The 56,100-nt window shown below is 65.3% G+C and carries 56 protein-coding genes (2 of these 56 only partly in view); 28 read left to right on the forward strand and 28 right to left on the reverse strand.

Translation table 11 applies throughout. The annotated features are described in order from the left end of the window. A protein-coding gene (locus tag AC5LXX_RS32235) for an MFS transporter (RefSeq protein WP_493414155.1) crosses the window boundary here: on the forward strand, positions 1 to 665 show its 3' portion. It extends 568 nt beyond the left edge of the window; 665 of the gene's 1,233 nt are visible here — the last part of the coding sequence; the start codon falls outside the window, past its left edge; the stop codon is at positions 663 to 665. A 146-nt stretch (positions 666 to 811) separates the two neighbouring features. Here the strand turns inward: AC5LXX_RS32235 and AC5LXX_RS32240 are convergent, their stop codons facing one another. The 9 genes from AC5LXX_RS32240 to AC5LXX_RS32280 form a co-directional block, all read right to left on the reverse strand. Then, positions 812 to 991, reverse strand: a complete 180-nt coding sequence (locus AC5LXX_RS32240; RefSeq protein ID WP_493414156.1) for a hypothetical protein — start codon at positions 989 to 991, stop codon at positions 812 to 814. Positions 992 to 1,132: 141 nt separating this feature from the next. Then, positions 1,133 to 2,662 (reverse strand): carbohydrate porin, encoded by a 1,530-nt coding sequence (locus AC5LXX_RS32245; protein WP_493414157.1) that lies wholly within the window; start codon positions 2,660 to 2,662, stop codon positions 1,133 to 1,135. 229 nt (positions 2,663 to 2,891) lie between these two features. Then, positions 2,892 to 3,143 (reverse strand): hypothetical protein, encoded by a 252-nt coding sequence (locus tag AC5LXX_RS32250; RefSeq protein WP_493414158.1) that lies wholly within the window; start codon positions 3,141 to 3,143, stop codon positions 2,892 to 2,894. Positions 3,144 to 3,229: 86 nt separating this feature from the next. After that, complete coding sequence (locus AC5LXX_RS32255) at positions 3,230 to 4,186, reverse strand: PDR/VanB family oxidoreductase (protein WP_493414159.1); 957 nt, start codon at positions 4,184 to 4,186, stop codon at positions 3,230 to 3,232. A 137-nt stretch (positions 4,187 to 4,323) separates the two neighbouring features. Further along, a complete protein-coding gene (locus AC5LXX_RS32260; protein WP_493414160.1) occupies positions 4,324 to 6,006 on the reverse strand; it encodes an FAD-binding protein in 1,683 nt (560 codons plus the stop codon). Positions 6,007 to 6,081: 75 nt separating this feature from the next. Then, the gene (locus tag AC5LXX_RS32265; protein ID WP_493414161.1) at positions 6,082 to 7,017 is read right to left on the reverse strand and encodes an alpha/beta hydrolase; all 936 of its coding nucleotides are present in this window, start codon (positions 7,015 to 7,017) and stop codon (positions 6,082 to 6,084) included. Positions 7,018 to 7,083: 66 nt separating this feature from the next. After that, a complete protein-coding gene (locus tag AC5LXX_RS32270; RefSeq protein ID WP_493414162.1) occupies positions 7,084 to 7,995 on the reverse strand; it encodes a fumarylacetoacetate hydrolase family protein in 912 nt (303 codons plus the stop codon). Positions 7,996 to 8,028: 33 nt separating this feature from the next. After that, a complete protein-coding gene (locus tag AC5LXX_RS32275; RefSeq protein WP_493414163.1) occupies positions 8,029 to 9,285 on the reverse strand; it encodes an amidohydrolase family protein in 1,257 nt (418 codons plus the stop codon). A 191-nt stretch (positions 9,286 to 9,476) separates the two neighbouring features. Further along, on the reverse strand, positions 9,477 to 10,523 hold the full coding sequence (locus AC5LXX_RS32280) for a Rieske 2Fe-2S domain-containing protein (RefSeq protein WP_493414164.1): 1,047 nt from the start codon (positions 10,521 to 10,523) through the stop codon (positions 9,477 to 9,479). A 172-nt stretch (positions 10,524 to 10,695) separates the two neighbouring features. Here AC5LXX_RS32280 and AC5LXX_RS32285 point away from each other — a divergent pair, with 172 nt between their 5' ends. The 4 genes from AC5LXX_RS32285 to AC5LXX_RS32300 all read left to right on the forward strand — a co-directional run bounded on the left by AC5LXX_RS32285 (position 10,696) and on the right by AC5LXX_RS32300 (position 12,390). Continuing rightward, a complete protein-coding gene (locus AC5LXX_RS32285) occupies positions 10,696 to 11,394 on the forward strand; it encodes a TetR/AcrR family transcriptional regulator (protein ID WP_083417878.1) in 699 nt (232 codons plus the stop codon). Positions 11,395 to 11,478: 84 nt separating this feature from the next. After that, positions 11,479 to 11,778, forward strand: coding sequence for a hypothetical protein (locus AC5LXX_RS32290; protein ID WP_493414165.1), 300 nt, complete (start codon positions 11,479 to 11,481; stop codon positions 11,776 to 11,778). 3 nt (positions 11,779 to 11,781) lie between these two features. Beyond that, positions 11,782 to 11,982: a DUF1289 domain-containing protein gene (locus AC5LXX_RS32295; protein WP_229050696.1), complete on the forward strand. Its 201-nt coding sequence runs from the start codon at positions 11,782 to 11,784 to the stop codon at positions 11,980 to 11,982. A gap of 165 nt (positions 11,983 to 12,147) precedes the next feature. Next, positions 12,148 to 12,390, forward strand: coding sequence for a phosphotransferase-like protein (locus tag AC5LXX_RS32300; RefSeq protein WP_493414319.1), 243 nt, complete (start codon positions 12,148 to 12,150; stop codon positions 12,388 to 12,390). A gap of 69 nt (positions 12,391 to 12,459) precedes the next feature. On the opposite strand, the gene AC5LXX_RS32305 is transcribed toward AC5LXX_RS32300, so the two are convergent. Together AC5LXX_RS32305 and AC5LXX_RS32310 are read right to left on the reverse strand one after the other, a co-directional pair. Continuing rightward, complete coding sequence (locus AC5LXX_RS32305; protein WP_493414166.1) at positions 12,460 to 13,713, reverse strand: ATP-grasp domain-containing protein; 1,254 nt, start codon at positions 13,711 to 13,713, stop codon at positions 12,460 to 12,462. 37 nt (positions 13,714 to 13,750) lie between these two features. Next, positions 13,751 to 14,695 (reverse strand): hypothetical protein, encoded by a 945-nt coding sequence (locus tag AC5LXX_RS32310; protein WP_493414167.1) that lies wholly within the window; start codon positions 14,693 to 14,695, stop codon positions 13,751 to 13,753. 165 nt (positions 14,696 to 14,860) lie between these two features. Here AC5LXX_RS32310 and AC5LXX_RS32315 point away from each other — a divergent pair, with 165 nt between their 5' ends. Then, on the forward strand, positions 14,861 to 15,736 hold the full coding sequence (locus AC5LXX_RS32315) for a LysR family transcriptional regulator (protein ID WP_493414168.1): 876 nt from the start codon (positions 14,861 to 14,863) through the stop codon (positions 15,734 to 15,736). Here AC5LXX_RS32315 and AC5LXX_RS32320 read toward each other — a convergent pair. Next, positions 15,733 to 17,001, reverse strand: a complete 1,269-nt coding sequence (locus tag AC5LXX_RS32320) for an ATP-grasp domain-containing protein (RefSeq protein WP_493414169.1) — start codon at positions 16,999 to 17,001, stop codon at positions 15,733 to 15,735. The two genes, AC5LXX_RS32315 and AC5LXX_RS32320, sit on opposite strands and share 4 nt — an antisense overlap. Before the next feature lie 52 nt (positions 17,002 to 17,053). After that, entirely contained in the window at positions 17,054 to 18,487 is a 1,434-nt protein-coding gene (locus AC5LXX_RS32325; RefSeq protein WP_493414170.1) for an MFS transporter, read from the reverse strand. A gap of 446 nt (positions 18,488 to 18,933) precedes the next feature. On the opposite strand from AC5LXX_RS32325, the gene AC5LXX_RS32330 reads away from it, so the two are divergent. Together AC5LXX_RS32330 and AC5LXX_RS32335 are read left to right on the forward strand one after the other, a co-directional pair. Next, entirely contained in the window at positions 18,934 to 20,055 is a 1,122-nt protein-coding gene (locus AC5LXX_RS32330) for a TauD/TfdA family dioxygenase (protein ID WP_493414171.1), read from the forward strand. A 93-nt stretch (positions 20,056 to 20,148) separates the two neighbouring features. After that, positions 20,149 to 21,087, forward strand: coding sequence for an ABC transporter substrate-binding protein (locus tag AC5LXX_RS32335; RefSeq protein WP_493414172.1), 939 nt, complete (start codon positions 20,149 to 20,151; stop codon positions 21,085 to 21,087). Between the two features lie 19 nt (positions 21,088 to 21,106). On the opposite strand, the gene AC5LXX_RS32340 is transcribed toward AC5LXX_RS32335, so the two are convergent. The 6 genes from AC5LXX_RS32340 to AC5LXX_RS32365 form a co-directional block, all read right to left on the reverse strand. Then, positions 21,107 to 21,997, reverse strand: coding sequence for an AidA/PixA family protein (locus AC5LXX_RS32340; RefSeq protein ID WP_493414173.1), 891 nt, complete (start codon positions 21,995 to 21,997; stop codon positions 21,107 to 21,109). A gap of 65 nt (positions 21,998 to 22,062) precedes the next feature. Continuing rightward, positions 22,063 to 22,566, reverse strand: coding sequence for an inclusion body family protein (locus tag AC5LXX_RS32345; protein WP_006483191.1), 504 nt, complete (start codon positions 22,564 to 22,566; stop codon positions 22,063 to 22,065). Positions 22,567 to 22,867: 301 nt separating this feature from the next. Then, a complete protein-coding gene (locus AC5LXX_RS32350; protein ID WP_493414174.1) occupies positions 22,868 to 23,251 on the reverse strand; it encodes a GtrA family protein in 384 nt (127 codons plus the stop codon). Positions 23,252 to 23,266: 15 nt separating this feature from the next. Next, entirely contained in the window at positions 23,267 to 24,310 is a 1,044-nt protein-coding gene (locus AC5LXX_RS32355) for a glycosyltransferase family 2 protein (protein WP_124448405.1), read from the reverse strand. Between the two features lie 24 nt (positions 24,311 to 24,334). After that, on the reverse strand, positions 24,335 to 25,714 hold the full coding sequence (locus AC5LXX_RS32360; RefSeq protein WP_493414175.1) for a glycosyltransferase family 87 protein: 1,380 nt from the start codon (positions 25,712 to 25,714) through the stop codon (positions 24,335 to 24,337). Further along, positions 25,714 to 26,952 (reverse strand): glycosyltransferase family 87 protein, encoded by a 1,239-nt coding sequence (locus AC5LXX_RS32365; RefSeq protein ID WP_493414176.1) that lies wholly within the window; start codon positions 26,950 to 26,952, stop codon positions 25,714 to 25,716. The genes AC5LXX_RS32360 and AC5LXX_RS32365 overlap by 1 nt, the downstream gene beginning before the upstream one ends. A 1,051-nt stretch (positions 26,953 to 28,003) precedes the next feature. Here AC5LXX_RS32365 and AC5LXX_RS32370 point away from each other — a divergent pair. From AC5LXX_RS32370 to AC5LXX_RS32450, 17 genes are all read left to right on the forward strand, one after another. After that, the gene (locus AC5LXX_RS32370) at positions 28,004 to 28,195 is read left to right on the forward strand and encodes a Flp family type IVb pilin (RefSeq protein ID WP_493406186.1); all 192 of its coding nucleotides are present in this window, start codon (positions 28,004 to 28,006) and stop codon (positions 28,193 to 28,195) included. 140 nt (positions 28,196 to 28,335) lie between these two features. After that, positions 28,336 to 28,518, forward strand: a complete 183-nt coding sequence (locus AC5LXX_RS32375; RefSeq protein WP_493414177.1) for a Flp family type IVb pilin — start codon at positions 28,336 to 28,338, stop codon at positions 28,516 to 28,518. A 92-nt stretch (positions 28,519 to 28,610) separates the two neighbouring features. Then, positions 28,611 to 28,739: a hypothetical protein gene (locus AC5LXX_RS32380; protein ID WP_493414178.1), complete on the forward strand. Its 129-nt coding sequence runs from the start codon at positions 28,611 to 28,613 to the stop codon at positions 28,737 to 28,739. Positions 28,740 to 28,767: 28 nt separating this feature from the next. After that, positions 28,768 to 29,307, forward strand: a complete 540-nt coding sequence (locus AC5LXX_RS32385) for an A24 family peptidase (RefSeq protein WP_493414179.1) — start codon at positions 28,768 to 28,770, stop codon at positions 29,305 to 29,307. 32 nt (positions 29,308 to 29,339) lie between these two features. Further along, a complete protein-coding gene (locus AC5LXX_RS32390; RefSeq protein ID WP_493414180.1) occupies positions 29,340 to 30,740 on the forward strand; it encodes a DUF8689 domain-containing protein in 1,401 nt (466 codons plus the stop codon). A 35-nt stretch (positions 30,741 to 30,775) separates the two neighbouring features. Next, a complete protein-coding gene (cpaB, locus tag AC5LXX_RS32395; RefSeq protein WP_493414181.1) occupies positions 30,776 to 31,615 on the forward strand; it encodes a Flp pilus assembly protein CpaB in 840 nt (279 codons plus the stop codon). A 104-nt stretch (positions 31,616 to 31,719) separates the two neighbouring features. Further along, positions 31,720 to 33,642: a type II and III secretion system protein family protein gene (locus AC5LXX_RS32400; protein ID WP_493414182.1), complete on the forward strand. Its 1,923-nt coding sequence runs from the start codon at positions 31,720 to 31,722 to the stop codon at positions 33,640 to 33,642. Positions 33,643 to 33,662: 20 nt separating this feature from the next. Then, the gene (locus AC5LXX_RS32405; protein WP_493414183.1) at positions 33,663 to 33,962 is read left to right on the forward strand and encodes a hypothetical protein; all 300 of its coding nucleotides are present in this window, start codon (positions 33,663 to 33,665) and stop codon (positions 33,960 to 33,962) included. A 25-nt stretch (positions 33,963 to 33,987) separates the two neighbouring features. Continuing rightward, a complete protein-coding gene (locus AC5LXX_RS32410) occupies positions 33,988 to 35,259 on the forward strand; it encodes a pilus assembly protein TadG-related protein (protein ID WP_493414184.1) in 1,272 nt (423 codons plus the stop codon). A 12-nt stretch (positions 35,260 to 35,271) separates the two neighbouring features. Then, positions 35,272 to 35,805: a TadE/TadG family type IV pilus assembly protein gene (locus tag AC5LXX_RS32415; protein WP_493414185.1), complete on the forward strand. Its 534-nt coding sequence runs from the start codon at positions 35,272 to 35,274 to the stop codon at positions 35,803 to 35,805. Next, entirely contained in the window at positions 35,802 to 36,245 is a 444-nt protein-coding gene (locus tag AC5LXX_RS32420; RefSeq protein ID WP_493414186.1) for a TadE/TadG family type IV pilus assembly protein, read from the forward strand. Before AC5LXX_RS32415 ends, AC5LXX_RS32420 begins: the two co-directional genes overlap by 4 nt. A gap of 22 nt (positions 36,246 to 36,267) precedes the next feature. Continuing rightward, the gene (locus AC5LXX_RS32425) at positions 36,268 to 37,476 is read left to right on the forward strand and encodes a CpaE/TadZ family protein (RefSeq protein WP_493414187.1); all 1,209 of its coding nucleotides are present in this window, start codon (positions 36,268 to 36,270) and stop codon (positions 37,474 to 37,476) included. A gap of 18 nt (positions 37,477 to 37,494) precedes the next feature. Next, complete coding sequence (locus tag AC5LXX_RS32430) at positions 37,495 to 38,862, forward strand: TadA family conjugal transfer-associated ATPase (RefSeq protein WP_493414188.1); 1,368 nt, start codon at positions 37,495 to 37,497, stop codon at positions 38,860 to 38,862. 33 nt (positions 38,863 to 38,895) lie between these two features. Next, on the forward strand, positions 38,896 to 39,873 hold the full coding sequence (locus AC5LXX_RS32435) for a type II secretion system F family protein (protein ID WP_493414189.1): 978 nt from the start codon (positions 38,896 to 38,898) through the stop codon (positions 39,871 to 39,873). Between the two features lie 36 nt (positions 39,874 to 39,909). Further along, a complete protein-coding gene (locus AC5LXX_RS32440) occupies positions 39,910 to 40,878 on the forward strand; it encodes a type II secretion system F family protein (RefSeq protein ID WP_493414190.1) in 969 nt (322 codons plus the stop codon). Positions 40,879 to 41,047: 169 nt separating this feature from the next. Then, positions 41,048 to 41,335: a hypothetical protein gene (locus AC5LXX_RS32445; protein WP_493414191.1), complete on the forward strand. Its 288-nt coding sequence runs from the start codon at positions 41,048 to 41,050 to the stop codon at positions 41,333 to 41,335. A gap of 347 nt (positions 41,336 to 41,682) precedes the next feature. Further along, positions 41,683 to 42,198, forward strand: coding sequence for a hypothetical protein (locus tag AC5LXX_RS32450; RefSeq protein WP_493414192.1), 516 nt, complete (start codon positions 41,683 to 41,685; stop codon positions 42,196 to 42,198). Positions 42,199 to 42,231: 33 nt separating this feature from the next. On the opposite strand, the gene AC5LXX_RS32455 is transcribed toward AC5LXX_RS32450, so the two are convergent. The 6 genes from AC5LXX_RS32455 to AC5LXX_RS32480 form a co-directional block, all read right to left on the reverse strand. After that, a complete protein-coding gene (locus tag AC5LXX_RS32455) occupies positions 42,232 to 43,494 on the reverse strand; it encodes a serine hydrolase domain-containing protein (protein ID WP_493414193.1) in 1,263 nt (420 codons plus the stop codon). A 147-nt stretch (positions 43,495 to 43,641) separates the two neighbouring features. Then, positions 43,642 to 44,598, reverse strand: a complete 957-nt coding sequence (locus tag AC5LXX_RS32460; protein ID WP_493414194.1) for a SphA family protein — start codon at positions 44,596 to 44,598, stop codon at positions 43,642 to 43,644. 36 nt (positions 44,599 to 44,634) lie between these two features. Further along, positions 44,635 to 45,162 (reverse strand): flavin reductase family protein, encoded by a 528-nt coding sequence (locus AC5LXX_RS32465; protein ID WP_493414195.1) that lies wholly within the window; start codon positions 45,160 to 45,162, stop codon positions 44,635 to 44,637. Positions 45,163 to 45,167: 5 nt separating this feature from the next. Beyond that, positions 45,168 to 46,406, reverse strand: coding sequence for a styrene monooxygenase/indole monooxygenase family protein (locus AC5LXX_RS32470; RefSeq protein WP_493414196.1), 1,239 nt, complete (start codon positions 46,404 to 46,406; stop codon positions 45,168 to 45,170). A 64-nt stretch (positions 46,407 to 46,470) separates the two neighbouring features. Then, complete coding sequence (locus AC5LXX_RS32475; protein WP_493414197.1) at positions 46,471 to 47,259, reverse strand: SDR family oxidoreductase; 789 nt, start codon at positions 47,257 to 47,259, stop codon at positions 46,471 to 46,473. Positions 47,260 to 47,299: 40 nt separating this feature from the next. Beyond that, the gene (locus tag AC5LXX_RS32480) at positions 47,300 to 48,547 is read right to left on the reverse strand and encodes a dienelactone hydrolase family protein (RefSeq protein WP_493414198.1); all 1,248 of its coding nucleotides are present in this window, start codon (positions 48,545 to 48,547) and stop codon (positions 47,300 to 47,302) included. A 352-nt stretch (positions 48,548 to 48,899) separates the two neighbouring features. Between AC5LXX_RS32480 and AC5LXX_RS32485 the strand changes: the two genes are divergently transcribed. Continuing rightward, a complete protein-coding gene (locus AC5LXX_RS32485; RefSeq protein ID WP_493414199.1) occupies positions 48,900 to 49,925 on the forward strand; it encodes an AraC family transcriptional regulator in 1,026 nt (341 codons plus the stop codon). A gap of 58 nt (positions 49,926 to 49,983) precedes the next feature. Here AC5LXX_RS32485 and AC5LXX_RS32490 read toward each other — a convergent pair whose 3' ends face one another. After that, positions 49,984 to 50,154: a hypothetical protein gene (locus tag AC5LXX_RS32490; protein WP_006397039.1), complete on the reverse strand. Its 171-nt coding sequence runs from the start codon at positions 50,152 to 50,154 to the stop codon at positions 49,984 to 49,986. Between the two features lie 173 nt (positions 50,155 to 50,327). Then, positions 50,328 to 51,239, reverse strand: coding sequence for a DUF72 domain-containing protein (locus AC5LXX_RS32495; RefSeq protein WP_493414200.1), 912 nt, complete (start codon positions 51,237 to 51,239; stop codon positions 50,328 to 50,330). A gap of 278 nt (positions 51,240 to 51,517) precedes the next feature. Between AC5LXX_RS32495 and AC5LXX_RS32500 the strand changes: the two genes are divergently transcribed. After that, a complete protein-coding gene (locus AC5LXX_RS32500; protein WP_493414201.1) occupies positions 51,518 to 53,692 on the forward strand; it encodes a TonB-dependent siderophore receptor in 2,175 nt (724 codons plus the stop codon). Between the two features lie 21 nt (positions 53,693 to 53,713). On the opposite strand, the gene AC5LXX_RS32505 is transcribed toward AC5LXX_RS32500, so the two are convergent. Beyond that, the gene (locus AC5LXX_RS32505) at positions 53,714 to 54,529 is read right to left on the reverse strand and encodes a response regulator transcription factor (protein ID WP_493414202.1); all 816 of its coding nucleotides are present in this window, start codon (positions 54,527 to 54,529) and stop codon (positions 53,714 to 53,716) included. Between the two features lie 1,139 nt (positions 54,530 to 55,668). Here AC5LXX_RS32505 and AC5LXX_RS32510 point away from each other — a divergent pair. Beyond that, positions 55,669 to 56,100 carry the 5' end (the start) of a YadA family autotransporter adhesin gene (locus AC5LXX_RS32510; protein ID WP_493414203.1) on the forward strand. 3,162 nt of this gene lie beyond the right edge of the window, so only the first 432 of its 3,594 coding nucleotides appear in the window; its start codon is at positions 55,669 to 55,671; its stop codon lies beyond the right edge, outside the window.

Below are 56,100 nucleotides of genomic sequence, written 5' to 3' on the forward strand. Positions count from 1 at the left end.
CTGCCGTATGCGCGGTAACGCCGAAACGCTCTCGACCGCGCGCAATGTCGAATCCGGTCGCGATATGTCTGCTGGTCGGCTACGTGGGCCACTGCTGGGAGCTGCTGGGCCACTATGCATGGGCGCCGTCACTGCTTGCCGCGGCGATCGCGCCGCTGCGTCTGGATGCGCTGTCGCGAGCGCTGCTGACGGGCGTGGTCGTCCACTTCTCCGGCCTGCTGTCGACGATTGCATTCGGCATGCTGTCCGATCGTTGGAACCGCGCGCCCGTTCTCGTTGCGGCTGGCGCGGCGGGCGCTGCCTGCTCGATCCTGATGGGCTGCTCGATGCAATGGGGGCCCGTCTGGACAATCCTGATCGCGGCTGTCGGCAGCTTCTTCATTCTTGGCGATTCGGGCGTGCTGTCCGCAGCCTTGTCCGACGCCGTTGCGCCGCACCGATTCGGACGTGTGATGGGTGTTCGTTCCGTGCTTGGCTTCGGCGTCGGCGCGCTTGCACCGACAACATTCGGCGCCACGCTCGATGCAACTCACCAGTGGTCCTCTGCATACGGAACCCTGGCTGTCGGGGGCGGTGTTGCTTGTATCGCGGCGCTGTGGCTATGTTGGCTGAAGGGTGGTTCCAGGATGCAAAACCGGACGCTCGGCGATAGTCGTTCCGGGTGACCGCTCCGGGCGGCGGTTTCCGCCGGTCGCCACCGGAAGTTGCCGGCCAGGAGCAGTCAAACACCCGTCAGTACCGAATGGCGGGGCCCTGGCCTATAAGCGCCGGTCAACATGACGTCTGTCCCAACGGCCGAAAGTCTGGCTGGTCAAGCGCGGCCCTCTTTCCAATGCGCAATGCCTTCGATCGCGGCATAGTAGACGATCACGAGACCCGCGAGCGGGTCCACCCACCACAATCCCGCAATCGCGTTGAGTGCGATTCCAACAAGCACAGCCGCCGCCAAATAGCCGTCTATGACGGTTACCCGCGATTCCGCGATAAGCACGGCGTTTTCCAGACCGCGGCCGGTGACAAGCTTGCCGCGCGCGAGGGCAGGCCTCGCGCTGGGCGTGCGTTGAACTCGGAATTGCCTGGGACGGGCGCCACCATGCCGAAAGGCAGCGCCGTCACCCCTTCGAGGTAGCGGTCAGTTCCCGGACAGACCCAGCATTTTGTCGAAGAGGATCGTGGCGAGGATTCCATATGCAATCCCGTTGCGCGGCTTCGTGGTCGTGTACGGCATCAGCCAGCTATTCGTGTTGAACGTACGGACGATGTACGGACTCACGATAACGGAGGGCGTGACAATGATGTTGGCGTCGACCTGTACCGCGTACTCGTTTCTACCCACGTTGTAGCCGGTGCCTCCGAGTGCAAGATTGGTCTGTTCGAGAAAGTTTTGCTCTGATGCTGTATTTCGCGTATAGCTGACGCGCGCGGAGACAGTGTCATACGGCCGGCTTTTCAGAAGGCCTTTCGCAGTCAGGCCCAAGGTCCCCGTGCTCTCAAGTCCAGCCGCGTTGTGCTGGCTGAAGGAGCTGGCGAAATTGCCAAATACGCTCAGTGAGAAGGGCCCAGGTGTGCCCGTAATATCGCCATCCGGATGCCACACCACCTGCTTACCACCGACATAGATACCCGAGCTTCCCTTGTACGGGCCGGGCAGTATCGGCCCCGGGCTATTGAAATCCTTGTGGCTGGCAGTGTTGTAGAAGAAGAGCAGCTCGTAATTCTTCGCGTAGCGGTCCTGCTGCGGATCGGTCCTATAGGTCACGTTGGCGAGGTAAGTATTGCTTTGTGGGCCTTGTTCCGACGCAGTCCAGCCCGTGCTATAGGGGTAGTTAGCATCCGATCTCCACACGCCAACCTGCGCGGTGATCTCGCTCGTGAATTTATAGGCAGCCCGCACTCCCCAGTTAGCGATCACGGGGTTGATCTGTCCTGCATACTGCAGGATCGGAGAGAAACAGCCAAAGGGTAGTTCGCACACTGGGACGCCGAAGAAATCTCGCGGGTTGCTCTTCCCGAATTCAACCGTGCCCCGCCCTTCAAGGAACTTCTGTTCCCACGTAAAAAGCGTCAAGTACGCCTTTCGCTGCACATACGGCGAGGGCTGGCCGGCAATACTGTCACCAACCTGAGCGCCGTAGAGCGGATTGACAATGAACGGCGCGAACAGTTGTTGAAAGTGGATGGTCGCGCCTGGGAAACCTACCATCTTCTGAAGATCGAAATCCGCCCCAACGGCGATGAATGTGTACACTTGATGATTGCCGGTCTGCTGACCAGCCGACGGATTATCAAGATAGAACTGGAGCAAAGACAGGCTAGGCGTAATACCGACATTCTGAAGCGCCTTACCCACCTTCCAGAAAATCGGGTGTGCAGCGTCCCGATCGCTCGCCTGATCTCGCACAGTACCAATGAGCGTAGGCGTCTCACCGCTCGAGCGTGAGTCGTCCTTCGGATTGAGAGCGACAGTCGCACTATCTGCAGCATTGGCGACAGTGGTCACGGGAGCGTCAGCAGCCCGGGCGACCAGGCTGGCACCGGCGAAGATTAGAGCAACAGCCGTTTGGGTGCGCGTCCGCGTTGGGTTCAACCGTCCAAACGCGGTCCCTGCGCTCTGCGTTCCCGCATATCGGCGCGCCTGCTTTTGACTGGATAGGTGCTTCATTGATTGTCTCCATTATTCATATAAATTTATAACTGCGTAGTCGCGACGACTTTCTGCGCCCTCGCGGCCTCTAAGCCTGACACCGTCGGTTCTTGCCTTTCCGGAACGGAGAACGCTCTTTTTTTAATTAGTTTATTTAATTTAGGATCACTACGTTTCAGAGGTTTTATTTCCCCTATGAAAATGACATAGGATTTTCAGCTATTAGAGAATTCTCGGGCGCGCCACGTCATCGTTCGACCTGGCGGTACCCGATCAATACCGTAAGTCGCTCGTGGGCTCCCCCCTCACCACAGCGGCGCCCCAAGTGTTCTCGCGCACGGACTCCATCCCATCCGGTGTAAATAGTGGCTTCACGTTCGTTCATACCGACACCTTTGAGTTCGCTGTCATTGCCGCAAATTCGCCCGTTGTCGCCACCAGCAACAGGCAGCGCGATGCGAGCCGGCAAACTGTTCGAGGTCGCGTTGGTCGCCTGCATGCCAAACTGCTGACCCGCTCAATGCCATGGTCGAATCCAACACTCCTGGGCGATTTGCTCCATCTCGCTTCTTCAGACACGGTTGCTTAGAGGTCGAGCACCAGCCGATTGCCCTTGGCGCGCGAGCAGCATGGCAGGAACTGGTCGTTCGCGGCCTGCTCCTCTGCGGTCAGGTAGAGGTCCTTGTGGTCGACCTCGCCTGCGAGCACCCGCGTCAGGCAGGTCCCGCACACGCCCTGCTCGCAGGAGACGGGCACGAAAACGCCGTTGGCCTCCAGCGCCTGCACCACGGTCTGCGCGGCTTCCACGCGGATGACGGCGCCAGAACTTTTGATCACCACGTCGAAGTGACGGTCGTCGACGGAGTGGGCCTCCACGCCGGCGAAGTACTCGTAGTGAACGTTGCCTTCCGGCCAGCCGGCGTCAGCGGCCTGCGCTCGCACCGCTTCGAGGAAGCCCTTGGGGCCGCAGACGTACAGGTGCGTGCCCGGTTGCGGCGACTTCAGCAACGCCGGCAGGTTGAGCTTCTGGCCGTCAGCGCCGTCGTCGTGGTGAAACTGCACCTTGGCTGCGAAGCGGCTGCTGCGGATGCGGTCGGCAAAGGCGGTGCGGGTCGGCGAGCGAGTGGCGTAATGGACGGCGAAGTCGCGGCCCAGTTCGTGCAGGCGCTCGGCCATCGCGAGAATCGGCGTGACGCCGATGCCGCCGGCGAACAGGAGGCTCCTGTTCGCGTCCTCGACCAGCGGAAAATTGTTCTTTGGCGGGCTGATCTGTAGCGTGTCGCCTTCCTTCAGGTCGTCGTGCATGGCCGCTGAGCCGCCGCGGCTGGCGGGATCGCGCAGCACGCCAATCTGGTAGCGGTGGCGTTCTCCGGGCCGGTTGCACAGCGAATACTGGCGCACCAGGCCGCCTGGTGCACGTACATCGACATGTGCGCCGGCACAGAACGCCGGCAGTTCGCGACCGTCGGCCTCCACAAATTCGAAGCCGGCAATGCCTTCGGCCTCGACGGTCTTGCGCGCCACGCGCACGGTCAGCCACATAATGCGGTCCTCTTGATCATGTTATGCGGATCGATGACGTACCTCTTCGGCGAGCCCTCATCGAACGACTGGTCCCCCTTGGGCGCGTCGTCCAGCGTAGTCGCTCGTAATCCGCGCGATACGATCACCGATCTGTGTCACGCAGCGAGATGACCCGCCGCGATATAGCCGAACGTCATCGCTGCCCCCAACGTCGCGCCGGCGCCGGGATAGGAATCACCGAACGGCGACGCCGAACTGTTGCCGATCGCATACAGGCCCGGGACCGACGTACCATCGGCCCGCTCAACCTGTGCGTTGGCATTGACGCGGATGCCGCCCTTGGAGCCAATGTCGCCGATATAGGCGCGGATGGCGTAGAACGGCGGCTTGTCGATCGGGACCAGGCTCGGATTTGGACTAGCGGACCGTTCGCCGGACATCGTCTGGTCAAACAGCGAATCGCCTCGGCCGAATTGGGAGTCCTTGCCCGTCTTCGCCGCATCGTTCATGTGCGCGACGACCGAGTTGAGCTTCTCGGATGGCAAGCCTGTGAGCGATGCCAGTTCCGACACCGTGCCTGCTTTATAGATGAAGCGGTTCCACCATTCACGCGGAATCGCTTTGTCCGACGCCATCGAAGACGGAACGAGGTTGCCGATGGGATAGTTCGCGCGATAGCGGGAATCGAAGATCAACCAGTAGGGATCGGAACTCCGGCGACCCGACCCTTCGGCGAGCACCTTGTTGCCGATCCGGTCGTAGGACCATGATTCGTTGACGAATCGTTCGCCGTCTGAATCGACCAGGATGCAACCCGGTGAACGGAATAGCGGCCCCGGCACCATCGAATTTGGGACGTGCGGATCCGGCAGCACGACAACCGGCGTCCACCAGAAGTGGCCGATCATCTCGGTGCTGGCGCCGACGCCCTGCGCTGCCAGCAGGCCGTCGCCGGTGTTCACGCCCGGGGCGATGCTGTAACCGGCGCTGGTTGGGCGGAGCGCGTGCGTATCCCGTAGTGACTGATTATGCTCGAACCCGCCCGCCGCGATGATGACACCCTTAGCAGCGCGCACGGAGATCTCCCGCCCATCATTGTCGAACGTCGCGCCGCTGACGCGCCCGCCGCTTTCGGCCAGATCGGTCATGCGCATGTTCAGCATCAGCGGAATCCCGCGCTTTTCCATTGCGATCCGCAGGGCACACACAAGCGCGGCCCCCATCGTGACGCGACGATCGCGCCGCGTGATTCTTCGCCATGAAATATCCGTCCAGTAACGCGCAAACATCTTGAAGATCGAGAACTGCCAGCCGGACGGCTTTTCGATAAGCTTGTGCATGTCGGGCCAATCGAGTGCGACCCGATGTCCGGCCTTCCATAGGTGGGACGGCTCGCGCATTTCGAAAAAAATCGGACCGAGTGCTTTGCCGTCGAGCATGGTCGGAGCAAGGCTGCGACCAAACATGCTGCCGTCGACTTCCATGAAATAGTCGGGAAAGGTGTCCCCAATGATGCCGACACCGATCTGCTCCAGGTATCGTGTCATGTTCGGCGCCTCAGCAAGGAAGGCGTCAATGCGATCTTCGCGGACGTTGCCATTGGTAATGGCGATCAGATATTTCCTTGCCTTCGCGACGCTGTCTTCCCCGTTCATGAACTGATGGTTCGGCGCCCAGATTTGTCCTCCTGACAACGCCGACGTGCCACCGAAATAATGCGTCTTTTCCATCACTACGCTCTTCTGGCCGAGATCGTGGGCGCGGATCGCGGCGAGCATGCCACCAGCACCGGATCCCACGACCAGCACGTCGCAATCGATGGTCCGTTTCGGTTCCATGTTCAAGTCTCCTGTATTTCATTATTTTCATTCGACCGGCGGCGGTTCTTCAACCTTCGGTCGCGTGCATCATTGTCAGTCTCGATTGAATGCGCGTTGAAGAGCCCGGCTAGCGTCGTCGAACGCCTTTCTGACTTCGGCTGCCAAATCGAAGAAGCCGCAAAAGCCGTGAATCAGGCTGGCGTACTCGTGATATTCGACGGGGACGCCAGCGCTGGTCAGGCGATCTGCATACATTCTGGTTTCGTCACGGAACATGTCATTGCCGCCCACCGCAATGAAGGCGGGAGACGAGCTGCCGAGCTCCTTACGAAGGAGGATCGAGATACGTGGATCAGTCCGCTGACTGTCCGACGTCAAGTAATTCTGCATGCAATTGCGGTGAAGCCCTGCGGTGATGAGATGGCCTTCCGCGAATTCGCTCCGCGATGCAGTATCGATATCGACTTGGGTCATTGGGTAGAACAGCAATTGCAGCGCGCACCGCTTGCCCACTTCGTCGCGCAATTCGGAAGCGACGAAGGCCGCCATATTCGCACCTGCGGACTCGCCTCCGACCGCGATTCGGTCGGGGTCTACGCCTAGTTCTCGAGCATGGTCGAAGAGCCAGGATGTGCTGGCTAACGCATCGTCATGAGCCGCCGGGAAACGGTGCTCGGGTGCCAGGCGATAAGCAACCAGCAACACTTTGATGCCCGCGCCCAGCGCAAGACGTCGCCCGCTCTGGTCGTGGGTATCAAGTCCACCCACCATCCAGCCGCCCCCATGGAAGTAGACGAGGCACGGCAGATCATCCTTGTCGTCTGCGGCACGGGTTGGCGACAACAAACGGGCCTCCAGCGTCGTATCGCCGGTGTCGATCCGAAGGTCTCGTGATTCGACGCCCGGGATCGGCGTCGGCGACGATCGGAGTTTGCGGAAGAATTGCCGCTGCTCGTCGGCGTTCATCGCTTCTATCGCGGGGCCAGCATGATACTTCTTGAGCATTGCGGCGAGATTCTGGTCGAGCATTGCAGGGCCTTTCTGATTAGCGCACTTACTGGCGCAGTTGGTATTCCTCGGTTCGCGTCGCTACTGTCAGGCGATTCGGGTTGAGAGGGCGCCAAGGCCGGCAATCTCGATCTTGATCTTGTCGCCTTTCGATAAGAAACGTCCGTTTTCAGCTCCGACCCCCGCTGGAGTTCCGGTGATCAACACATCGCCAGGCAAGAGATCGAAGCGGCTGCTGAGGAACGCGATCTGCTCCGAGATTGAATAGATGTGGTTCTTTGTGTTTGAGTCTTGCCGCAGTTCGTCGTTGACCCAGGTCTTGATAGCAAGATCCTCGGGATCGGCGATATATTCCGAAGGTGTCAAAACAGGACCGATTGGACACGACTGCGGAAAGACCTTCGCCCCTATCCAGTCGAACCGAAACGGCGAACTGGCGTCTTCCTGGAGGCGGACCAGACGATCGCGAGCTGACAGATCGTTGGCGCAACTGTAGCCGGCGACATAGGATAGGGCGTCCGCTTCGCTCACGTTGCGCGCGCGCCGACCGATAATGACTGCGAGTTCGCCCTCAAAATCCAGCCTCTTCACGCCTGAAGGATAATTGACGTGCTCGCCATGCCCCGCCAGGCCGGTACGGCCCGGAATCATGAAAAAGAACGGCGGGGCGCCGCTAGCACGGGGATCATTCACGACGGTGTTCATCACCTTCGCCATCGCCTCGACGTGATCGCGATAATTCGCCCCGCAGGCATAGATTGTGGCGGTCTCCAGCGTGGGGGCGACCAGACGCGTCGCGCCGATGTCGATTGTCTCCGGCAGTTCCGCGCCCTCGGCTATCCGGAGCGCCAGTTCCTTCATTCGCTCGTGCTGCGCACCAACGTCGGTCAGGTAGGTTTCCAAAGTACAGTCGGACAGGCGGTAGGCCTGATCGGCCACCACGATTCCCAACTCCGGCGATCCGGACGAAGGCAGGAACTGGAAGAGTTTGTAATTCATAACGAAGGATTCCTGAACTAGAACGCCGATGAATCAGCACTGTGCCAGTGCTGTGTCTGAAAATTCTTTGTGGAACTTGCCGTCCTTCATCACGGCAAGAATGTTCTGCTTGTCCTGAAGCAGGGTGACATCCTGCGTGACATCGCCTTTCACAAGCAGAATGTCTGCTAGGTAACCCGGCTTGATCATTCCAAGCTCATTGCCCATGCCCATCAACTCGCCACCGAGTTTCGTCGCGGCGACGAGCGCATCGATAGGAGTGAACCCCATCTGCTTCACGAAAATGTCGAGATCGCGAGCGTTCCAGCCATGCGGATTGAAGGGGAAGCCATAGTCACCGAAGGGCAGCACCCGGATCCCGCGCCGGCGCATTTCAGGGATCAGTTTCCGATGGCGCTCCATCACATCCCGCGCGTCAGCCTTCTGCTCCGTGAGGTCCATCCCCGGCGGCGGCGTGAAGTCGAGCAGAGCCTGTAACACGCCGATCGCAGGCGCTACGAAGATATCGTCCTTGCGTTGCTCAAGCAGATCCAGGGCTTCTTCGTCGGCGTGTGTGCAGTGGTACAGCATGCGAAAACCGTTACGGGCGCCGAGCTTGACCGCTTCGGCTGCATGCGCGTGTCCGTTCAACCAGATACCGGATTCAACCGCCTGTTCATGCGCGGCCTGAAGCTCCTCATCCTTGTATTGGAGCTCGAGCGAGGCACCGGGGCGCAGCTGGCTTTCGCCTGAGATGAGGAACTTCACCGACTTGGCGCCGAACTCCGCGCACTCCTTGATGAATGCGCGTACTTCGTCCGGACCACCGAGTTGATGCTCGGACTTGCCGGGATTGAAGGTGTTATCTTCCCCCGCGGGCGGTTCCTTTTCGATCGAAGATGGAATGAAGCGCGGACCGGGCAGGCCACCGCTTTCGATCTGTTCGGCGAGATAGATTTCAAGCCGCTGGCTCATCGCGCCGGCTGAGTAAGCGCTGGTGATGCCATAATCGAGCAGGATTCGCGCGTTGCGCGCAGCGGTCAGCGCCAGCGCTTCTGGCGGCATTGCCATTTCCCTGACAGGGCGTTCGACCGAGCTGGGCCACGTCAGGTGCGCGTGTGCTTCGACCATTCCAGGCATCAGGACCGCGCCCTCGCCATCGATCACATGTACATCGGCCTGATAGTCTGTGCCTTTCGTCGACCCACCAGGCGCGACGGAGACGATGCGGTTTTCCTCTACGGCCACCTCGCCAGCAAACGGCGGTGATCCCGTACCATCAAAGATGCGGACGTTTTTGAAGATGATCATCTATGTCTCCGTAGTTACAAATCTAAAAGTTTGAAGAGTATTAAGGTGTCCTTACTCGTCATCCAATACCTCCTACGCCTGGCGCCATGATTGCCTGACTCGCCGGCGCGCTGCACAAGAGGCCTTCGACCGATTACGTATCCCCTTGGGGTCGCATGCCGGTATTGACGGTGTTGATCGAGCGGCCCAGTTCAGGCTTCGGCGGAAGCCGACTCGGCGCGGATCTGTACAGTGAGTCGTTTGCGAACCCGCACCGATCCCACATCGGCCTTAACCGAAATCTCTCTAGGCAGTGGCTGTCCCGTCCGCAGGACGTGCTCGATCGAAGTGATGGCCTCCTTGTCCTGCGGCGCGATTGCATTGCCTGACGCCAGGTAGAACTGCGAGAGTGGCTCGTCGTCCGTCCTGAAGTTGCGTACTGTGGCCACGAAGTAGCGCGTGGAGGTGGGCGTCTCAGGGGTGATGAGATGGAGGAAGTTGACCGTGCCTAGCTTCTGCTCAGTGCCTGCGATCAGGAAGTGCCCGCCGGTACGAATCAGGCACGGACCAAAGTACTCGGCATCGAAGTGCTGGTCCACTGGGCCCTCGTACTCAGGAAAAAGCATCTGCAGGTATGGGCTACTGGGAATCCCACGGCCCAGCCGCCGATTGTTGAAGCTCTGGCTGGAGCCGACCGGCTCGCAGGGAACGCGCGCCACAGCTTCAGCGCCCGGAATAGTGTCGGCATGGATGAAGCTCACGTGCGACAGATCGAGCAGGTTGTCAATCAGCAACGTGTAGCGCGCATCGAGATCGATCGGCCCCTGTTTGTCGATGCGCCAGCCATCGCACAGGCCCACCTCGTCCAGGGGCGGCATGAGCCGCGGGTCGGCCGCATCCGGCTCGCCCGTCCAGATCCAAACGGTTCCCGCCCGTTCAAGCACGGGATAGCGGCGCAATGCCGCCGGGGCCGCAGCGTCCTGGGACGGTACATGAGTACAGCGGCCTGAGGCATCAAACGTGATGCCATGGTAGGCGCACTGCAGCGCATCACCGACGAGGCGGCCCTTCTCGAGCGGGTACATGCGGTGAGGACAGATGCCCGACGTGCAGACCGCCTCGCCCGACTCCGTGCGATACAGCACCACCTTCTCACCCAGGATAGTGCGACCAAGCACGGAGCGTCCGACTTCCGTGCTCCAGGCCGCCATCCACCATTGACGTCGTGGGTACGGGCTCGGTGTGTCCAATGAGTACATGGTCTCGTCTCCTATATTTGGTTAGGTATCGCATCAGGCACGCTTGAAACTTTGACATGTGTCAAAGTTCGATTTGGACAATCGTCAAAGTTTCTTCCCTCGGTGTCAAGCGTGGGTCGCTTGGGATTTTCCCTACCGACAGAGAAAGGGAGGGCAGCCTTACAATCCGGCAATGGCAACTCACAGCAAAAAGCCCCCACCGCGCGATGGGGCCGCGTTTCGGCAATCGATCCGGCGCACAGCACTCGACGTTTTTTCGACTTACGGCTTCGACGCCACGAGCATGCGCCAGCTTGCGGCCGCGGCTGGCATGGACGTCGGCCATCTCTCGTACTACTACCCCGCGAAGGAGGCGCTGTGGCGCGACGTGCTGATGGAGTGCTCCAGCGACTTTGAGCGCCACGCGGAGTCCGCGCTAGCGGCAGCGGTCGGTCGGGAGACGGCAGCTGAACGTGCTGCTATCGTGCTGCCCAGCTTCCTCGGTTTCATGGCCGACAACCCGAAGCTCTCGCGGTTGATGATGCAGGAGTTCTCCATGAATTCGGCCCGCCACGACTGGGTTGTGGATACCATGGCCAAGCGGGTCTTCCTGCAGCTACAACCACTGTTCGATGGCCTCAGGTCCGAGGGCCTGCTCGTCGATATTGATCCGACAGCCGCCTACTTTGCGCTGATCGCCGGGGCGGTCGCATTCTTCGCTTCAACGGAAGAGTTTGGCCGGATATCGGGCTACGGCGCTCCAGATCCCGACCAGAAAGAGGCGGTGATTGCCTTTTTGTGTCGGGGCTTTCTCGACACGCCGCGAACGCCGTCGGGCAAGCGAAAGCCCGTCAAGGAAGCATCGCGCGGGCCTAAGGAGCGGTCGAGCTAGACCCAAACCGCGGAGCTCGGATGTGTAATTGGCAATCGTCAGGAAGGCCAGCGTCGACCCGAAGGCGCCGGCTGGGGACGGTCGTTGACCCGCGACGAAGCTCTCGGCCCGTATCACGTCGAAACATCGATGCACTTCACCAAGGTTGAAGTCGACAGGTTCAAGCGTATGTCCGAGAACGTCCGTCATGTCATCGAAGACAATGGCGACACCGTGCTCGACCTCGATGTTTGGCGTGTCGGTCCAGGGCATATGAGCGCGATCGTTTCGGTCGCCACCGATGAAGTACAGCGCAACCCGGGCTTCTACCGCACAGCGCTCAAGCGTTTCAAGGGACTGTCGCATGTGACGGTCGAAATGAACCCGACTCGCGTTGTGGCCTGAACGATGGCAGTCAAATCGCCATGCATTGATGTCTGTGCGTTCGATGGCAAGACCGGTCTTTGCATTGGCTGCTTTCGGACGCTCGACGAAATCCGGGGCTGGAAGAAGATGACGGATCACCGGCGTCATCAGATACTCAATGAGAAGACCCGGCGACAGGCGAAGGTCGCACGCGAGATGCAGGTCGCCAAGGTGAAAAGCTGAAGATATGGACCTGTACCCCCGGTCTGCTTGGGATGTCCGAAGTACATCATATTGCAGCCGTTGACCGGGGAGCCTGTCACTGGCAGAAACGGGTCGATAGCCGTCGATCCGCAAAACCACGGACGGCGACGATAAAACAGGTTCGTACTTCGGGATACGCCCGCGCTGGACGCGTGCATCGCTGCACTGTCACCTCGCCGCACCGTCGTCGTAGGCGTTTCGTGTCCGCTGGCCATTCTCGAACAGCGCGAACGCGCGAGGCCGGACAGGAGCGAGGGCATGGCCAGATCCCAGTTCGGGCATCCCGCCTATTCACGGCCGTACTCGATGCGCATCGATACGTCGACATGCAGCCCGGAGGAAGGCGCCCGTCGTATCCGCGCACACATCGACGAACAGCGCGCGTGATTGCGCGTGAAGTGCGACGTGGATGTGCTCAGGCAGCGCCGCAGCCATTCCGGAACACCCTATGACGTATCAGCCAACCTTTCCAGTTGAAGGCTCCAGATTAGAAGGTGCCTCAGCCAGCGTCGGCTGCACGACCTCACCGCGACCGGCCGACGATCCCGCGTGTTCCGCCGAACCGTGCGGAGCCGGCAACGCAACCCGCACATAAAGAAACGCGCGCCGTTCGCGATCGGGCAGCACTTGCGGCCCGTAACTGAGCGTGACCGCGCCGTCGTTGAGCTCGCCGGCCTGCGCGAAGCGCCACGCGCGTGGATCGCTGTCGAGCAGGAATTCGACGCGTGCATACGCGTGCGGCTCGAACAGCTCGGGGATCGTCACCGCACGCCCGTCAAGCTTGTCGAGCAGCGCTTCGACGACGTTGAAGCCGTACCCGTCGCGCACGATGTCGCAGATGAAGCTGCCCGCGATGCGCGGGTTCAGCTCGATCACATGCGGCACGCCGTCGTGCACGATGCAGTCGAGGTGCACGGGCCCCCACGTGAGCCCGGCCGCCGCGGTCGCGCGCGTGCCGACGTCGATCAGCGCGCGCAGCGTGTCGCCATCGAGATCGAGTTCGGACGTATAGCCGCGTTCCAGAAAACCCGCGCCGTGCCGCTTCAGCTTGCGCAGTGCGCCGACATAGCGGCCGTCGAAATACTCGACGCAGTATTCGCTGCCGCTCAGGAATTCCTCGATCACGACGCGTTCGGTCGCGAGCGACTGCGCGTCGGCTTGTGCGGCCGCGGCCGCGAGCGCGTCGAGCTGCGCCCGTACGTCGGCGATGTCCTCGCAGCGCCGCACGCCGTCGCTCGCCGAACCTTCCGACGGCTTGACGACGACCGGAAAACGCAGCGGATCGGCCGCGGCCACAAGCGCTGCCGGCGCCGCCAGCGTGCCCGTGACGAACTGCGCGGCCGGAATGCCGTGAGCGGCAAGCAACGCCTTCTGGTTCGATTTCGATACCGCGTGCGCGACGTGCCGCGCGTCGGGGCCGGGCAGACCGAGCGCGTCGGCAACCCACGCGGCGGTGCGCGCATAGGTGTCGTGGGCGGTCGTCACGCGCAGCGTATCGAGTTCGCCGGGAAAGCGCGTGCGCAGCCAGCCGGCGAGCTGGCCGGCATCGGGCTCGAGGTTGACGGTCTCGACGGCGTCGGGAAACACGCCGTCGAGACGATGGCCGGGCGCGGTGATGACGGTCACGGCCAGCTGGCGTGCCAGCGCGGCGCGAACCAGCGCGACGCTGCTGCCGGTGGCGCGCGCGCCGATCACGATGAGTCGCTTCATGTCGGATCCTTGATCGGGAACGGAGGAGTAGGGCCAGCTAGCGCGCGCGCCGGCGCAGGCGCTGCGCTTCGAGGCGCGGCAGCAGGTGCTGGACGACGCGCGGCAGCGTATAGATCGGCAACTGCGCGCACGTGAACACGAGCGCCATGGTCGGCGTCGCGGCCAGCCCGAGCGCGGCCCACATCAGGCCGACGTTGCGATTGGCGACGATCAGCGCGACGTTGAGCCGCGTGCGGACGTCGCCGGGCGTGAGCCCGTACGCGAGGACCTGGAAGCCGGCATTGACTGCGAACGCGAGCACGATCGCGCTCAGCGCGCGGTGCGGCGCATCGATGATCGATTGCTGCATGCCGGCCATCGTGCCGAGCGCGAACACCAGCAGCGCGACGACGACGGTCGCGTCGATCGGTGTCGCATAGCGGTCGAGGCGCGAACCGGCAAAGCGCCGAACGAGCAGCGCGACACCCTCGGCACTGCCGATCAGCAGCGCGAGCCGCAAGGCGAGACTCAATGGCGAGATCGATACCGCGGCATCGTGGCTGAACCAGGCCGTCAGCAGCGGCGCGGTGAGCGGCACGAACACCATCGACGCGAGGGTCGCGACGAGGGCGACGCTCGCGTCGAGCGACAACATCCGCGCGATCGTCGACGTGCCGCTCGACGGCGGCGCACAGTACGCGATCACCAGCGCGACGACCCAGTCGTACGGCATGCCGGCAAGGCGCGCGGCGATACCGAGCGCGACCGGGCACGCGATCATCGTCGCGGCAGGCAGCAGCAGCGACACGGCCGGCCGGCGCGCAACCGCGCGCACGGCGCTGGGCTCGACGCGCAGCAGCGTGCCGAGCACGAACAGGAACACGGTGACAGGCATCAACGGCCGCGCGAGATCCGCGAGCGGCGGCACCAGCAGCCCGAGGACGACGCCGCACGCGAGCACGGTCGGCCCGCGCCGCACCGTCGCGGCGATCAGTGCGCGCACGGGCGAACCTCGGGCCGGCGGCGATCGGGGGTGAAGCCGGAGCAGACAGCGGATGGCATGCGGATTCCTCGGAAAGAGCGGCCGGCACCGAATATCCGCTAGGCTAATCCGGATGATGGGCTAAGTAAAATGATATAAACTGAATCGGTAACAAGAGAAAATGATATGAACATCCCTCTGCTCGAAACCTTTCGTGCCATTGTTCAGGAAGGCAGCGCGTTGCGCGCGGCCGAGCGGCTCGGCTGCACGCAATCGAACGTCACCGCGAGGCTGCGCCAGCTCGAAGAGTCGCTCGACGCGCCGCTGTTCGACCGGCACGGCAAGCGGCTGGTGCTGAACGAGGCGGGGCGCCGGCTGATGCCGTATTGCGACCGCATCCTGCGCCTCGTCGACGAAGCGACGCAGGTGGTGCGCGATACGCCGGTCGCACGCAGCTTCCGGCTCGGTTCGATGGAAAGCACGGCGGCCACGCGGCTGCCGGCGCTGGCCGCCGCGTTGAAGGAGCGCGAGCCGGCGCTCGGTCTCGCGGTCCAGATCGGCAGCGAGCCGGAGCTGGCCGACGCACTGCTGCGCGGCCGGATCGATGCCGCGCTCACCGCGCGCGCGGTCGTCCGGCCAGGGTTGCGTTACGAGCCCGCGTTCGCCGAGGAGATGGTGCTGGTCGGCGCGGCCACGGTCACGCGCCGGCAGCTGCTGGCCGACAACTCGGTGCGGCTGCTCGCGTTTCACGACGGCTGCCCGTACCGCGCGGTCGCGGAGCACTGGCTGAAGGCGCGCGGCGTCGCGATCGAATCGGTGTCGTCGTTCGGCACGTTCGGCGCGATCCTCGGCTGCGTGGCGGCCGGGATGGGCGTCGCGATCCTGCCGAAGCGGATCACGACCGAGCACGTCGCGCGCAAGGAGTTGCGCGCGCATGCATTCGACGACCTCGACAGCGTGACGACCTACCTCGTCACGCCCGACGAAGCGCCCGCGCTGCCCGAACTCGATGCGCTGCGCGCGGTGCTCGGCCGGCAGGCGGGTGCGCTGCTCGCGCGCTAGGCCGGCGCGACCGCGCGTTCGTCCGCGAAGAAATCGGCTTCGATCTCGCGGATGCGCCGACAATCCTCGAGCAGCCGCTCGAACGTCGGACTGTAGAGGCCGACGGTGCCGAGCGCCGTCTGCAGATCGGTGGTCACGCGCAGCGTATCGCCTACCTTGATCCACTGCTTGAGCCCGACGAACGACGGCAGCGCCTGGATCGCCTGCCACGTGAAGTCCTGCCGCAGCACGCCGTTACGTGACGACAGCAGCAGCACGTGCCCGCAATAGCCGCGGAAATCCGTCGGCGCGGCCGCTTCACCGAACAGCCGCTCCGGATGCAGCACGGCTTCGACGGCGGCCGATACGTGATTCTCGCCGCTGACCGCACTCGTCAGGCGCGGGTCCAGGCTACCGTGCAGTCGCGCGTTCAGCTCGACGATCGTCGGGCCGTCAGCCGTATCGAACAGCTCGAGGTGAGTCGGCCCGAAGCGCACGTCGAGCGCGTCGAGCACGTCGGCCGCGTAGTCGAGCAGCGGCGCGTAGCGCGGGTCCGCGTGATTCAGCACCAGCATCTTGTCGAGCCGTGGCGCGTGCGTACGGTCGCGATGCACTTCCCACAGGCTGACCACGCGATGACGGCCCTCGAACGACACCGAATCGACGATGTATTCCTGCCCCTCGGAATAGCTCTGGATCACGATGTCGTCATTCGGCTGGTTGTACAGCGAACGGGTGGCCAGCACGTCGCGCGCGGCAGCCTCGACCTGCGCGAGCGTCCGGCAGATCTTCACGCCGGTGACGCCCGCGCTGCGCGCCGGCTTCACGACGAGCGGCAGCGTGCGCTGCGCGCGCGCCCATTCGAGCGCTTCATCGACCGACGTGCTGTGGAAGTGCGCCGGTGCGCGCAGGCCGGCCTGGCGGATGCGTTCGTTCATCGCGAACTTGTCGCGCCGCGCGGCCGACGTCGCGAGCGGGTTGCGATAAGGCACGTCGAGCCGCTCGGCCAGCGTGTCGGCCAGCTCCAGCGCCGCATCGAGGCCGTGCAGCACCGCGCCGATCCGCAGGTCGCGCAGCTGCGCGAGCGTCGCGTCGATGTCGCCGCGGTGCTGGACCTGGCGGATGTAGTCGGACGCCACGAACTGGTTCCGGTAGATTTCCGGCAGGTCGGGATCGCTGATCACGTGCGCGCAACGGATGCCGTACGCACGAAACGCGGGCGCCAGGTAGGCGGCGGTCGACGCGCCGTCGACGATCAGGACGGTATCGATGAAGCGATGCTGCATGGGTTCCTCGCTCGGCTGTGGGATCGGTTGAAGGGTGTCGGTCGGCAACGGCTCAGCCTCGCGTGCCGGTATCGGGTGCGTTACCTGGCCAGCGCGCGGCCACCACGATGCAGGCGGCGACGAGCACGGCCGCGACGGCGAACGCGTGTGCCGCGCCGGCCACGATCGCCGCGCCCTGGCCCGCGACCAGCGCGCCGAGTGCCGCGACGCCGATCGCGGCGCCCACCTGGCGCGCGGTATTGAGGATCGCGGAAGCTGTTGCCGAGCGGCCGGCCTCGACGCTACCGAGCATCGTCGACGTCAGCGCGGGAATCGCGATGCCGCCGCCGATCGCCATCGCCGCGAGCCCCGGCGCCAGCAGGACGTACGGCGTATGCGCGGCGAGCGTGTGCCACAGCCACAGGTAGCCCGCGAGCGACACGGCGAGGCCGATGACGATGGTCGCGCGGAATCCGTACCGGACCGCGAGCCGCGCGCTCGCGATGTTGGCGAGCATGATGATCGTGAGCGGCGCGAGCGCGAGCCCCGATTCGGTCGCCGTGAAGCCGCGCGCGTTCTGGAAATAGAGGCTGAGCGAGAAGATCAGCCCGTAGAACGCGGCATTCGTGATCGCGCCGATCGCCAGCACGCCCGGCACGCGCGCGATCCGGAAGAACGCGAGCTGCAGCATCGGCGCGGCCACGCGCCGTTCGATCGCGACGAACGACGCGCCGAGCACGGCCGACGCGATCAGCGCGCCGGCCGCATACGGATCGCCGATACCTTGCGCGCCCGCCCGGATGATCCCGCCCGTCAGCAGACCGAGTACCAGCACCGCGACGATCTGGCCGGCCGGATCGAACAGCCGCGTGCGTGCGGCAGCCGAATCCTGCACGTGGCGCAGCGTGAGCCACAGCCCGATCGCGCAGATCGGCAGGTTGATGAAGAAGATCGCGCGCCAGCCGAGCGAATCGATCAGCAGGCCGCCGAGCGTCGGCCCGGCCGCGCTGATCGCACCGCCGGTCGCGCTCCACCACGCGACGGCTTTCACGCGCGCGGCAGTGTCGTTCGCGCATGCGTGCGTGATGAGCGCGAGCGACGTGGGCAGGATCATCGCGGCGCCGACGCCTTGCGCGACCCGCGCGGCGATCAGCGCGGCGAGCGACGGCGCGAGCGCGCAGCCGAGCGACGCGAGCAGGAACAGCGCGAGGCCGTATGCGAACAGCCGGCGGCTGCCGAAGCGGTCGGCCAGCGTGCCGGACGTCAGTAGCAGCGCGGCGAACGACAGCGTGTACGCATCGACGATCCACTGCAGCCCGTGAACGCTCGAGCCGAAGGAATGGCCGAGGCTCGGAATCGCGACGTTGACGACGGTCACGTCGAGCTGGACGATCGCGAAGCCGAGGCTCGCGGCCGCGACGGTCGGGAAGATCGCACGCAGCGACGTGCGCGGTACCGGCGCGGCAGCGGCCCGTGCGCTGTCGAGCGCCGCGGCACGGTCGCTCATTGCGGCTCCCTGGCAGGATGGTCTGGGCGGCGGTACACCGGCAACGTTACGTTGTATCCGACGTCCTCGAAGAAGCAGCAGCGTGGCAGGCGGCATCGATTCATCTGGCGGGTTCCCGTAGGGCGGATGAGGGGAGGCGGCTGCGCGTCGGGCGCCGGCCGCGTCGTCGAATCCGACAGAAAACTAGCATCGACCCGCTAGCGAATACAAATAATAACCAGCGATTTTTTAACAAGTATTCGTGTTAAAGGCCGGTTCGATCGGTGCGGCCGAGCGCGGTTGCGTTGCTGAACTTATATCGGTAATTTTTGTTTGCAATCGAATTAATATCATTTCGCAATGCAATGACGGTCTCCTAGTCTTGTCGAGCGCTTCGCACCGAGGACGGCCGAGCGCGGCGGTGATCCCTACCGCTCTTCGACCCAGAATCTTTATACGAGAGACCTATGACCTATCTCGCAGATGAACGCATCGCCTTGACGGCAGTGGAATCCGCTCACATCCGCAGGACGCTCGGCGCGCTGGCCTACGATCCGGCCGGCGGCGCCGGCTATATCAGTGCGGTGCGCAAGCTCGCGTACAACGCGTTTCCCGACCGCATCGTCGACGCGTTCGATCGCGCGAAGGCGCCGACCGCGGACGCGCACGGTTCGATCGAGATCGACAACCTGCCGATCGACGACGACGTGAAGGGCAGCCCACGGTTCGAGGAAACCGGCCGCTCGTTCAAGGCTGGCGTGCTGAGCGAGAACGTGCTGGTCGCGCTGAGCACGCTGGCCGGCGAGCCATATTCGATCGCGCACGAAGGCCGCGAACTCGTGAACAACCTGACGCCGCACAAGGCGACCGCGCGTGAATACACGGGCCTCGGCTCTGAGGTCGAACTGGATTTCCATATCGAGAACGCCGCGCAGGCGCACATGCCGGAAGGCGATACGTCGCCGTTCGCGTTGCTGCTGCTCGGCGTACGCGGCGAAGCCGGCGGCGGCCCGTACACGCGGCTCGCCGATGCGCGCCGCGCGCTGGAGCGGCTGTCGCCAGACGACATCGCGCAACTGTACGGCGAGCACTACATCATCCGCGTGCCTTACCGGTGGCGCGGCGCCGCGCCGACGCCGCGCGACAACACCGACCTGAGCGCCGTGCTGTCGGGGCCGCTCGACGCGCCGCGCGTGACGGTCGCGTTCTATCCGGACATGGTGCTGGCCGTCAACACGCGTGCTCAGGAGGCGCTGGCGAACCTGTACCGCGCGGTGCGCGAGGTGTCGTTCGGCGTCCAGGTGTCGCCGGGCAAGCTGGTGCTGATCAACAACCATTTCACGCTGCATTCGCGCGACCGCTTCGATCCGCAGTACGACGAGAACGACCGTGCGTACCGCTGGGTGCAGCGCGTGTTCGTCGCGCGCAGCCTGTGGAATTTCCGCTCGTTCACGCCGCTGCAGGCGCGCGTGTTCGATCCGAAGGCGCTGTACGCTGGTGAGCCGGCGCAGGCGAGACAGCCGTCGCGCGTCGTGCAGCCGGCGCCGCAGCGCGCGGCCGCGGCCGAACTCGAGGCGACGCCTGCGTGAAAGACCGGGAGGGGCGGCGACATGCGTGAAACATTGCCAGCCCCACTCGCGAATGCCCGACGCATCGTCGAATTACAAAGGATTGCAAAAGACATGAGAAGAACGACTTTCCCCGTTGCGCGCATCGCCCGCGTGCTGGCCGCGCTCGCGATCGGCGGCAGTGTCGCCGCGCAGGCCGTGACGTTCGACCTGAGCCCCGAGCAGCCCGACCGGCAGCGCGGCACCGTGAACCCGGCGGTCGAGCGGGCGTTGCCGGGCGGCTTCAAGTTTGCCGAAGCGAACACGCTGACGATCGGCATCGCGCCGAACCTGCCGCCGCTCAGCACGTATGCGACGGATGCGCGGACGGTGGTCGGCTTCGATCCCGATCTCGCGCAGCTGATCGCGGACAGTATCGGCCGCAAGTTGAAGATCGTGCCGCTTGCGTGGGCCGACTGGCCGCTCGCGCTGCAGTCCGGCAAGGTCGACGCGGTGATCTCGAACGTGACGGTCACCGAGCAGCGCAAGGAGAAGTTCGACTTCTCGACCTACCGGAAGGATCAGGTCGGCTTCTACGTGAAGAACGGCAGCAAGCTTGCCGCGATCCGCGAACCGAAGGATGTCGCCGGACTGCGCGTCGTGACCGATTCGGGCACGAACCAGGAAAAGATCCTGCTCGAATGGAATCGCCAGAACGTCGCACGCGGCCTCGCGCCGGTCGAGATCCAGTACTACCCCGACGCGGCGGAGCGCTGGGTCGCGCTGCAGTCGGGCCGCGTCGACACGATCTTCAGCGTGAACTCGATGCTCGCGTACCAGGCGTCGCTGCGCGGCGACGCGAAACTGATCGGCACCGTGAGCGGCGGCTGGCCGCGCACCGCGGACATCGCGATCACGACGCGCAAGGGCAGCGGCCTCGCCGATCCGCTGACGCTCGCGATCAATGCGCTGATCGCGAACGGCAGCTACCGGAAGGTGCTTGGACGCTGGAGCCTCGATGCCGAAGCGATCGACCAGTCGCAGACCAATCCACCGGGGTTGCCGCGCACCTGAGTGCCGCACGCGGCGCCGCTCACGTGATCGGCCACTGCAGGATCACGATTCCGTCGTTGTAGTCGCGGTCGGCGCCGTCTTCGGCGCCGAGCCAGCCGAGCCAGACCGTATCGCCGGCGGACAGCGGCGCGAGCCGCGCATCGGTCGCGGATGGCCTGCCGTTGGCCGACGCATCGATCCGGATCTTGCCGCCCCGCGAGTTCAGCGTGTACTGCCTGACGCCGTCGTCGCCGTTGCCGGCGAACGATGCGGCCGGTTCGGAGGCGTCGTCGATGAACAGCTTCAGGTCCTGCCGGTCGGCGGCATTCGCGTAGAAGGTCGCCTTGAAATCGGTATTCGGCGGCAGCGTGAAGTGGCCGTCGCGGTCGGACGACGGCTTGAAACCGGGCTGCTTCGTGTCCGGCTGGCTGCCGGCGATCTCGATGGTCGTTTCCCAGCGGAAGTAGCCCGACACGGCGCCGTCGCGGTCGAGCACCGCGAAATCGGCCGTGCAGGTGGTGGTGCCGGCGGCGAGCACCTCGCTGCGCCAGAAATGGTCTTTCATCGGCCGGCACGATGGCTGAAGCAGGTCGTCGCCGTCCGGTACCGGCGTGGCGGCATCGCGGACTTCCGCTTCGATCGGCGCGACGATGCCGGCGTCCTTCAATACGAACCGGACGAACAGCACGCTCACCTCGGCGCGCAGCGCCAGTGCGGTCTCGCGCAGGTGAAGCTGGTCGCCCGGCGACAGGCCGGCAAACAGCCGGTTGTCGTTATGGCCGACCTGCCCGGCGTCGCCGGGGCTCAGCACATAGATGTGCCGGCCGTCGATCACGGTCGGCGCGTCGGCGTCCCGGCTTGCATCGGGGTAGGTCGACAGCAGCGTGACGGCGTCGATGACTGCGAGCACATCGCAACGAAGACCAGACATGGGCACCTCCTCCGCAACAAGGGGGCGGCGCGGGCGGCCGTCGCGCGGCCGCCCGCATGCCGCGATCAGTTATGGATCGAGATGAACGGATCCCACGAGAAGCAGCCCTGGCTCTGACAGTTGCGATCGATGATCTGGAACTGGAAGTGATAGGTCACGCGGCCGACCTTCAGGCATTCCGACGACCAGTAGTAGTTCGCGACTTTCTGGCACGTCGGCACTTCCGGCTTGCTGGTGTTCGGCACCGGGATCGACGCTTCCGCGACGCGCGGCGTCGGCGTCGAGATCAGGTCGTTGCCGACGTTGCCGATGAACTTGTAGAACACCACCTGGTTCTCGAAGCCCAGCGACAGGCTCGTTTCGCGCCAGCGGATCAGGTCGCCGACCTGCGCTTTCAGGTCGAGCTCGCCGCCCGCCTGCCCGGAGATCACGTTGTCCTGGTTGGTCACCATATAGACGTAACGCCAGTCGATCAGCGTCGGTGCGGCCGGGTTCTTGCTGGGATTCGGATATTTTTTGAGAATGGTTTCGGTATCGAACGAAACGAGCACATCGGTAACGCGTGACATAGAAGCTCCCGTTTTAAGTAATGGGACTTATCGTTGCGCGAATTGCTTCGTGCGGCCGCCGTCGCCTTGTGCCGCAAGGCTTCGCTGCGTAATTGGCAGGTGCTGAAGCGACGGCGAATGCAGGTTATCCCGTTTGGTTAATCGTGGAAGCTGTAAAAGTAAACAGGTAGAAAATATTATATGGAGTATTAATTTTGAAATCGTAATCAATTGAATCGATACGCTACATAAATATAGCGATATTGAATCTGTTAATCGATTGGCCGATTATCCGCGCGGGGAGGAAAGGCGGGGAAGCCGCTTACCGGTACGTCCACAGCCGGTGCAGCACGAACGTCGTCGGCGGGATCAGCAGCGCGATCGCGGCGATGCTCGTCCCGCGCGACAGGTCGAGCGCTTCGGCGCCGCGCGCCAGCAGCATCGTCTCGACGAAGCCGGCCAGCGTGACCGCGAGAAAGCGCACCACGTTGCGCGTGTGCACCGTCGACGAGAAGCTCCACAGCGTGTTCGCGAGATACGAAAACGCCGTCGCGCACAGGAAGGCGACCGCGTTCGCGGCCACCAGCGTCGCATCGAACAGCGTGAACAGCGCCGAGGCGACCAGCGTGTGGATCGCGGTCGAGAAGAGTCCGGACACGCCGAAGCGCACGAGCCGCGTGCGTTCGGCGTAGAGCAGGTCGATCATGGCGGCTCGCGTGCGTCAGCGGGCGCCGATCCGCGCACGGGTCGGCTGCGCGCGGCGGCGGGGGGCCAGGCGGCGCGCATCGCGCGCAACCGGAAGCTCGATCACCTTGCCGTGCGCCTGGTAGCGGCGGCGGATCAGGTAGACGGGGCGTTGCTTCGACTCGTCGTAGATTCGTCCGACGTATTCGCCGACGACACCGATCCCGATCAGCTCGATGCCGCCGATGAACAGCGTGACCGAGATCAGGGACGCGTAGCCGAGCACCGGATTGCCGAACAGCAGCGTGCGGAAGATGATGAACGAGCCGTACAGGAACGCGAGCGCGGCGATGCCGAGGCCGATGTAGGTCCAGCTGCGCAGCGGTACGGTGCTGAAGCTGGTGATGCCTTCCAGCGCGAAATTCCACAGCTTCCAGCCGGAGAACTTCGAGTGCCCGGCGCTGCGCGGGTCGCGCTGGTATTCGACGATCACGGTCTTGTAGCCGACCCACGCGAACAACCCTTTCATGAAGCGGTGCCGCTCGGGCAGGCTGCGCAGCGCATTCACGACCTTGCGGTCCATCAACCGGAAATCGCCGACGTTCTCCGGCAGCTTCACGTCCGACAGGATGTTGTGCACGCGGTAGTAGATCGCGGCGGCGGTACGCTTCGCGAACGAGTCGCACGCGCGGCTGCTGCGTTTCGCGGCCACGACTTCCGCACCGTCGCGCCAGTGTTCGATCATCACGGGGATCAGGCTCGGCGGATCCTGCAGGTCGGCGTCGAGCGGAATCACCGCGTCGCCGGAGGCTTCGTCGAGGCCGGCCGTCAGCGCCGCTTCCTTGCCGAAGTTGCGTGTGAGGTCGATCACGCGCACGCGCCGTTCGGCGGCGCTGATCCGGACCAGGCGCTCGAGCGTGTCGTCGCGGCTCCCGTCGTTCACGCAGACGATCTCGAAGCGGATCGCGTCGATGGCCGTCAGCAATGGAATCACGACGTCGAAGAAGCGCTCGACGGCCTCGCCTTCGTTGTAGAACGGCACGACCAGCGAAACGAGCGGTGTATAGAGTGGTTCCCGCATGATGATTCCCCTTGTAATGACGCGTCACCGGTCGGCGCCGATGGTCGGGCGGCCGGTGCGGCGCATTCCGTACGCCGGGCGGTGGTGCGGCCGGACCGGATGAGCAAATCCGGTGTCGGTCGAGTGGTCGCGCGCGTCGGGCATCGACGGCACGTCGTGTCTTTCCTGCGCGATCCGGCTGACGAGCAGCGCGAGCGACGCCAGCGTGACGAGCGGCATGAACTGGAACGCCAGGTGCGGCATGATCGTGAGGCCGGCGAGCGGCATCAGCCACAGCAGCATCAGCCATTCGCGATCGAAGCGCCGCCAGCCGTGGGTCCATGCATAGCGGGCGTACCACGCGATCACGAGGCCGTACCAGGTCAGGTCGTAGTCGTACAGGTACGGGCTGACGAGCAGGCATGCGCATGCGAGGGTCGCGGCGCGCAGTGCGTAGGAACACGCGCCGCGCCACGCGTAGACAGTGGCGAACGCGGCGGCCGTGGCGGACAGCAGTTGCAGGACGCTTGCGACATAGGCTGGCCAGCCTGCCATCGTGACCAGCGCGAAGACGGTCGGCATCCGCGCGAGCTTGGCGTGGCCTGCGCCGACGATCTGGTAGACATCGTGCATTTCGTGCGCGAACGCGATCCACGAATCGGCGCCGAATGCGAGCGTCGAGAGTGCGGCGCAGCCGGCAATCGTCGCGGCCCACGCGGCCAGCGCGCGCCACTGGCCGGCGCACAGCAGCGCGAGCGGGAACAATGCAGCCATCTGAGGTTTCATCATCAGCATGCCGAAGCAGATGCCGGACCACACCGGGCGGCGATTCAGCAGAAGCAGGCCGACGCCGCCGAGCGTCGCGGTAAACAGACTGGTCTGCCCGACGATCAGCGTCACGAACGCGGCAGGGAAGGCCAGTGCGCACAGCCACGCGGTACCGCGCTGCACGGTCGAATGAATGACGGCGGCGAACACTACGTAAGTGGCCGCGAGCCAGAGCACGACCGCGAGCGTATACGGAATCCACCCAAGCGGTACGACCAGTAACAGCATGCTGGGCGGATAGAGCCACAGCAGCGCGCCGTCGTCGAGGCTCATCGACGGAATCGCGCGGTGCTGGATCGCAAACAACGCGTGCAAGTTCCAGACGTCGGCGGCATGCCCGTGTGCGGCGAGCCAGGCCGCGCTCCAGATCGCCGAAAAATCCTGCGAAAGCGGGACCAGCGCGGTGGCGGGATGCAGGAACAATCGCGCAATGTAGATGCCGATGAACAGCAGTTCGGCCAGCAGCGCCGCGCCTGCATAGACGCGCACGCGATGACCGTTGAGCCAGTGCGGGTAACGGCGCGGGCCGGCGATCGGCAGTTCCGGATGCGCGTTCATCGCAGGGTGTGCGTGACGCATGGAGAGGGGCATCTTCATCACGACTCCCGGGGGGCGCGCTGCGCCGTGCGTCGTACGACGATGAACAGTATGGCGAGGAGCACGAGCGGACCGATCTGCGGCAGCTTCATCAACCGGTTCAGCATCTCGAAGATCGGCAGGAGCCAGGCGAGCACGATCACGCCCTGGTCGCCGGGCAGCCAGCCTTCATCGAGGCCGTAGGCGATCATGCAGAAGATCGCGATACCGAGCCACGTCAGCTCGTAGTGCCACAGATACGGCGTCGTCAGCAGCGTGGCGACCGACAGCACCGCGGCGCGCAAGCGCATGTCGGGCGTGCGGCGCCAGACGTCGATGGCCGCCGTGATCGCGAGCAGTGCGATCGCGGCTTGTGCGGTCAGCGCGGCCGCCACCGATGCGCCCGCGAGCCGAAGCGCGGCGAACGGTGTCGGCGAGGCCAGCCAGTACGACGGAAGCATGAAATGCTGGGTACGTACCGTCGATACGGCCTCGCTCAACCCGTGCAGCGCACCCGTGCCGGTCAGCGCGACCCCGGCCGCCGCGAACAGCGCAGCGGTGATGGCCGCCGCGCCGAACGCGCGCCATGCGCGGGTCGCGATCAGCACGAACGGGAAGACCACTGCGAGCTGAGGCTTGATCGCGAGCAGCCCGATCAGCACGCCGGCCGCAGTCGGGCGCTTGCCGAGCAGATGCAGCGCAAGCGCGGCGACGCCGGCGGTCAGGATGCTGTTCTGCCCGAACAGCGCGGACAGGCACACAGCGGAATACGCGACCATCACGAGCGCCGCGGCGCGCGGCACGGGAAGGTGCGCGCGCAGTCCCGACAACCGCGAGACGGCGAGCGCGTAGCATAAAAGACTGCCCGCGGAAAAGAGGAGATAAGCGGGCAGGAAAGGCACAAGGGCAACCGGCGCGATGAACAGCAGCGTCGTCGGCGGATAGAGCCAGGGGAGCGGCCGGTTTTGCAGATACGCACCGAAGTGCGCGAGCTCGGCCTGCAGGAATGCATGCGCGTCGTAGGCCGCTGCGGGGTGGCCTTGCAACACCAGATGAGATGCGGTCCAGAAGACCGAGAAATCGAGGCCCGGACGGACGGCGCCGTTCGACGTGAAGCCGTCGGTCACGATGCCCCATACGACCAGCAACGCTCCGAAGAGCATCAGCATGATGCAGCTGTACGGAATGATCCGGTCGGCTGTCAGCCATTGAGCACAGCGGATGGCGCGATCGCGCGTTTCACGATTGGCTGCGTACATGATGCCCCGTTTATCGTAGTGGCTGCGTGGTCTGTCGCGGCCGTTTGATGTTGTCGTGCCTGCGGATCGAATCGCGTTGAAACGGCGTTGTCCGGTGAATTCATTGTTGAAGAAAAAATCGCGTGATGCAAACCACGCACTGAAAGCCGGTATTGAGATTGTCGAGCGACGCGCGTGAAAACCGTGTTTTCAGGTATGAAAAATCAGTGTGGCCGGGTTTCGTGTTTCTGGCTTGAAACATTCGGTGAATTTCGCCGGGTTCGCACGCCGCCGAACGGGCGGCACGCGACCGGCGTTCCGCATCCGGGAAAGTCCCGACGAAATTTTTTCTGCCCTTTGTGCAGCGCGGCGGCGGGCATTCCGGCAGGCCGCGCGGGCCGCCGCGGGCCGTTCAAGTTTGAAACATTTCGGGCATCACGCCGTGGGCCGGGGAAGGCTGAAATCGCCGGAACCCTTGATACGCAGAGATTTCACTCGGGATGGCCTGCTCTTTGCGTAAGCGTTGGCACGGCAGTCGACGACGTGACGACCGGGCGGTGCTGAGAAAAGACACACGGAACCGGCTATGGAGTCACCTGCGGAAGAGATGACCGGAGCGCGTCGGGGAACACGCAGCGCCAAGTCGACGAACCGCGAATTCAGTCGTCGATCGACCCAGCAGACCCGGAATCTTCAGGGCAATAAGAAATCGGCATGGCAGCACATGGGGAATAAAAATGAAAGACCACAGCACATCGCGGATCGCAAGCCGCGTTAAAAACATATTGCGGCTTTGCCGGGCGTTCGTTTCCCGGTCGACTGGATTCCATGCGTCGAACGGCCGCCGTGCCGTTCCGGTCTGTCGGCAAGCCCGGTTCATCCGGCTGGTCGACCCGTACACGCCTCTCTCGCGCTCTGCTTCTCTGATACCCGTTCGCACGGACAGGGGTATGCATCCCTGCTCCCGCAACTGAGCGTCGCGTCCCGCTTTCAAGTGTAGTGCCGGTGGTGCCCGTACCCGACGTCCTGACGGACGAAGGGAAATTAATAGTAGTCCGAAAGGAGATTACCTATGTCAAGAGTCATCGAGAAGATCGCCTGGTTCGTTCGGGGTCAGGACGGTGTGACGGCCATTGAATACGGCCTGATCGCCGCGCTGATCGCGATCGTCATCGTCGTCGCGCTGTCGACGATCGGTACGGATCTGTCGACGGTATTCAGCACGATCGCCGCGGATCTGGACTCGGCAGTAACGTCACTCTGATGGAAGGTACGACGAACGCCACATCCGGATTGCTCGTCGCCACCACACGGCATTAACAGCATGCCTCGACGTATCGATGCACGGTCATTCGACCAGCCGGCACGCGAGGTCTTTGAAAGTCACCACGCAAGGAGAACACCATGTCCAAGTTCATTCAACAAGCCGCCCGTTTCGTTCGCGACGAAGAAGGCGTGACCGCCATCGAGTATGGCCTGATCGCAGCACTGATCGCCGTCGTCATCATCGTGGCGGTAACGGCTGTCGGTACGCAACTCAAGACCGTGTTCACGACGATCGCTGCCGACCTGAGCTCGGCGGTGTGACGCCGTTGAAAAGCAAAGCGTGCGGACGGCTCGGCCGGTGCAGTGATCGAGCCGTCCCCGCGCAGCCAGTCAACCTGGAACCGGAGACCATCATGCAGACGAGGATGTGTGCCGCGTACCGCGGCAACGGCGACGAACGGCGCGTGACGTCGATCGACTACACGCTGATCGCAACATCCTTCACCGCTGCCGCGGCTACCGCACCGGCAATGGTTTCCTGATCCATCGATTCGACCCGCGAGGTTCGCCATGTTGCCTGTTGCGCCGCCTTACCCGATTCCGTTGTGCGTGACGCTGCTCGCGGTCGCCGCGGCCAGCACGGATATCGCGTCCCGCCGCATCCCGAACCGCCTCGTCGCGGTCGGCCTGGCCGGCGCGCTGGCGGCCCAGTGCCTGCTGCACGGTGTCGCGGCCGGCGCACTCGCATGGCTCGCCGGCGCCGCAACCGGCTTCGGCCTGCTGCTGCCGCTCTACCTGTTGCGCGGAATGGCGGCCGGCGACGTGAAGCTGATGCTCGCGATCGGCGCGTGGGTCGGCGCGGAAATGACGATTTACATCGTGCTGGCCACCTTCGTGGCCGGCGGGATCGGCGCCATCGCGTTCGCGCTGCTGCGCGGACGGATGCGCCGGATGTGGGCGAACGTCCGAGCGATGATCGCACGCCGTTCGCAAGGGGCGCACACCGAGGCCGCCGGCGGCCCCGTGGAAATCGTGTCGGTCGGCACGCTGCCGTATGGCGTGGCGATCGCGGCCGGCACGCTGGGCATGTTGTTCGCATCGTGCGCATAGCACGACGAACCCGCAACGAGGACGGAGCGACCATGAACACGAACCACACCGAACCGAGACGCGACGCGCAGGTGACGCACCTGCCCGATCCGTTGCCGTCGCGGGAGGCTCATACGAAGCCGGGCACGCAGCTGCCGGCTGCACCACGCACGCTCGAGGAAACCGGGCTGAGCATGACGTACGTCGCCGGGCTCGTGCTGAAGTCGACGCTGATGCTCGGCCGCCCGTCGTACGGCGACCTGGTCGAGCGGCACTGCCTGCCGCTCGCGGTGCTCGACGACGTCTTCGCTTTTCTGGTGCGCGAGCATCTCGTCGAGCTCACCCATCGCGGCGCGACCGACCTCGACGTGTCGTTCCGCCTGACCGACGCGGGCCGCGTGCTGGCGCTCGAGGAACGGGCGCGCAGCGGCTACAGCGGGCCCGCGCCGGTGACGCTCGACGCGTATCTCGCGTGCCTGGACAAGCATTCGGTACGCAAGCTGCAGATCAACCAGAGCGACGTGTGGACCGCGTTCGAAGGCATCGTGATCGACACGTCGATCCTCGATGCGGCGGCCGCGGCGCTGAATTCAGGCCGGCCGCTGCTGATCTACGGTCCGGCCGGCAGCGGCAAGACCTTCCTCGCCGAGCGGCTCGGCTCGCTGATGCGCGGCCACGTGCCGGTGCCGTACGCGATCTATGCGGCCGGCGAAGTGATCCAGATCTACGACCCGCTCGTGCATGTCGACGCGGGATCGCGGGCCGGCGGCCAGTCGGTCGACCGCCGCTGGCGCCTGTGCGAACGGCCGATCGTGATGTCCGGCGGCGAGTTGACGCTCGGCGAACTCGATCTCCGTCGCGATGAAGCCGCCGGCTTCTACCAGGCCCCGCCGCACATGAAGGCCAACATGGGCATGTACGTCGTCGACGATCTCGGCCGCCAGCGCGTCGAGCCGCGCGACCTGCTCAATCGCTGGCTGCGCCCGCTCGATCGCGGCGTCGATTTCCTGACGCTCGAATCCGGCAACCGCTTCGTGATGCCGTTCGATGTGTGGCCAGTGTTCTCGAGCAACCTGTCGCCGGAACAGATCTGCGACGACGCGTTCCTGCGCCGCCTCGGGTCGAAGCTGCACGTCGGCGCGATGTCGGTCGAAGACTACCGCGCCGTGTACGACGCGGCCTGCGCATCGCTGGGGCTCGTCTCCGCGAACGATGCCTTCGACTACCTGCTGCATCGGCTGCATCTGCCGACCGGCAAGGCGTTTCTCGCCTGTTTTCCGTCGGACCTGCTGCGTCTCGTGGCGGCCGGCGCGCGGTATCGCGGCGATCCGCTCGAAGTGACGCACGACGCGCTGTACGACGCATGGGCGAGCTATTTCGGTTCGGCGCCCGAACGTGACGGCGGTCATCCACCGACCGTCGAACGCGGTGGCCGTACGTTCATCACCGGTTGAGCCGTTTCTTTCACGATTCGTCGAGGAGCATTGCCATGAAAAACAGTCGAGCGGTCATGATGCTGGTCGTCGCGATGGTCGCGGGTCTTGCCGCGGTCGTGTTCGCGTCCCACTGGCTGGTGCAGACATCCACGAGTTCCGTCACGCAGGTGGCGGTCGCGGCGACCGACCTGAACCTGGGCGAACCGCTCGGGCCGAACCAGATCCGCATGGTCAACTGGCCGTCGGGCAGCGTGCCGACCGGCGCGTTCACCGATACCAAGGCGCTCGAAGGGCGCGTCGTGCGCACCAGTCTGTCGCGCGACGAGCCGGTGATCGAGTCGAAGCTCGCGCCGGTCGGTACCAAGGGCGGGCTGTCCGCGGTGATCGCCGACGGCAGCCGCGCGATCACGGTGCGCGTGAACGACGTGGTCGGTGTCGCGGGCTTCGCACTGCCTGGCAACTACGTCGACGTGATCGTCAACACGCAGGAGCAGCAGGGCAAGACCGACGGGCAGAGCATCTCCAAGATCGTGCTCGAGCACATCCTCGTACTGGCCGTCGCGCAGCAGGTGAGCCGCGACGACACTGCACCGAAGGTCGTCAACGCGGTGACGCTGGAAGTCACGCCCGACCAGGCCGAACGGCTCGACCTCGCACGCAGCGTCGGCACGCTGTCGCTCGTGCTGCGCAACCAGATCGACCAGAAGACGCTGAACACCGGCGGCGCAACCAAGCTGACGCTGCTCGGCAAGGAACCCGCGCCCGAAGCGCCGCCGGCTCCCGCACGCGTGCGGACGGTGCGTGTGCACGTCGCATCGCACGCTGCGCCGGAAGTACGGCGCGACTGCGTCGGCGTGCTGACGGGTGTGAAGGGCAGCGTCGAGTGTTTCTGAAACAGATCAAACCAGCCAGATAAACAGATCGGCCGCCGTCAACGTGCGGTGGCCTTGGAAGTCGATAACCGGCACGGCGCCGGTCTCTCGGGGGATCAGACGAAATGAAGATCAAACCGCAATGCACAGGTACCGGCCCACTGCGGACGCGCGTCGCACGGGGCACGATGATGGCCGCGATCCTCTGTACGGGATGGCTGACCGTTTATGGCGCACTCGCGCAGGAAGGCGCCGAGTCGGCCGCGCTGACGAAGGGCGGCGCCAGCGCGCCGGCCGCGGTCGGCAAGGGGCCGATGCAGATGACGATCAGCATGGGGCCGGCGCCTGCCGCCGCGCCCGCCGCCTCGGCGGGGCCGCTGCGCGGACCGAACTGTGTCGGCGCGGTGCGCGAGTCGACCAGCGTCAGCGTGCCGCTCGGCAAGTCGCTGCTGGTGCCGATGCCGGAGCCGGTTCGCAATCGGACGATCGGCAACCCGGCCGTTGCGCAGGCGACGATGGTGTCGTCGCAGACGCTGTATATCCTCGGGTTGTCGGTCGGTACGACCAACATGATCGTGCAGGGCAAGAGCGGCGCCTGCCGCGTGATCGACGTCGCGGTCGGTGCGGACGCCGGCGGCCTTCAGGCATCGCTGCAACAGCTGATGCCGAGTGAGCGCGATATCCGCGTGACGACCGCGGCCGGCACGATCGTGCTGTCGGGCACGGTGTCGAGTTCGCAGGCGGCGCAGCAGGCCGTGCAGATCGCGCGTGCCTACGGCGACAGCACCGGCGATACGGCTGCGGGCGGCAAGCCGGGCAACGGCAGCGTGCTGAACATGCTGGCCGTCACGTCACCGCAGCAGGTGATGCTCGAAGTGAAGGTGGCCGAGGTGTCGAAGACGCTGATCAACCAGATGGGCAGCGCGTTCAACATCCAGGGCGGGTTCGGTTCGTGGAGCGGCGCGCTGGTCAGCAACCTGCTGGCGGGCGTGGCGAGCGGCGCCATCTTCAACAAGGCGAACAACAAGCCGTTCAGCATCGCGGCCGACGCGCAGAACACCGACAACCTCGTCAAGATCCTCGCGGAGCCGAATCTCGTGACGATCAGCGGCCAGGAAGCGACGTTCCTCGCCGGCGGCAAGATCTTCATCCCGATCCCGCAGAGCGGTAGCAACGGCGTCTCGTCGATCACGCTGCAGGAAGAGGAATTCGGCGTCGCGCTGAAGTTCACGCCGACGGTGCTCGCCAACGGGCGGATCAGCCTGAAGGTCGCGCCGGAAGTGTCGGAGCTGTCGCAGACGGGCGTCACGCTGAGCGCGTCCAACATCGGCGGCACGTCGATCCTGCCGCTGATCACGACGCGGCGCGCGTCGACGACGGTGCAGATGAGCGACGGCGAATCGTTCGCGATCGGCGGGCTGATCAAGGACAACGCGAGCGGTGCGCTGAAGGCGATCCCGGGCGTCGGCGAAGTGCCCGTGCTCGGCGCGCTGTTCCGCAGCACGTCGTTCCAGCAGGACCGCACCGAGCTGATCTTCTTGATCACGCCGCACCTGGTGAAGCCGCTGCAGACCGCGGACGTGCCGCTGCCGACCGACAGCTTCTCCAAGCCGAACGAAGCCGACGTGTACGCGACCGGCAACATGGAAGGCCGTGGCGGAGTCCGCAAGGCAGGTGCGCAACCCGCGAACGGCGCAGCCGCGGCACCGGCCCAGGCGCCGGCTCCGGCACCGGCTCCGCAATCGGAAGTGCCCACCGGTCCGACCGCCGCGCTGCCCGCGCCGCGCGCACCGCAAGGCGCCGATGCGCAGTCGCCGGTGCTGGCCGAGCCGCAGAAGGTGCCCGCGCCGGTGGTCGCCGCCGCACCGCTGTCCGACACGTCGAACGCGGCCCGCATCGCGCGCATCGAAGCCACCGCCGCGCGCCTCGCGGCGGCCGGCCCCGACACGCCGGCCCAGCCGGCGGCGCGGCTCAAGCACCGGATCCCGGCAGCCGCGCGGGCGCAGGTTGCGCACGTGAGCGCGGCCCCCGAGTCCACCGATCGTTGAAACCAGTCAAGGGGACACTCATGAAATCCGCCTACCTCGTATTCGTGCGCCGCGCGGCGCTCGCCGTCCCGCTCGCGTTCGCGCTTGCAGGCTGCATGTCGTCGACACCGGTGTGGGACTCGCGCTTCGGCGACTCGGTCCACACGGTGATGCAGGCCCAGATCATCGACCCGCATGCCGCCGAACACGCGGCCTCGGCGCCGGGCGTCAATGGTGCCGCCGCCGCGGCCGCGCTCGACAACTACGACAAGTCGTTCAAGCAAACCGTGCCGCCCGCCAATGCGTTCGTGATCGGCATCGGCAAGTCCACCGCGCAGTAACGACGGCACGCTCAGGGAGAAAGCTATGACCAGCGCAGCGCGTTATCCGAAAGTCACGCGACGCGGCCTGCATCGCCAGCGCGGTGCCGTCGCGATCATCGTCGGTCTCGCACTGGCGGTGATGATCGGGTTCGTCGGTCTCGCGCTGGATCTTGGCAAGCTGTACGTCACGCGCAGCGAACTGCAGAACAGTGCCGATGCGTGCGCGCTGTCGGCTGCGCGTGACCTGACCTCGGCCATCAGCCTGTCGGTGGCCGAGGCCGACGGCATCGCCGCCGGCCACCTCAATTTCGCGTTCTTCCAGAACAACACGGTGCAGATGTCGACGAACGCTAACGTCACGTTCAGCGATTCGCTGTCCAACCCGTTCCTGACGAAGAACTCGGTCACGACGCCTGCGAACATCAAGTACGTGCAATGCACCGCATCGTTGAGCGGCATCGCGCACTGGTTCATCGAAGTACTGAACGTGCTGCCGGGCACGAAGCTCGCGAACGCGGCGTCGGTGTCGGCCAGCGCGATCGCGACAGTCGGCGGCGGCCAGACGACCTGCGCGATTCCGGTGTTCGTGTGTCGTGGTCCGTCGGATCCGGCCTACAAGGTCGGCGACTGGATCACGTCGCCGTCCGGTTCGTCGTCGACCTACGGGCCCGGCAACTTCGGCTGGGCGGCGCTCGACGGCTCGACGAACGAGACGACGCTCGCGAGCGAGCTGTCGGGCAACACCTGCAACATCACGAGCCCGCCCGACCTCAGCACCACGGGCCTGAAGTCGGCTTCGCTGCGTGCCTGGAATACGCGCTTCGGCATCTATACGAACGGTGCGAACGGCTCGAGCGGTCAGCCCGATTTCACCGGCTATGCCTATGTCGGCCCGAACTACGGGCCGCCCGGAACCGCGGGCATCAAGGGTGATGCCTATACACAGTTCGTCGCCGACCGCGCGGCCTTCAAGTCCTACCAGGGCGACGGTGCGCCGCCGTCGGGCAGCGGGATCACGACCAATGGCACAGCGACGGCGAGCAACTACCAGACCTTCGGCGGCGACCGGCGCGTCGCGCTCGCGCCGGAGGGAGACTGCTCGACGCTGAAGGGCAACAGCGGCAAGGTGCACGTCACGCAATGGGATTGCGTGCTGATGCTCGATCCGCTGCCGTTCAGTGCCGGCAGCGGCACGGTCGTCGCACACCTCGAATATCTCGGTTCGTCCGTATCCGGCAATAGCCCGTGTGCGACGCATGGCCTGCCTGGCAGCGGAAGCGCCGCCGGTACCCAGGTACCGATGCTCGTTCAATAACGGAGAGCGATCATGAAAAGGCTTCCATTTCGCCGTTCACGCACCCGTGGCGTGGCCGCCGTCGAATTCGCGATCGTGCTGATGCCGATGGTCCTGCTCGCGACCGGCGTGGCCGAGTTCGGCCGCGCGATCTACCAGTACGAGACGCTGACCAAGGCGACGCGCGACGCGGCACGCTACCTGTCTGTCTGGCTGCCGACCGACGCCGCGTATCCGGTGTCGCAGGCACAGTGCCTCGTCGTCTACGGCAGCACGACGTGCGGTGCTTCAGGCACGGAGCTGGTGCCGGGGCTCACGACTTCGATGGTGACGATTTGCGATGCGCAGCGCACGACCGGCTGCAGCGACGCGTCCGATCCGTCGCAGTTCGCGAACCTGCCGACCTACGACTCGAACAACAACGCGGCGAGCGGCACGGCGACGGGCGCGATCAACGTCGTCGAAGTGAAGATCAAGGGCTATATGTACCAGCCGATCCCCGTGTATCCGGGAATCTCGTCGATCCCGTTCGGCAATATCGTCACCGTGATGAGGCAAGTTTCATGAACGCCCGCCATTTTCCGCCATCACGCCGGCACGCCCAGCGCGGCGTGGCGATCGTCGAATTCGCACTCATTGCGTCGGTGCTGATCATGCTGATGATCGGCATCTTCGAGTTCGGCCGCGTGCTGTTCTACTGGAATACCGCGAGCGAAGCCGTGCGCCTTGGCGCGCGCACGGCGGTGGTGTGCGACGTGAACGCAGCCGGCATCGTGAAGCGCGTGAAATCGCTGCTGCCGCTGCTGTCGGATAGCAACGTGTCGGTCAGCTATACGCCGGCGAGTTGCGACGTCAACACATGCTCGTTCGTCACCGTGAGCGTCACGAACCTCACGGTCAAGACGATGATTCCGTTCGTGAACGTCACGGTGACGATGCCGCCGTTCACGACCACACTGCCGCGCGAAAGCCTGAGTTCGTCGACCGGCGGATCAGCCTGCAATTAACCGAACAAACGAGGCACACGACATGATCAATATCCTCGTAGCTTCCGACGATACCGCGCGGCTCACGCAGATCGCGCGTCTCGTGGCCGACTGCGGACGCTATCGCGCGACGCGCGCGACCGGGCGCCCGTCGCAGATCGAGCATCGCACCGACGGGCTCGACGCGTTCGACATCCTTCTGGTCGACGGCACGGCGATCGATGCGTCAGAGCTGTCGGCGATCGAGCGGGTCTGCCGCGCGCATGCGGGCCTGACCTGCATCCTCGTGACGGCGGACGCTTCCCCGCACGTGCTGCTCGATGCAATGCGCGCGGGCGCACGCGACGTGCTGCAATGGCCGCTCGATCCGAACGCGCTCGGCCATGCGCTCGAACGGGCAGCCGCGCAAAGCACGCGGAGCGATCGCGACGATACGCGGATCGTGTCGTTCATGTCGTGCAAGGGCGGTGTTGGCACGAGCTTCGTGGCCAGCAACATCGCGTTCGAGATCGCCGAGGGCTTCAAGCGCCGCGTGCTGCTGATCGACCTGAACCAGCAGTTCGCCGATGCCGCGTTCCTCGTCAGCGACGAAACGCCGCCGTCGACACTGCCGCAGCTTTGCACGCAGATCGAGCGGCTCGACAGCGCGTTTCTCGACGCGAGCGTCGCGCACGTGACCGAGAACTTCCACGTACTTGCGGGCGCCGGCGACCCGGTCAAGGCCGCCGAGATGCGCGAGGACGCGCTCGAATGGATCCTCGGCGTCGCCGCGCCGCGCTACGACTTCGTGATCTTCGACGTCGGCGTCTGCATCAATCCGCTGACGATGGTCGCGCTGGATCGCAGCGACCAGATCCAGATCGTGCTGCAGCCCGCGATGCCGAACGTGCGCGCTGGCCGCCGGCTGCTGGAGATCCTCGTGTCGCTCGGCTACTCGACCGATCAGATGCGGCTGATCGTGAACCGCACGACGCGCGCGAGCGAGCGCACCCGCACCGCGCTCGAGGAAGTGCTCAGCCTGCAGGCCACATGTGCGATTCCCGACGACGCCGATACCGTGCTCGAAGCGATCAACCAGGGGCATCCGGTGTCGCGGCTCGCGCGCAGCTCCGCGGTCGTACGTGCGTTGCAGGCGTGCGCAAAGCAACTCGTCGACGGGGAGGTGCGGGCGGGACGCAACGCGGCGCGCAGCGAGCCGCTGATGTCCAGGCTGTTCGGCCGCAAGGCCGCGCCGAAGCTCAAGTCCATGTAACTCTTTCGGGGAACCATCATGTCATTGCGCGAACAGATGTCGTTGCACCGGGCCCAGCCGCTGGCGGCGGGCAACGAGCCGGCCGGCCCGGCCCATTCGTCGGTACGCGACGCCTACCAGAAGCTGCGCCGCGAAATCCACCTGGCCGTGCTCGAGCGTGTCGAGCTGGAGCGCCTGTCGCGGCTGCACCAGGATCAGGTCCGCATGGAAATCGGCGCGTTGATCGCGCGCATCCTCGACGAGGAGCGGATGCCCGCGAACGACATCGAGCGGCGGCAGCTCGCGATCGACGTGTACGACGAGATGTTCGGCTTCGGTCCGCTCGAAGCGCTGCTGCGCGACCCCGGGATATCCGACATCCTCGTGAACACGTACCGCCAGGTGTACGTCGAGCGCTGCGGCCAGCTCGAACTGACCGACGTGACGTTCTACGACGACGCGCACCTGATGAAGGTGATCGAGAAGATCGTGTCGCGCGTCGGGCGCCGTATCGACGAATCGAGCCCGATGGTCGATGCGCGCCTGCCGGACGGCTCGCGTGTGAACGCGATCATCCCGCCGTCCGCGATCGACGGGCCGCTGATGTCGATCCGGCGTTTCGCGGTCAACCCGTTGAAGATGGACGACCTGGTGCGCTACCACAGCCTGACGCCGCCGATGGCCGAGCTGCTCGACGCGCTGTCGCGCGCGAAGGTGAACGTGCTCGTGTCGGGCGGCACCGGCAGCGGCAAGACGACGCTGCTGAACATCCTGTCCGGCTTCATTCCGCGCAACGAGCGGATCGTGACGATCGAGGATGCGGCCGAGCTGCAACTCCAGCAGCCGCACGTGCTGCGCCTCGAAACGCGCCCGCCAAACATCGAGGGCAAGGGCGAGATCACGCAGCGCACGCTGGTGCGCAACGCGCTGCGGATGCGGCCCGACCGGATCATCCTCGGCGAAGTGCGCGGCGCCGAAGCGCTCGACATGCTCAACGCGATGAACACCGGCCACGAAGGCTCGCTCGCGACGATTCACGCGAACACGCCGCGCGATGCGCTGACGCGACTCGAGAACATGATCAACGTCTCCGGGCTGTCGCTGCCTCCGAAGACGATGCGCCAGCAGATCTCGTCGGCGATCTCGGTGGTCGTGCAGGCCGCGCGGCTGACGGACGGCAAGCGCAAGATCGTCAGCATCCAGGAACTGACCGGCATGGAAGGCGACATCATCAACATGCAGGAAATCTTCACGTTCAAGCGCACGGGCGTGGACCGCGACGGCTCGGTGCGCGGCCACTTCTGCGCGACCGGCGTACGGCCGAAGTTCGTCGAGCGGCTGCAGGCGTTCGGCATCAACCTGCCGGATTCGCTTTACGACCCGTCCCAGCGGTACGAGACGAACTGACGACAGGGCGCCGTTTGCTGCCGGGGAGGCTTCATGGACACGATCTTTTATGGTTTTGTGATTCTCACCTTCGTCGCGGTCGTGCTCGCGATCGAAGGGGCGTATCAGTGGTGGAACGCGCGGCACGGCTCGGCCGCGCGCCGGATCGAAGCGCGCATCCGCGCGATGTCGGCCGGCGGCAACGTGCAGCAGGAGCGGCTGTCGATCCTGAAGAAGCGGATGCTCGACGAATCCAGGCCGTTCGACCGCATGCTGCTGCGCGTGCCGCGTGTGCAGGCGCTCGATCTGATGATCCAGCAGTCGGGCCTCGACTGGACGCTCCCGAAGCTGATCGTGCTCAGCGCGATGTTCGCGGCGTTCGCGTGGCTCGCGCTGAGCTTCGCCACGCTGCCGCAGCTCGCCGCGCTGCCGGTCGCGCTGTTTGCCGCGTGCATACCGACGCTTTACGTCATGCGCTGCCGTCGGCGCAGGATGCGCAAGCTCGAGCGCCAGTTGCCCGACATCTGCGACATGATCGCGCGCGCGCTGCGCTCCGGTCATTCGTTCACGAGCACGATCGGGATGGTCGGCGAGGAGTTTCCCGATCCGATGGGCGGTGAATTCCGGATCACGTTCGACGAGGTCAACTACGGCGTATCGCTGCACGACGCGCTGATGAACCTCGCGACGCGCGTGCCGGTGCAGGACCTGCGCTACTTCGTGATCGCGGTGCTGATCCAGCGCGAGACGGGCGGCAACCTGGCCGAACTGCTCGACAGCATCGCCGCGTTGATCCGCGAACGCTTCAAGCTGTTCGACAAGGTGCGCGTGCTGTCGGCGGAAGGGCGGTTGTCCGCGTGGATTCTCGGGCTGCTGCCGTTCGGCGCAGCAGGCGCGATCGCGGTGCTCAACCACGAGTTCCTGGCCGTGCTCTGGGAGGATCCCGCCGGGATCAGGATGGTCGGCGCGATGCTGGTGTCGATGGCGCTCGGCCTGTTCTGGATCCGCCGCATCATCCGCATTCGTGTCTGACGCGCGAATCGAATAACGAACCTTTGCGAGGCTGTCATGCAAAATCTGAGCGTGGTCCAGGCCGTGATGCTGGGCGGCTTGTTCATCTTCGTGGCCGGCGGCGTGCTCATCGCGATGCTGCTGTTCGCGCCGCGCAGCATCCAGCACCGGATCCAGCAGGCGGGCGGGGCGGGCGCAGGTGTCGGCACCGGCGACGGTGACGACACGGCGTCGCGCTGGGTCGCGAAGCTGGTCGAACTGTCCACCCCGATCTCGAAGCTGTCGGTACCGAAGGACGGCTGGGAGAGTTCGCCGCTACGCATCCGGCTCATGAATGCCGGATGGCGCAACCCGGGCGCGGCCGCGCTGTATTTCACCGCGAAGACCGTGCTGGCGCTCGCGTTGCCGAGCGCGGCGCTGCTGGTGCTGATCACGACCCGGATCGGCGACGAGCGCGCGGTGCTGTCGGTCATCCTCGTGGTGCTCGCCTGTATCGGCTACTACATCCCGAACATCGTGCTGTCGCAGCGGGTCAAGGTGCGCCAGCAGAAGATTTTCGAGGATTTCCCGGATGCGCTCGACCTGCTCACTGTGTGCGTCGAAGCGGGGCTCGGACTCGACGCGGCGCTGATGAAGGTCAGCGAGGAACTGCGCTTCAGCAGCGACGTGGTCGCGAGCGAACTCGACCTGCTGCTGCTCGAGATGCGTTCCGGCTTCACGAAGGAAACGGCGCTACGCAATCTTGCGCTGCGCACCGGCGTGGAAGACATCGAGTCGTTCTGCACGATGCTGATCCAGGCCGACCGGTTCGGCACGAGTATCAGCGAATCGCTGCGCGTGCTGTCGGACTTGCTGCGCACGCGGCGGCGGATGCGTGCGGAGGAGCGTGCAGCGAAGATCGCGCTGAAGCTCCTGTTTCCGCTGATTTTCTGCATCTTCCCTTCGCTGATGCTGGTGCTGCTCGGGCCGGCGATGATCCATGTCTATCGGATACTGCTGCCGACCTTCGCCGGGATGTCGCACTGAGCGGCAGGCGGGTGCCGCGTCGGCGGCATCGACCACGATATTTGCGTGCCGGCTCCGAACCCCCGTCGGCCGGCACGGCAAAAGGCTTCATGGAGGCTCCCTCCCCAGGCGGCGCCGCGAGACAGGTCGACCATAGCGGCGTCAATGCATCCTGGACCCATGGTCGGCCATGGAACAAGCCGTAGTCCACCGCCTTGCCGGCTGCCCCCTACTGCTAACCCGTGAAGCGGCGCTGTCGGTATCGCGCGGCACGATCGAACGCGATGTCGCAGGGATGAGCGTCCGCCGTCGAGTCAATTCATCTTCGAATACCGGTTCGGACGTCTGCGTGCGCTATCCGGCGCGACGCAAAGACGATCCGATAGCCACGCTCGCACCGGCGGCGCAGCAGGTCGCGATCCCCGAACCCGATCGCGCCCGGTTTTCCCCCCGCGGATCACGGATGCCCTCACCGTGATGACGGGACCGACGCGCCGCCGGCTCCGACATTGCGACGCGCGCGGCCCATCCGGTCCGCGCGACCGTTTCCTCCCTCGCGTCAATCGCATCGATGCCTTGAGTTTCATCATCCGCCGCGCTACATTGCCGCTCGCAGAATTCCGCGCGAGCACCTGCGCATCCTGTAACGCGTACGTAAGGAACCCCGATGGGGCAACAGCCGGAAGGCCACGACGACATTCCCGACAGCCCGGCCGGCAGTGACGCCCTCGCGCCGGTTGCAGGGGCCGCCGCGGCTGGCCGTCACGCTCGGCACGCTGAGCGCAGTCGACTTCCTGCCGGTCGACCTGCGCTGGTGCGCACCGCTTGCCAGCGCGTGGTGCAACGTGCTCGTCGTCGCGATCGGCGTGCTGCTCGCCGGTCGCGCGCAAGGTTGCCGCCGAGACCGGCATCGATACGGTGGTCGCGCAGGCGCTCCCGCACGACAAGCTCGATTACGTGATGCGCGAGATCGGCGCCGGCCTGCATCCGCTCGTCGTCGGCGACGGGCTCAATGACGTGCTGGCGATCAAGGCCGGCTCGACCAGCATCGCGATGGGCGAACGCGGTGTCGACATCGCGATCGCGTCGGCCGACGTCGTGCTGCTCGGTGACGACCTGAAGCGGATTCCGACCTGCATCCGCCTCGGCCGGCATTGCCGGCGCACGGCGACGACCAACGCGGCGATCGGGCTCGCGTGGACGCTCGCGGTGATCGCGCTGGCCGCGACCGGTGTGCTTGGCGCGGTGTGGGCCGCGATCCTGCACAACGTCGGCACGTTCATCGTGATCGCCAACGCGGGCCGGCTGCTGCGGATCGACGAGCCCGTTCGCGTGGCCTGACCGAATACGGCGTGCGCAGGGCGCCTTACTGCGTCACGGCCGCCCCTCGCTCGGCACTTCCGCCGCCTTGCTGAGCTCGCCCATGATGATCTGCGCGATCATGTTGGCCGGCGCGTGGCCGTCGGGCGCGGCAGCGGTGGTTGCCCACGTGACGATCGTCGTTTTCGTCGCCGGGTCGTAGCCCATGAAGGTATTGAAGCCTGGTATTTCGCCCGTGTGGCCGTAGAACGTGCCGAATTTGGCGAGGCCCATGCAGTAGCTCGGCGACTTCGGGTCGGACGCATCGGTCGGCGTGCAACTGGCGAGCCGCTGCGCCTGCAGGTCGGCGCTCAGGTAGCCGCCGCCGACCATGCGCTGCACGTAGGCGGCCAGTTCGGTCACCGTCGAAATACCGGAGCCGGCCGTCCACGCCCACGACGTGTTGACGCCGGTCACGTCGGTCGGCTGCAGCGTGCCGTTTTTCGCTTCCGCCTGGCGTTCGGGCGAGAGCGCGTCGCTGTTGGTCGTCTCCGCATTGGTGCCCCATTGATAGCCGTGCGGCGCGGGTGCCGGCAGCGCCGTATTCGCCTGCGGCGGGAGCAACGTGTTGCTCAGGCCGAGCGGTGCGAACAGCCGTGCGTTCATCGCATCGGCCGCACTCATGCCGGTGAGTTGTTCGATGATGAGCCCGAGCAGCACCGTGTTGGTGTTCGAGTAGCGGAAATCGGCGCCCGGCGCGAAATAGACCGGCTGGCCTTCCGCGATGTTCAGCAGTTCCGTCGTGGTCCAGACCTTGTCCGGCTGCGCATCGAGCGTCTGGTTGAACGCGAGGCTGGTCGAGTAGTTGTAGAGGCCGCTGCGCATCCTCAGCAACTGCTCGATCGTGATCGTATTGCCGTTGGGCACGTTCGTGACGAACTTGGCGACGGTATCGCTCAGGCTCAGCCGGCCTTCCTGCACGAGTTGCAGGATCACCGTGCCGGTCCACGTCTTCGTGACACTGCCGACGCGAAAGTGCGCGTTGGTCGGGATCGGCGTGTTCGTGCCGCGCACGGCCGTGCCGAACGATTCGAGCCAGTTGCCCTGCGGCGACTGCACGTAGACGACCGCGCCGGCCGTCATCGTGTCCGAAAGCAGCGCATTGATCTGCGGGCGCGCGGCGTTCGCGAACGCAGGCCCGCCGGACGAGGGCGAGCTGTCGCCGCCGCACGCGGACACCGTGAGCCCGATGGCGACGGCCGGTGCGACGGCAACCATGCGCCGCGCCAGCCGTTTCGCCGCGCGCGACAGGCACCGGAAAGTTGCTGAAGCAGCCATGGCGCGGTCCCTCCGGGTTCGTGACGAACTTCTTTCCTGCGTTCTCCAGAAACTATAGGACAGGCGCGTTCAGGCCGGCAGCGCGTAATGCTGCCGGCTCGATTCGTCGGACGATAACGGTCCCGTCCGTCGATCCGGCCCCGCGCGTCACTGGAAGTGATGCACGTAGCGCAGCACCATCCGCGTCCCCTGCGGCCGGTTGCGCGCATGGGTCTCGAAGTACGTGTTGAACAACAGGTGATCGTGCGGCGAGACGCTATACATGGCGCCCGGCCCGATCGCGAACACGGCCTCCCGCGTGCCGGGCACGTCCTGCCCGTTCTCCTTCATGTCGGTGGTCTGGCGCAGCCAGTAGCCGTTGAGCCCCAGGCGCAGGCCCGGGCGCACTTCGTACTCGGTCGCGAAGTTCACGTGGATCGCCTGGCCGGCCTGCGTCGACGTCACGTCGGGGCCGAGCGACGTGGCCGGCCGATGGTTGGTCGCGTTCCACAGATAGTGCAGCCGCCACGACACGGTCCATTTCGGCGTGAGCCACAGCGTCGCCGCCCAGTACGGGTCGAACGACCAGAAATGGCTGCCCGGGTTGATCGCGCGCGACGGATCGTACGCGCCGGTCGGCGCGATGAACTGGAGTTCCACGCGCTGCGCGAAGCGCGGGCCCTGCGCGCCCATCACCGGGTCGAACTGGATGAACGGGCCGATCAACAGGTCACCGAACCCGGCGCGCGCATTCAGCGCGACGTTGCCGATGCCGTCGTCGGTCCGCGCGGACGCGATCCACGGCAGGATCACGTCGAGGCCCGGATGCATGCCCGCGAACGTCAGCGGAGACTGATAGACGAGCTGGCTCAGCCCCGCGAACAGGTCGATATCCTGCTTCGGCAGCCCGACCTTGTTGCCCGCATTGTCGTTGACGCGGCCGGCCGTGTAGTACTGCAGGTACTGCGTGCCGTACCAGCCGGAGCCGGCCGGCGGCATCCCGTCGAGGAAACTGGTCATGCCGAGGTTGACCGACGGCAGGTCGGTCGCGTGGGCCGGCGCGCTTCCGGCGATGCCGGCGAGCGCGAGGCCTGCGACGACGAGCAGGCGAGAGCCGAGCTTCATGTTCACCACCTCCTGGTTATTTATCTGTATAACTAATCAAATGACGCGTAAAAGATCGGGATGATCGGCGATCGCACGATACTGGCCGGCATGGAACACGAGCGGCGCCTTGCCGTATGTGTCGAACTGCTCGATCTCGCCGATGAAGAGCAGGTGATCGCCGCCTTCGTAGTGACCGACGTTGCGGCACACGAAGCGCGCGCTCGCGCCGTCGAGGCACGGCACGCCGCCGCTATCCGATTCGACGTGCATCACGCCGTCGAACTTGTCGGCGCTGGGCGTCGCGAAGCGGCGCGACAGGTCGATCTGGTCGTGCGCGAGGATGTTGATCGCGAAGTGGGTGGCCGCGATGAAATCCGGCCGGCTCGGCGCGACCTTGCGAAGACTCCACAGCACGAGCGGCGGGTCGAGCGACAACGACGAGAACGAATTGGCGGTGAGGCCCACCTTGCGCCCGTCGGCCGCGCAGGTGGTGATCACGGTGACACCGGTCGGGAACTGCCCGAACGCGGCACGCAATTGCATCGGGTCGAGGGCAGGGCGGTCGGTCATGATCGTTTCCATGTCGGTCACGCCGCCCGCACACTGTGCTCGCGGATCATCGCCGCGCAGGCCGACGGCTCGAACCACCACGGCGAGAACCGGCGCGGATCGTCGAAGCCGTCGACGATCGCCGCGGCGAGCGACGGCAACTGGCCGGCCGCGCCGAGCAGTTCGAGGATGTGCGGCGGCGGCGGCGTGAGCAGCGAGTTGGTCCAGCGCACCACATGCTGCGCGTAGGCCCAGTAGCCTTCGAAGGTCTGCTGCATCCAGTCTTCGCCGAAGGGTGCGGTTTCGCGCGCGACGATCGCGTCGAAATACGCCTTCGCGCACTTCGCGGCGTTGTTCGATCCCTGGCCCGTGATCGGATCATTGACGACCACCGCATCGGCCATCCCGAACACCGTGCGGCCCGACGGCAACCGGAAGAACGGCTTGCGCACCGTCGGCGCGAAGCGCCCGGCCAGCGTGCCGTTCGAATCGGTCAGCTCGACGTCGCGGCAGCGCTCGAATTCCCACGGCACGTATTGGCGCAGGAACGACAGGCTACGGTCCAGATGCTGCTCGGGCGTCTTCACGTCGGCCCAGCAGTCGAGCGGGCCGCCCGGAATGCCTTCGAACACCATGATTTCGCACGGGCCCGTCGTGGTCAGCGCAGGGAACACGAAGTATTCGCCGATGCCGGGCAGCAGGTTGAAGCGCACGCGCGAATACGGCTGGCTCGGCGTCATGCCCTTCACGTAGGTCAGCGCCAGCGCGCGTTGCGGGCGGTCGAACGCGCTGCGCGCGTCGTCGCGGCCGAGCAGGTTGACGATGTCGCCCTTGCCGGCCGCGAGCAGCACGAGGTCGTGACTGCGCGCCAGTTCCTCGAGCTCGGGTACGCCGACATCGCCGATGCGCACGTCCGCGCCGCGGCGCCGCACGCCGTTGAGCCAGTCGGCCATCTTCACGCGCTGATCGACCGACTGCGCATAGCGCGTCAGCCGCGACGACCAGTCGATCGCCTTGCGGCCGTTGCCGTCCGGATGCGGCACCGCGACGCCGATCCCCTCGACGGACGGGCACGCTTCCTCCCACGCATTCAGGCCGAGGTCGCGCTCGATCTGCAGCGCGGTATGGAACATGCACTGGCTCGACATGACCTTGCCCGTGCGGATCTGCTCCGCGTCGCGGTTGGTCGAGAGCGTGACGTGATAGCCCTGGTCGAGCAGGGCGAAGGCGAGTTGCAGGCCGGACTGGCCGGCGCCGACGATAGCGATGCGTCTCATGGAAATGTCCTTGGTTGGCCGGGTGAGGGCCGGAATGGTTGCAGGGAGCAGTTGCGAAGCGCGGTCACTCCGCCAGGCGCGGAATGGCCGGCAGCGCCTGTTCGGGGCCCATCGCGGCGTAGCCGCCGTCCACCGCGTAGTCGGCGCCGGTCACGAAGCTCGCCGCGTCGCTGCACAGGAACGTCACGACCTGCGCGACCTCGGACGGATCGCCGACGCGGCCGAGCAGGTGGAACGGCGCGGCGACGCGGTCGGTCTTCGCGCGGTCGCCGTGCGTCATCTCGTCCATCACGCGCGACCACGTCCAGCCCGGCGACACCGAGTTGACGCGAATGCGATCGGGTGCGAGATCCATCGCCATGCTGCGCGTGAGCTGGCGGATCGCGGCCTTGGACGTCGGATACAGCCAGCGGCCGGTTTGCGCGCACTGCGCGGAGATCGAGCTGAAGTTCACGATCGCGCCGCCGCCGCGCCGCGCCATGTGCGGATGCACGGCCTTCGCGAGCATCGCGGCGGACACGACGTTGACGTCCATCGCGGCGAGCCAGTCGTTGCGGGTTGCGTGGATGCCGTTGTCGACATAGCTGCACGCGAGGTTGACGAGCACGTCGATCGCAGCGAAGCGTTCGACGATCGCCGCGATCGCGCGCTCGATCGCGCGGTCGTCGGTGATGTCGAGCGCGACGAACAGCGCACGTTCGCCGAGCGAATCGGCCACGCGTGCGCCGTTCTCCGCATCGAGATCGAGGATCGCGACGTGCGCGCCGGCGCGGATCAGGTCCTGCGCGACCGCGGCGCCGATCAGCGTGGCGCCGCCGGTGACGATCGCGACTTTGCCTGCAAGGGCGGTCATGGGGTGTCTCCCGGAATCGTTGAGTGAGGGAAGGGGCGCGTCAGCGCGCACCCGTCGACGGCTCGCTGTCGTGCCAGCGGCGCATCAGGCCGTTCGACGGCACGGTTTCGTCGAGCAGCTTGCGGGCCGTTTCGACGCCGGCTACCGGCAGCCCGGCCGGATCGAGCAGGCCGACCTGCACGAGCACGCTCGCCTGGTCCCAGTAGATATGCTCGTGATACAGCTTGTCGCCGCGAAACTTGACGATCGCGACGAGCGGGATCTCGACCCGCTTGCCGGTCGGCGCGACGCCCGGCAGCATCCAGTCGATCTCGGTGGTGTGCGTGAAGCAGAACAGCAGTTCGTCGACGATCTGGCTCGCACCGATCGTGCGCGAGATCGGCGTGATCGTCGTGTCGGGCGGGTTCGCATGCACGAAGTGATGCGTATAGAAGCGCTTCAGCTCGTCGTGGCCGACGCCGCCCGTCAGCGTCGGAATATGGTTGACGTACGGCTCGGCGACCATCGTGGCCATCGTCGCGTCGACGTTGCGCGTGTCGAATTCGTGCTTCAGATGGGCTTCCCACAGTGCGGACAGGTCGTAGTGCGGGCCGAGCGCGGCGCGGAATGCGGCGATCGCGCGCTGGTGCGCCATGATCGCGGCGGCCTTGTCGAAATGATCGCCGCCGGTGCGGGCGAACGCGTGATCGACGCCGGGGTAGACGTACACTTCGACGCCGTCGCGGCCGGATAGCGCATCCGCGATGCGCTGCTGCGCGTCAGGCGGGCAGAAGCGGTCCTGCGCCGCGAGCTGCAGCACGAGCCGCCCGCGCAAGTGGGCCGCCTCGTCCAGCGCGTGCTCGATGCCGACGCCGTAGTAGCTGACCGCCGCGGCCACGTCCGGCAGCCGGCACGCGGCGAGATATGCGAGCTTGCCGCCGAGGCAGTAGCCGAGCACGCCGGCTTCGCCCGTGCATTCCGGCCGCTGCCTGAGCGCGTTCAGCGCGACGCCGACGTCCTCGACGCCCTTGTCCTCGTCGTATTCGCGATAAAGAGCCATCGCGCGCTCGGAATCGGCCGCCGTGTAACCGAGCTCGATCCCCGGCGCCTGGCGCCAGAACAGGTCGGGCACGAGCACCGTATAGCCTTCCTCCGCGTAGTAGTCGGCCGTTTCGCGCATCGTCGCGTTCGCGCCGAAGATCTCGTGGCACAGCACGATGCCCGGCCCCGTGCCGCCGGCCGGCGTGCTCAGGTACGCGCGAAACGCGCCGCCGTCCGGCGACGGAATCTCGATGTGACGTCCTTTCATGTGTCCCTCCAGTCGGTTCATCTCTGTGACGGGCCCAGTATTGGCAGCCGAAAAGCACGCTTCTATCCGCTTTCTTCGGCCGGTATCCGCGAATTCCGGAAACCTGTTGCACCGGCCGCCGCGCGTGGGCAGGCGCGCGGCTGACTGCGGGTATGTGCGGATGCGGAATGCCCGCACAGTTTTCTACGATGCGCGAACGGTCCGCTTCTTGCGTCGTTTGCGCGGGACTTGCGTGTTTTGAGGGGCGGACTGTCCGGATACTCCGGGCGCTGTCCGGATCGTGCAGAGGATTCCCCAATACCGGGAACGCATGCACGGCGCGAGTGCGATCGAGCATGACGGGAGAACTTCGATGGCGCAATTTTCCGAAACCGGCTGGCTGGCCGATGCCGCCTGTTTCAATCACGACACGCTGCTGCTGGAGTCGAACGACGTCGACGAGGTGCGCGCGCGCGTCGCCGACGTGTTCAAGCCGCACCGCCTGACGCCGACCGGCGAATCGCGCGCGCTGCACAGCTGCATGCATCACGCCCGCTGGGGCAACCTGTCGCTGAACCTGCTCGATTACGGTGGCGGCGTCAGCATCGAGCCCGGGCCGCTCGAACACTTCTTCCTGTTGCAGATCCCGCTGCGTGGCGACGCCGAGATCGCGTGCGGTTCGACGCGCTTCGTGTCGTCGCCCGGCACCGCGTCGCTGATCTCGCCGACGCTGCCGCTGAAGATGCAGTGGGGCGATGCATGTCCGCAAGTGATCCTGCGCATCGAGCGCGAAGTGGTGGAGCGGCATGCGCAACGGCATTTCGGCGACGACCGGCGTGGGCCGGTCGAATTCGAGCCGGCGTTCAGCCTGTCGTCGCCGCAAGGGACGTGTCTGGCGCAGCTGTTGCCGATCCTCGCCGGCGCGATCTCGACGGACGCGCATCCGCTGCGCCATCCGCTCGCGTTCGAGCAGCTCGAATCGACGCTGCTCAACCTGCTGCTGCACGGCCACCCGAACAGCGCGCGCAACGGCACGCGGCACTTGCCGGTGGTGCTCGCGCCGTTCTACGTGCGGCGCGTCGAGGAATACATCCGCGCGCATCTCGACGAGCCGCTGACGATCGAACGGCTTGCCGAACTCGCCGGCGTCAGCCCGAGTACGCTGTTCGCCGGCTTCCGCAATCGCCACGGCATCACGCCGATGGGCTTCGTGCGGCAGTTGCGGCTGCAACATGTGCGCGAGGAACTGCTGGCCGACGACACGCCGGGGCTCGCGTCGGTCACCGATATCGCGCTGAAATGGGGTTTCGCACACCTCGGGCGGTTCGCGATCGAGTACAAGCGGGCGTTCGGCGAATCGCCGTCGGCGACGCTCAGGATGCGGCGCGGGCGGGGGTGAAGGCGGACACGGCGGGCCGCCGATCATCGGGCAGGTGCCGTGGAGGTCGACTCCCGCGCTACGACCGGTCGCGATTCCGGGCGCGCGTCGCACCCGTGATGACCGCGATGCCGAACAGGATGACGGCCACGATCTCGATGATGTGCTGAGAGACGTGCAGTGTCATCAAACCCCACGCGACGCCGCCGATGAAAATGATCCATCCGACCAGATAGATAAGCAGGGTCATCGTTCTTCTCCTTGCCGTGTTGGCGCCATGGCGCCGACTGCCGGTCGTGCAAAATTTACCGCTTACGCGGCGAGGCGCGACGAATGGCACGATCCGCGAGTGCAGGAGCATATTGCGCGCCTGGCCTTGCGGTACCTGACGGCGTTCCCGAGGGACGTCGCTTGCCGGATATTTCATTCCGGCGCCGCAGCGTGCGCGTGCAGCCCGAGCCGCGCCATCAGCCGCCCGGCGTCGAACGGCGCCTGCGTTTTCGTGTCGTTGTCGAAATAGCAATACACGTCGCGCGTCTTTGCACGTGGCGGTTGCAGGCCCGGTGCGGCGAGACGCGCATCGTCGGGCTGCGCGCCCCGGCTCCACGCTTCGATTCTGCGCGCCCATCGTTCGAGCGCCGCATCGGCGTATTCGCCCGAATACTTGGTTTCGGTGCCATGCAGCCGCATGTAGACGAACCGCGCGCTCAGATCCTCGAACTGCGGCCACGCCTCGGTCGAATCCGACACGACGAGTGCGACCTTGTGGCGGCGCAGCAGCTTCACGAACGCCGGGTCCACGAAGCTGTCGTGCCGCACTTCCACCGCGTGGCGCAACGCTCGCTTGCGGTCGATCTGCAGATACGGCTCGCGCACGCGCGCATCGTGCCGTCGGGCGAGCGTGAGCGCCGCTTCCGTGTCGGGCGGAAGCAGGCTCAGGAAGCGTTCCATGTGCGCCGGATCGAAACGCAGCGATGGCGGGAATTGCCACAGCAGCGGCCCGAGCTTGTCCTTCAGCGCGAACAGCCCCTGAGCGAAAAAATTCGAGCACGCGATCGTGGCCGTTTCGCCGTGAAAGCGCAGCATGTGCGTCAGGTAGCGCGAGCCTTTCACGCTGAACACGAACCCGGGCGGCGTGTCGGCGTACCAGCGCCGCCAGCTGTCAGGTGCCTGCAAGCTGTAGTGCGTGCCGTTGATTTCGATCGTCTGCAGTTGACCCGATGCATAGCGCAGCTCGCTGGCCTGCTTCAGGCCGGCCGGGTAGAACGTGCGTCGCCAGCCCGGGTAGCGCCAGCCCGAAATGCCGATGTGAATCCTGCCGGATATGCGTGTCACGTCGATGCCCGGCCGTGCCGGGTTCCTGATGCGGTTCCGGTGACGAGCAATCCGCGTGCCGCGGCGGTCGTCGATCGGAATTCTTTTTTAAAGACCGCGCCACGTTCGGCCGGTATGATCGCTGCGCTCGCGAACGATGCAGTCGGCCGGTGCGGTCCGATCCACGCGTCACCGCCTTCGCCGGCACGGCAATCACGACACCATCGGACGGACGCGGCGGCACGCGGCCCGTCGATTCGGCCGAACCGGCCAACCCAGCACGACGGAGTATCGAAACGATGTGGACGGAGACAGGGGCGGGGCGGCGCGCGACGGCGATCGCGGCCGGTGGAGCGTTGTGCGTGGCCGCCGCGGGCGCTGCGCACGCGCAGGCATCGGCGCCGGGCACGGCGGTGGCCGTGCTGCCGGCCATCGACGTGCGAGGGCCGGCCCACGCCTCGTCCGTTGGGCTCGTCGGGCAGCGTACCGCCACCGGCACTAAGACCGACACGCCGATCGACGAAATCCCGCAAACGATCAACATCGTGACTGCGCAGCAGATCGAGATGACCGGCGCGTCCGACCTGAACCAGGCGCTGCGCTACGTGCCCGGCTTCTCGACGTTCGGCGCCGACAGCCGGACCGACTGGTATGCGGCGCTGCGCGGTTTCACGCCGACGCTGTACGTCGACGGCCTCGCCGCGCCGAATACGGCCGTGATCGCGAACTGGCGCGTCGATCCGTACACGATCGACTCGATCGCGGTGCTGCGCGGGCCGACGTCGGTGCTGTACGGCGCGGGCGAGTCCGGCGCGATCGTCGACGCGCGCACGAAGCTCGCCGACGGCGAACGCGTGCGCGAGGCCGGCGTGCAGATCGGCAACGATGCGCGCAAGCAGGCCATGCTCGACGTCGGTGACACACTCGACCCGGACGGCAAGTACGCTTACCGGTTCGTCGGCGTCGCGCGCGACGGCAACGCGGTGACGGGCCCGAACGGCGACCGGCGCGTCGCGCTGGCGCCGTCGTTCCGCTGGCGGCCGAATGCCGACACGTCGCTGACGGTCTCCGCGACGTACCTGCAGGACAGCGGCGACATCTCGTCGAACTTCCTGCCGGCGTCGGGCACCGTATTGCCGAACCCGAACGGACGCCTGTCGCAGGACATCTACATGGGCGACCCGTCATTTAACGACTACCGCAAGAAGCAATGGTCGCTCGGCTACGCGCTGGAACATCGCGTGAATGCAATCTGGACATTGCATCAGGACGTGCGCTGGTCGCACCTGTCGCTCGACGATGCAACGGTGTTCGGCAATGGCTTCGCGCCGCGCAGCACGACGAACATGATGCGGTTCGCGGGGCTGTTCCAGCTCAACTACAGCCGGCTCGACGTCGACAATCACGCGCAGGCGCGCTTCGGCACGGGGCCGCTCGAACACACGCTGCTGTTCGGCCTGCAGTTCGACCGGCAGACGACGACCAACAGCGTGTGGCTGGCGCTGGCGCCGTCGCTCAACTTGTACCACCCCGTCTACCGGCCGGTGACGGCCGCGATCTTCTCCGGCCCGACGTCGCTCGGCCATATCGACCAGTACACGGCGCTGAACGCGTTCGGCCTCTACGCGCAGGACCAGATCCGCTGGCGGCGCTGGACGCTGACGCTCGGCGGACGCGAAGACTTCGTGAATGCCCGCTTCGACGACCGGACGGCCGGCACACAGACGCAGCAGGACGTCAGTGCGTTCTCCGGGCGCGTCGGGCTGACCTATCAGGGCGATGCCGGGTTGTCGCCGTACGTGAGCTATTCGACGTCGTTCGATCCGGTCGTCGGCGTGCGGATGTTCGGCGGCGGCCTGGCGAAACCGACGCGCGGCGCGCAGGCCGAAGCGGGGCTGCGCTGGCAGCCGCCCGGCAAAAACCTGATGCTGAGCGCGGCCGTCTACCGGATCGACCAGACCAACGTCGTGACGCCGACGCCGGTGAATCTCGACCCGACCGGCACGACGTCCGTGCAGACCGGCAAGGTGCGCTCGCGCGGCGTCGAGCTGAGCGCGGTCGGCAAGGTGACGCGCGAACTGTCGATCGTCGCGTCGTATGCGTACCAGGACGTCAAGAACGTGCAGGCGAACGATGCGTCGCTGAACAACTGGCCCGTCTCCGTGCCGCTGCCGCGGCAGATGGCGTCGATGTGGGCCGACTGGACCTGGCACACGGGCGCGCTGTCGGGGCTCGGAATCGGCGGCGGCGTGCGGTACCAGAGCGCATCGGCCGGTGCGCCCGACAACTCGCTGACGGTGCCGAGCGCGACGTTGTATGACCTGGCGCTGCACTACGACATGCCGCACTGGCGCTTCGCGCTGAACGTCGCGAACCTGTTCGACCGGCGCTACGTCAGCGGCTGCCAGTCGTACACCGTATGCGTGTTCGGCAATGAGCGGACCGTGCTCGGCAGCGCGAAATACAACTGGTGATCGCGAGCGTGCCGGCCGTGCTTACGCGCCGCGTTGCGGCTCGCGGGTCGCGGCGCGCGAGCGCGCCTGGCGCTGGCGCCGCCACTCGGTCGGCGTGACGCCGAAGCGTTCGCGAAAGGCCGTCGCGAAATTGGCCGGCGTGGAAAAGCCGATTTCCTTCGCGATGCTCGCAATGCTGAGCGATGTCGAATCCAGCAGATCCTGCGCGATCCGCAGCCGCTCGTGCCGCAGGTACTCGAACACCGTCTGCCCGAGATTGTCGCGAAACGCGCGCGACAGCCGCTTTTCATGCGTGCCGACCGCGCGCGCCAGTTGCTCCACGGTCGGCGGATCGTTCAAGGTGCGCGACAGGTGGCGGATCGCCGCGCGCACGATGATGTCGTCGTCCTTGCCGGCCGCGAACGGGCTGTGCACCGGCTCCGTATCGGTGGGCGGCTCACGCGTGGTCCGCGCGAGCTGCACGCGAATCCGCGCGACCACTTCCGCCGGCTCGAACGGCTTCACCACATAGTCGACACCGCCGATTTCCAGCCCTTCGAGGCGTTCGTGCAATTCGCCGGCCACGGTCAGGAAAATCACCGGAATCGCGCGCGTGGCAGGATCGGCGGCGAGCAGCCGGCACGCGGTGAAACCGTCCATCCGCGGCATGCGGACATCCATCAGGATCAGGTCGGGCAACAGCGCCTGCGCGCGCTGGCACGCCTGCATGCCGTCGGACGCGATGCTGATCCGGCAACCCGTGCCGCGCAGGATGTCGATCAGCAAACGCAGCTGGTCGGGTTGATCGTCGACGACCAAGATATGGACATCGCTCAATGCGGAGATCGATGAAGGCATCGTGCACCTGTTCTGGAAAGGCGGTTGGCGACGTTTCCGCGGGTGGCCTGCCCGGTTCGGGGGAAACGTCGTGAGCCGCTCTATGACGACGCAACCACGCATCGCACGCACGCATCGATTCCGGAGGATGCCGGCACTGCGCGGCAGGCAACCGGTCGCCGCATGACACGGCGTTCGTTTTTTTGATCACCGCGCCGGCAAGGACGCGGACGATTGCCATGCTCGCGCCGTGAAGATCGCGACTGCGGGAATCAATGCGAGCGGAATTGTAGGAGCTTATTTCGAATCCCGCCAGACGCGACAACGCCATTCGCGTCATTCCGCTTCCCTGATTTTAAAAATGGCGGTTTGCGACAGGAACTCGCGCATTGATATGCGCCCATACTAATGGTTTACGCGAGTATCAGGTGTACGGTCGAGCGATCGGCTAGCTTTTTTATTGCCGCTTAATAATCATTTTTAATTCAAATCCGCTTTGGCAAAGCATTTGTCCGCCCGGCAAAACATCCTGATTAATTTTGATGGCACGAAATCGTTTGCGAGATATCTGTATTTAACGTAAGTCATTGAATATACAGGATTTTACAATCTATAAAGAATGTCGCCTTTAATAATTTAATGTCGTGTCCCATAATTCGTCCGAACTTTGAATGCCGGGTAGCACAGCGTAACGCAGGGCGCCGCAAGTCGTGACGGACGCTGTGCGATTCGAATCCGGCGCATCGATTGATGCGCGTTCGGGCGAATGCTCGTGGTGCGGAAGCGAAACATCGGCTGCCGAAGACGAAATAAAAGAAGCGGGGTTGGTCGCGGTCGGCGCGACATCACACCAGAGATGTTTGTAACGGCAGGTTGAATCTCCGGATTCAGTCGGGGGGGGCGACTTGCCCATGAAAAGTATTACGCATTCCTAATGCAGTTTCCTGATTGACGGAACGGGCCGTGAGAAGACGGCGTGCCCGGAGGCTTCGATCGTCCTGTCGAAACGGACGGTCGATGCAGGCCGCCTCCGACAAGGCCACGCCGGATCCCGGAATCGGGTTCCGCACTGAAGTCGCAATCGAAATCGAAGTCGAAGCTGTCGAAGAAAGTAAGTAGTCCGTATTCAAACAAGACGCTACACAACGGAGCAGAAGACCATGAAGAGGAAGCAGATTTCGGCGCTTGCCGCCGCGATGTTCACAGGCGCAGGTGTGCTGATCGCAGGCGCCGCGCACGCCGACAATTTCGTCGACCGCGGCAACCCGGACAACGCGCTGACCGGGCAGTGCATCGACGGCACCAACCCGCTGTGCGTGGCCACGAAGAGCGGCAACTACGTGGCGGTGAGTACCACGAACGTGACGCAGGGTACGAACGCGAAGGCCGGCACCAGCGGCATCGCGATCGGCGATCAGTCGAACGCGAGCAGCAACGGCAGCAGCAGCAGCGGCGGCGCGATCGCGATCGGTGTCGGCTCGCAGGCGCTGGCGAACTCGTCCACCGCGATCGGCACGGTGGCCGTCGCGCAAGGCAACACGGCGCTGGCGATCGGCCGGCAGTCGGCCGCGATCGGCGATTTCTCGATGGCG

This window comes from Burkholderia torrens (assembly GCF_984668525.1).

What these genes read in the sequence shown, in the direction of transcription:
- AC5LXX_RS32245 (WP_493414157.1), bottom strand. Translation starts at nt 2,662, where the DNA reads ATGAAGCACCTATCCAGTCAAAAGCAGGCGCGCCGATATGCGGGAACG.
- AC5LXX_RS32250 (WP_493414158.1), bottom strand. Translation starts at nt 3,143, where the DNA reads ATGCAGGCGACCAACGCGACCTCGAACAGTTTGCCGGCTCGCATCGCG.
- AC5LXX_RS32255 (WP_493414159.1), bottom strand. Translation starts at nt 4,186, where the DNA reads ATGTGGCTGACCGTGCGCGTGGCGCGCAAGACCGTCGAGGCCGAAGGC.
- AC5LXX_RS32260 (WP_493414160.1), bottom strand. Translation starts at nt 6,006, where the DNA reads ATGGAACCGAAACGGACCATCGATTGCGACGTGCTGGTCGTGGGATCC.
- AC5LXX_RS32265 (WP_493414161.1), bottom strand. Translation starts at nt 7,017, where the DNA reads ATGCTCGACCAGAATCTCGCCGCAATGCTCAAGAAGTATCATGCTGGC.
- AC5LXX_RS32270 (WP_493414162.1), bottom strand. Translation starts at nt 7,995, where the DNA reads ATGAATTACAAACTCTTCCAGTTCCTGCCTTCGTCCGGATCGCCGGAG.
- AC5LXX_RS32275 (WP_493414163.1), bottom strand. Translation starts at nt 9,285, where the DNA reads ATGATCATCTTCAAAAACGTCCGCATCTTTGATGGTACGGGATCACCG.
- AC5LXX_RS32280 (WP_493414164.1), bottom strand. Translation starts at nt 10,523, where the DNA reads ATGTACTCATTGGACACACCGAGCCCGTACCCACGACGTCAATGGTGG.
- AC5LXX_RS32285 (WP_083417878.1), top strand. Translation starts at nt 10,696, where the DNA reads ATGGCAACTCACAGCAAAAAGCCCCCACCGCGCGATGGGGCCGCGTTT.
- AC5LXX_RS32295 (WP_229050696.1), top strand. Translation starts at nt 11,782, where the DNA reads ATGGCAGTCAAATCGCCATGCATTGATGTCTGTGCGTTCGATGGCAAG.
- AC5LXX_RS32305 (WP_493414166.1), bottom strand. Translation starts at nt 13,713, where the DNA reads ATGAAGCGACTCATCGTGATCGGCGCGCGCGCCACCGGCAGCAGCGTC.
- AC5LXX_RS32315 (WP_493414168.1), top strand. Translation starts at nt 14,861, where the DNA reads ATGAACATCCCTCTGCTCGAAACCTTTCGTGCCATTGTTCAGGAAGGC.
- AC5LXX_RS32320 (WP_493414169.1), bottom strand. Translation starts at nt 17,001, where the DNA reads ATGCAGCATCGCTTCATCGATACCGTCCTGATCGTCGACGGCGCGTCG.
- AC5LXX_RS32325 (WP_493414170.1), bottom strand. Translation starts at nt 18,487, where the DNA reads ATGAGCGACCGTGCCGCGGCGCTCGACAGCGCACGGGCCGCTGCCGCG.
- AC5LXX_RS32330 (WP_493414171.1), top strand. Translation starts at nt 18,934, where the DNA reads ATGACCTATCTCGCAGATGAACGCATCGCCTTGACGGCAGTGGAATCC.
- AC5LXX_RS32335 (WP_493414172.1), top strand. Translation starts at nt 20,149, where the DNA reads ATGAGAAGAACGACTTTCCCCGTTGCGCGCATCGCCCGCGTGCTGGCC.
- AC5LXX_RS32340 (WP_493414173.1), bottom strand. Translation starts at nt 21,997, where the DNA reads ATGTCTGGTCTTCGTTGCGATGTGCTCGCAGTCATCGACGCCGTCACG.
- AC5LXX_RS32345 (WP_006483191.1), bottom strand. Translation starts at nt 22,566, where the DNA reads ATGTCACGCGTTACCGATGTGCTCGTTTCGTTCGATACCGAAACCATT.
- AC5LXX_RS32350 (WP_493414174.1), bottom strand. Translation starts at nt 23,251, where the DNA reads ATGATCGACCTGCTCTACGCCGAACGCACGCGGCTCGTGCGCTTCGGC.
- AC5LXX_RS32355 (WP_124448405.1), bottom strand. Translation starts at nt 24,310, where the DNA reads ATGCGGGAACCACTCTATACACCGCTCGTTTCGCTGGTCGTGCCGTTC.
- AC5LXX_RS32360 (WP_493414175.1), bottom strand. Translation starts at nt 25,714, where the DNA reads ATGAAGATGCCCCTCTCCATGCGTCACGCACACCCTGCGATGAACGCG.
- AC5LXX_RS32365 (WP_493414176.1), bottom strand. Translation starts at nt 26,952, where the DNA reads ATGTACGCAGCCAATCGTGAAACGCGCGATCGCGCCATCCGCTGTGCT.
- AC5LXX_RS32370 (WP_493406186.1), top strand. Translation starts at nt 28,004, where the DNA reads ATGTCAAGAGTCATCGAGAAGATCGCCTGGTTCGTTCGGGGTCAGGAC.
- AC5LXX_RS32375 (WP_493414177.1), top strand. Translation starts at nt 28,336, where the DNA reads ATGTCCAAGTTCATTCAACAAGCCGCCCGTTTCGTTCGCGACGAAGAA.
- AC5LXX_RS32380 (WP_493414178.1), top strand. Translation starts at nt 28,611, where the DNA reads ATGCAGACGAGGATGTGTGCCGCGTACCGCGGCAACGGCGACGAACGG.
- AC5LXX_RS32385 (WP_493414179.1), top strand. Translation starts at nt 28,768, where the DNA reads ATGTTGCCTGTTGCGCCGCCTTACCCGATTCCGTTGTGCGTGACGCTG.
- AC5LXX_RS32390 (WP_493414180.1), top strand. Translation starts at nt 29,340, where the DNA reads ATGAACACGAACCACACCGAACCGAGACGCGACGCGCAGGTGACGCAC.
- cpaB (WP_493414181.1), top strand. Translation starts at nt 30,776, where the DNA reads ATGAAAAACAGTCGAGCGGTCATGATGCTGGTCGTCGCGATGGTCGCG.
- AC5LXX_RS32400 (WP_493414182.1), top strand. Translation starts at nt 31,720, where the DNA reads ATGAAGATCAAACCGCAATGCACAGGTACCGGCCCACTGCGGACGCGC.
- AC5LXX_RS32405 (WP_493414183.1), top strand. Translation starts at nt 33,663, where the DNA reads ATGAAATCCGCCTACCTCGTATTCGTGCGCCGCGCGGCGCTCGCCGTC.
- AC5LXX_RS32410 (WP_493414184.1), top strand. Translation starts at nt 33,988, where the DNA reads ATGACCAGCGCAGCGCGTTATCCGAAAGTCACGCGACGCGGCCTGCAT.
- AC5LXX_RS32415 (WP_493414185.1), top strand. Translation starts at nt 35,272, where the DNA reads ATGAAAAGGCTTCCATTTCGCCGTTCACGCACCCGTGGCGTGGCCGCC.
- AC5LXX_RS32420 (WP_493414186.1), top strand. Translation starts at nt 35,802, where the DNA reads ATGAACGCCCGCCATTTTCCGCCATCACGCCGGCACGCCCAGCGCGGC.
- AC5LXX_RS32425 (WP_493414187.1), top strand. Translation starts at nt 36,268, where the DNA reads ATGATCAATATCCTCGTAGCTTCCGACGATACCGCGCGGCTCACGCAG.
- AC5LXX_RS32430 (WP_493414188.1), top strand. Translation starts at nt 37,495, where the DNA reads ATGTCATTGCGCGAACAGATGTCGTTGCACCGGGCCCAGCCGCTGGCG.
- AC5LXX_RS32435 (WP_493414189.1), top strand. Translation starts at nt 38,896, where the DNA reads ATGGACACGATCTTTTATGGTTTTGTGATTCTCACCTTCGTCGCGGTC.
- AC5LXX_RS32440 (WP_493414190.1), top strand. Translation starts at nt 39,910, where the DNA reads ATGCAAAATCTGAGCGTGGTCCAGGCCGTGATGCTGGGCGGCTTGTTC.
- AC5LXX_RS32445 (WP_493414191.1), top strand. Translation starts at nt 41,048, where the DNA reads ATGGAACAAGCCGTAGTCCACCGCCTTGCCGGCTGCCCCCTACTGCTA.
- AC5LXX_RS32455 (WP_493414193.1), bottom strand. Translation starts at nt 43,494, where the DNA reads ATGGCTGCTTCAGCAACTTTCCGGTGCCTGTCGCGCGCGGCGAAACGG.
- AC5LXX_RS32460 (WP_493414194.1), bottom strand. Translation starts at nt 44,598, where the DNA reads ATGAAGCTCGGCTCTCGCCTGCTCGTCGTCGCAGGCCTCGCGCTCGCC.
- AC5LXX_RS32465 (WP_493414195.1), bottom strand. Translation starts at nt 45,162, where the DNA reads ATGGAAACGATCATGACCGACCGCCCTGCCCTCGACCCGATGCAATTG.
- AC5LXX_RS32470 (WP_493414196.1), bottom strand. Translation starts at nt 46,406, where the DNA reads ATGAGACGCATCGCTATCGTCGGCGCCGGCCAGTCCGGCCTGCAACTC.
- AC5LXX_RS32475 (WP_493414197.1), bottom strand. Translation starts at nt 47,259, where the DNA reads ATGACCGCCCTTGCAGGCAAAGTCGCGATCGTCACCGGCGGCGCCACG.
- AC5LXX_RS32480 (WP_493414198.1), bottom strand. Translation starts at nt 48,547, where the DNA reads ATGAAAGGACGTCACATCGAGATTCCGTCGCCGGACGGCGGCGCGTTT.
- AC5LXX_RS32485 (WP_493414199.1), top strand. Translation starts at nt 48,900, where the DNA reads ATGGCGCAATTTTCCGAAACCGGCTGGCTGGCCGATGCCGCCTGTTTC.
- AC5LXX_RS32490 (WP_006397039.1), bottom strand. Translation starts at nt 50,154, where the DNA reads ATGACCCTGCTTATCTATCTGGTCGGATGGATCATTTTCATCGGCGGC.
- AC5LXX_RS32500 (WP_493414201.1), top strand. Translation starts at nt 51,518, where the DNA reads ATGTGGACGGAGACAGGGGCGGGGCGGCGCGCGACGGCGATCGCGGCC.
- AC5LXX_RS32505 (WP_493414202.1), bottom strand. Translation starts at nt 54,529, where the DNA reads ATGCCTTCATCGATCTCCGCATTGAGCGATGTCCATATCTTGGTCGTC.